General features: G+C 61.5%; 50 protein-coding genes and 1 pseudogene (1 of these 51 running past the window's edge). 25 read left to right on the forward strand and 26 right to left on the reverse strand.

Annotated elements, in window-relative coordinates; all coding sequences use genetic code 11:
• The 4 genes from BSU04_RS28950 to BSU04_RS28965 form a co-directional block, all read right to left on the reverse strand.
• Positions 1-453 (reverse strand): YceI family protein (locus tag BSU04_RS28950; protein WP_089163853.1); only part of this gene is annotated, 453 nt, incomplete at its 3' end.
• A gap of 243 nt (positions 454-696) precedes the next feature.
• The gene (locus BSU04_RS28955; protein WP_089163753.1) at positions 697-1,641 is read right to left on the reverse strand and encodes an ABC transporter substrate-binding protein; all 945 of its coding nucleotides are present in this window, start codon (positions 1,639-1,641) and stop codon (positions 697-699) included.
• Between the two features lie 113 nt (positions 1,642-1,754).
• Positions 1,755-2,783 (reverse strand): ABC transporter permease, encoded by a 1,029-nt coding sequence (locus BSU04_RS28960; protein ID WP_089163754.1) that lies wholly within the window; start codon positions 2,781-2,783, stop codon positions 1,755-1,757.
• Positions 2,776-4,341 (reverse strand): sugar ABC transporter ATP-binding protein, encoded by a 1,566-nt coding sequence (locus tag BSU04_RS28965; protein WP_373452885.1) that lies wholly within the window; start codon positions 4,339-4,341, stop codon positions 2,776-2,778. The genes BSU04_RS28960 and BSU04_RS28965 overlap by 8 nt, the downstream gene beginning before the upstream one ends.
• Before the next feature lie 275 nt (positions 4,342-4,616).
• Between BSU04_RS28965 and BSU04_RS28970 the strand changes: the two genes are divergently transcribed.
• Positions 4,617-5,309 (forward strand): FadR/GntR family transcriptional regulator, encoded by a 693-nt coding sequence (locus BSU04_RS28970; protein ID WP_089163755.1) that lies wholly within the window; start codon positions 4,617-4,619, stop codon positions 5,307-5,309.
• Positions 5,310-5,644: 335 nt separating this feature from the next.
• Entirely contained in the window at positions 5,645-7,852 is a 2,208-nt protein-coding gene (locus BSU04_RS28975) for a TonB-dependent receptor (RefSeq protein ID WP_089163756.1), read from the forward strand.
• A 179-nt stretch (positions 7,853-8,031) separates the two neighbouring features.
• Here the strand turns inward: BSU04_RS28975 and BSU04_RS28980 are convergent, their stop codons facing one another.
• The 6 genes from BSU04_RS28980 to BSU04_RS29005 form a co-directional block, all read right to left on the reverse strand.
• Positions 8,032-9,615, reverse strand: coding sequence for a PepSY-associated TM helix domain-containing protein (locus tag BSU04_RS28980; RefSeq protein ID WP_089163757.1), 1,584 nt, complete (start codon positions 9,613-9,615; stop codon positions 8,032-8,034).
• Between the two features lie 5 nt (positions 9,616-9,620).
• The gene (locus BSU04_RS28985; protein WP_256983371.1) at positions 9,621-9,941 is read right to left on the reverse strand and encodes a hypothetical protein; all 321 of its coding nucleotides are present in this window, start codon (positions 9,939-9,941) and stop codon (positions 9,621-9,623) included.
• Positions 9,938-10,219, reverse strand: coding sequence for a hypothetical protein (locus tag BSU04_RS28990; protein ID WP_144021383.1), 282 nt, complete (start codon positions 10,217-10,219; stop codon positions 9,938-9,940). The genes BSU04_RS28985 and BSU04_RS28990 overlap by 4 nt, the downstream gene beginning before the upstream one ends.
• 614 nt (positions 10,220-10,833) lie before the next feature.
• The gene (locus BSU04_RS28995; RefSeq protein ID WP_089163760.1) at positions 10,834-11,097 is read right to left on the reverse strand and encodes a hypothetical protein; all 264 of its coding nucleotides are present in this window, start codon (positions 11,095-11,097) and stop codon (positions 10,834-10,836) included.
• Positions 11,098-11,236: 139 nt separating this feature from the next.
• Positions 11,237-12,376 (reverse strand): aromatic ring-hydroxylating oxygenase subunit alpha, encoded by a 1,140-nt coding sequence (locus tag BSU04_RS29000; protein WP_089163761.1) that lies wholly within the window; start codon positions 12,374-12,376, stop codon positions 11,237-11,239.
• Between the two features lie 410 nt (positions 12,377-12,786).
• Positions 12,787-13,389: a DUF938 domain-containing protein gene (locus BSU04_RS29005; protein WP_089163855.1), complete on the reverse strand. Its 603-nt coding sequence runs from the start codon at positions 13,387-13,389 to the stop codon at positions 12,787-12,789.
• A gap of 630 nt (positions 13,390-14,019) precedes the next feature.
• Between BSU04_RS29005 and BSU04_RS29010 the strand changes: the two genes are divergently transcribed.
• The 4 genes from BSU04_RS29010 (at position 14,020) to BSU04_RS29025 (ending at position 17,998) form a co-directional block, all read left to right on the forward strand.
• Positions 14,020-14,586, forward strand: a complete 567-nt coding sequence (locus BSU04_RS29010) for an ankyrin repeat domain-containing protein (protein WP_089163762.1) — start codon at positions 14,020-14,022, stop codon at positions 14,584-14,586.
• A gap of 160 nt (positions 14,587-14,746) precedes the next feature.
• Positions 14,747-15,832, forward strand: coding sequence for a PRC-barrel domain-containing protein (locus BSU04_RS29015; RefSeq protein WP_089163763.1), 1,086 nt, complete (start codon positions 14,747-14,749; stop codon positions 15,830-15,832).
• 14 nt (positions 15,833-15,846) lie between these two features.
• Positions 15,847-17,130, forward strand: a complete 1,284-nt coding sequence (locus BSU04_RS29020; protein ID WP_089163764.1) for an MFS transporter — start codon at positions 15,847-15,849, stop codon at positions 17,128-17,130.
• Between the two features lie 124 nt (positions 17,131-17,254).
• Complete coding sequence (locus tag BSU04_RS29025; protein WP_089163765.1) at positions 17,255-17,998, forward strand: enoyl-CoA hydratase/isomerase family protein; 744 nt, start codon at positions 17,255-17,257, stop codon at positions 17,996-17,998.
• Between the two features lies 1 nt (position 17,999).
• Here the strand turns inward: BSU04_RS29025 and BSU04_RS29030 are convergent, their stop codons facing one another.
• Positions 18,000-19,397: an FAD-containing oxidoreductase gene (locus tag BSU04_RS29030; protein ID WP_089163856.1), complete on the reverse strand. Its 1,398-nt coding sequence runs from the start codon at positions 19,395-19,397 to the stop codon at positions 18,000-18,002.
• Between the two features lie 250 nt (positions 19,398-19,647).
• Between BSU04_RS29030 and aldA the strand changes: the two genes are divergently transcribed.
• From aldA to BSU04_RS29050, 4 genes are all read left to right on the forward strand, one after another.
• Positions 19,648-21,072, forward strand: a complete 1,425-nt coding sequence (gene aldA, locus BSU04_RS29035) for an aldehyde dehydrogenase (RefSeq protein ID WP_089163857.1) — start codon at positions 19,648-19,650, stop codon at positions 21,070-21,072.
• Between the two features lie 130 nt (positions 21,073-21,202).
• Positions 21,203-22,471 carry an MFS transporter gene (locus BSU04_RS29040; protein ID WP_089163858.1) on the forward strand — a complete coding sequence of 423 codons (1,269 nt, stop codon included), beginning with the start codon at positions 21,203-21,205 and terminating at the stop codon, positions 22,469-22,471.
• Entirely contained in the window at positions 22,468-23,685 is a 1,218-nt protein-coding gene (locus BSU04_RS29045; RefSeq protein ID WP_089163766.1) for a mandelate racemase/muconate lactonizing enzyme family protein, read from the forward strand. The genes BSU04_RS29040 and BSU04_RS29045 overlap by 4 nt, the downstream gene beginning before the upstream one ends.
• A gap of 15 nt (positions 23,686-23,700) precedes the next feature.
• The gene (locus tag BSU04_RS29050) at positions 23,701-25,365 is read left to right on the forward strand and encodes a GMC family oxidoreductase (RefSeq protein WP_089163767.1); all 1,665 of its coding nucleotides are present in this window, start codon (positions 23,701-23,703) and stop codon (positions 25,363-25,365) included.
• On the opposite strand, the gene BSU04_RS29055 is transcribed toward BSU04_RS29050, so the two are convergent.
• Positions 25,332-26,228: a LysR substrate-binding domain-containing protein gene (locus BSU04_RS29055; RefSeq protein ID WP_179258478.1), complete on the reverse strand. Its 897-nt coding sequence runs from the start codon at positions 26,226-26,228 to the stop codon at positions 25,332-25,334. The genes BSU04_RS29050 and BSU04_RS29055 overlap by 34 nt on opposite strands.
• A 240-nt stretch (positions 26,229-26,468) precedes the next feature.
• On the opposite strand from BSU04_RS29055, the gene BSU04_RS29060 reads away from it, so the two are divergent.
• Both BSU04_RS29060 and BSU04_RS29065 read left to right on the forward strand, forming a co-directional pair.
• The gene (locus BSU04_RS29060; RefSeq protein ID WP_089163769.1) at positions 26,469-27,017 is read left to right on the forward strand and encodes a cytochrome b; all 549 of its coding nucleotides are present in this window, start codon (positions 26,469-26,471) and stop codon (positions 27,015-27,017) included.
• Positions 27,018-27,112: 95 nt separating this feature from the next.
• Positions 27,113-28,414, forward strand: coding sequence for a cation:proton antiporter (locus tag BSU04_RS29065; RefSeq protein ID WP_089163770.1), 1,302 nt, complete (start codon positions 27,113-27,115; stop codon positions 28,412-28,414).
• Between the two features lie 101 nt (positions 28,415-28,515).
• Here BSU04_RS29065 and BSU04_RS29070 read toward each other — a convergent pair whose 3' ends face one another.
• Complete coding sequence (locus BSU04_RS29070; protein WP_089163771.1) at positions 28,516-29,625, reverse strand: saccharopine dehydrogenase family protein; 1,110 nt, start codon at positions 29,623-29,625, stop codon at positions 28,516-28,518.
• A 133-nt stretch (positions 29,626-29,758) separates the two neighbouring features.
• On the opposite strand from BSU04_RS29070, the gene BSU04_RS29075 reads away from it, so the two are divergent.
• Positions 29,759-30,412 carry an AAA family ATPase gene (locus BSU04_RS29075; RefSeq protein ID WP_306427235.1) on the forward strand — a complete coding sequence of 218 codons (654 nt, stop codon included), beginning with the start codon at positions 29,759-29,761 and terminating at the stop codon, positions 30,410-30,412.
• Between the two features lie 36 nt (positions 30,413-30,448).
• Here the strand turns inward: BSU04_RS29075 and BSU04_RS29080 are convergent, their stop codons facing one another.
• Positions 30,449-30,910 (reverse strand): Lrp/AsnC family transcriptional regulator, encoded by a 462-nt coding sequence (locus BSU04_RS29080; RefSeq protein WP_031356349.1) that lies wholly within the window; start codon positions 30,908-30,910, stop codon positions 30,449-30,451.
• A 370-nt stretch (positions 30,911-31,280) separates the two neighbouring features.
• On the opposite strand from BSU04_RS29080, the gene BSU04_RS29085 reads away from it, so the two are divergent.
• A complete protein-coding gene (locus tag BSU04_RS29085) occupies positions 31,281-31,808 on the forward strand; it encodes a Spy/CpxP family protein refolding chaperone (protein WP_089163773.1) in 528 nt (175 codons plus the stop codon).
• A 180-nt stretch (positions 31,809-31,988) separates the two neighbouring features.
• The gene (locus BSU04_RS29090) at positions 31,989-32,426 is read left to right on the forward strand and encodes a PGDYG domain-containing protein (protein ID WP_089163774.1); all 438 of its coding nucleotides are present in this window, start codon (positions 31,989-31,991) and stop codon (positions 32,424-32,426) included.
• A 41-nt stretch (positions 32,427-32,467) separates the two neighbouring features.
• On the opposite strand, the gene BSU04_RS29095 is transcribed toward BSU04_RS29090, so the two are convergent.
• From BSU04_RS29095 to BSU04_RS29130, 8 genes are all read right to left on the reverse strand, one after another.
• Complete coding sequence (locus tag BSU04_RS29095) at positions 32,468-32,836, reverse strand: DUF3022 domain-containing protein (protein ID WP_089163775.1); 369 nt, start codon at positions 32,834-32,836, stop codon at positions 32,468-32,470.
• Between the two features lies 1 nt (position 32,837).
• Positions 32,838-33,674, reverse strand: a complete 837-nt coding sequence (locus BSU04_RS29100) for a YhfC family intramembrane metalloprotease (RefSeq protein ID WP_089163776.1) — start codon at positions 33,672-33,674, stop codon at positions 32,838-32,840.
• A 20-nt stretch (positions 33,675-33,694) separates the two neighbouring features.
• Positions 33,695-34,762, reverse strand: a complete 1,068-nt coding sequence (locus BSU04_RS29105) for a LacI family DNA-binding transcriptional regulator (protein WP_089163859.1) — start codon at positions 34,760-34,762, stop codon at positions 33,695-33,697.
• Between the two features lie 79 nt (positions 34,763-34,841).
• Complete coding sequence (locus tag BSU04_RS29110; RefSeq protein WP_089163777.1) at positions 34,842-35,810, reverse strand: NAD(P)-dependent oxidoreductase; 969 nt, start codon at positions 35,808-35,810, stop codon at positions 34,842-34,844.
• A 62-nt stretch (positions 35,811-35,872) separates the two neighbouring features.
• A complete protein-coding gene (locus BSU04_RS29115) occupies positions 35,873-37,174 on the reverse strand; it encodes an MFS transporter (protein ID WP_089163778.1) in 1,302 nt (433 codons plus the stop codon).
• Between the two features lie 86 nt (positions 37,175-37,260).
• A complete protein-coding gene (locus BSU04_RS29120) occupies positions 37,261-38,262 on the reverse strand; it encodes a sugar kinase (protein ID WP_089163860.1) in 1,002 nt (333 codons plus the stop codon).
• Between the two features lie 67 nt (positions 38,263-38,329).
• Complete coding sequence (locus BSU04_RS29125) at positions 38,330-39,157, reverse strand: sugar phosphate isomerase/epimerase family protein (protein WP_256983380.1); 828 nt, start codon at positions 39,155-39,157, stop codon at positions 38,330-38,332.
• Positions 39,158-39,448: 291 nt separating this feature from the next.
• The gene (locus BSU04_RS29130) at positions 39,449-40,339 is read right to left on the reverse strand and encodes a LysR substrate-binding domain-containing protein (RefSeq protein ID WP_089163779.1); all 891 of its coding nucleotides are present in this window, start codon (positions 40,337-40,339) and stop codon (positions 39,449-39,451) included.
• 167 nt (positions 40,340-40,506) lie between these two features.
• Between BSU04_RS29130 and BSU04_RS29135 the strand changes: the two genes are divergently transcribed.
• From BSU04_RS29135 to BSU04_RS29160, 7 genes and pseudogenes are all read left to right on the forward strand, one after another.
• Positions 40,507-41,541: a YeiH family protein gene (locus BSU04_RS29135; protein ID WP_256983404.1), complete on the forward strand. Its 1,035-nt coding sequence runs from the start codon at positions 40,507-40,509 to the stop codon at positions 41,539-41,541.
• Positions 41,542-41,701: 160 nt separating this feature from the next.
• Entirely contained in the window at positions 41,702-42,436 is a 735-nt protein-coding gene (locus BSU04_RS29140) for a glutathione S-transferase (protein WP_089163781.1), read from the forward strand.
• Between the two features lie 54 nt (positions 42,437-42,490).
• A complete protein-coding gene (locus BSU04_RS29145; protein ID WP_089163782.1) occupies positions 42,491-43,294 on the forward strand; it encodes an aldo/keto reductase in 804 nt (267 codons plus the stop codon).
• 172 nt (positions 43,295-43,466) lie between these two features.
• A pseudogene (locus BSU04_RS49190) lies at positions 43,467-43,630 on the forward strand (ATPase); the annotation flags it as partial.
• A gap of 97 nt (positions 43,631-43,727) precedes the next feature.
• Positions 43,728-45,464, forward strand: a complete 1,737-nt coding sequence (locus tag BSU04_RS29150) for a ClcB-like voltage-gated chloride channel protein (protein WP_089163862.1) — start codon at positions 43,728-43,730, stop codon at positions 45,462-45,464.
• Between the two features lie 284 nt (positions 45,465-45,748).
• Entirely contained in the window at positions 45,749-46,024 is a 276-nt protein-coding gene (locus BSU04_RS29155; protein ID WP_089163783.1) for a hypothetical protein, read from the forward strand.
• A 71-nt stretch (positions 46,025-46,095) separates the two neighbouring features.
• Positions 46,096-46,338, forward strand: a complete 243-nt coding sequence (locus BSU04_RS29160; RefSeq protein ID WP_089163784.1) for a DUF2795 domain-containing protein — start codon at positions 46,096-46,098, stop codon at positions 46,336-46,338.
• Positions 46,339-46,361: 23 nt separating this feature from the next.
• On the opposite strand, the gene BSU04_RS29165 is transcribed toward BSU04_RS29160, so the two are convergent.
• Entirely contained in the window at positions 46,362-46,982 is a 621-nt protein-coding gene (locus BSU04_RS29165; RefSeq protein ID WP_089163785.1) for a TetR/AcrR family transcriptional regulator, read from the reverse strand.
• Positions 46,983-47,302: 320 nt separating this feature from the next.
• Between BSU04_RS29165 and BSU04_RS29170 the strand changes: the two genes are divergently transcribed.
• Genes BSU04_RS29170 through BSU04_RS29180 form a run of 3 tightly spaced genes read left to right on the forward strand, consistent with a single transcriptional unit; the run spans position 47,303 to position 53,135 of the window.
• Positions 47,303-48,463: an efflux RND transporter periplasmic adaptor subunit gene (locus tag BSU04_RS29170; protein WP_089163786.1), complete on the forward strand. Its 1,161-nt coding sequence runs from the start codon at positions 47,303-47,305 to the stop codon at positions 48,461-48,463.
• Positions 48,460-51,663, forward strand: coding sequence for an efflux RND transporter permease subunit (locus tag BSU04_RS29175; protein ID WP_089163787.1), 3,204 nt, complete (start codon positions 48,460-48,462; stop codon positions 51,661-51,663). Before BSU04_RS29170 ends, BSU04_RS29175 begins: the two co-directional genes overlap by 4 nt.
• A complete protein-coding gene (locus BSU04_RS29180) occupies positions 51,660-53,135 on the forward strand; it encodes an efflux transporter outer membrane subunit (RefSeq protein WP_089163788.1) in 1,476 nt (491 codons plus the stop codon). Before BSU04_RS29175 ends, BSU04_RS29180 begins: the two co-directional genes overlap by 4 nt.
• Before the next feature lie 1,334 nt (positions 53,136-54,469).
• Here the strand turns inward: BSU04_RS29180 and BSU04_RS29185 are convergent.
• The 3 genes in view from BSU04_RS29185 to BSU04_RS29195 are tightly spaced (at most 34 nt apart) and all read right to left on the reverse strand, a layout consistent with a single transcriptional unit that may run on beyond the window.
• Entirely contained in the window at positions 54,470-55,597 is a 1,128-nt protein-coding gene (locus tag BSU04_RS29185; RefSeq protein WP_089163789.1) for a diguanylate cyclase, read from the reverse strand.
• 34 nt (positions 55,598-55,631) lie between these two features.
• Entirely contained in the window at positions 55,632-56,648 is a 1,017-nt protein-coding gene (locus BSU04_RS29190) for a chemotaxis response regulator protein-glutamate methylesterase (RefSeq protein ID WP_089163790.1), read from the reverse strand.
• Between the two features lie 28 nt (positions 56,649-56,676).
• Positions 56,677-57,671 carry the end of a hybrid sensor histidine kinase/response regulator gene (locus BSU04_RS29195; protein ID WP_089163791.1) on the reverse strand. It continues 1,363 nt past the right edge of the window, so the window shows 995 of its 2,358 coding nt (coding positions 1,364-2,358); its start codon lies off the right edge, out of view; the stop codon is at positions 56,677-56,679.

Consider the following 57,671-nt stretch of genomic DNA (forward strand, 5'->3'; position numbering starts at 1 on the left):
CAATGAACCATCGAAAGTTTGCGTCGCGCCCTGGCTCGTGACGGTGACCGGCACGGTCACGTTCTGCGACTTGCCTTTGATGGTCAACTTGCCGCTCACGTTGAACTTCGTGCCGCCGGCCGGCGCAATCGCCGTCGAGGTAAACGTAGCCGTCGGGAAATGGGCGGTATCGAACCAGTCCTTGTCGGTCGCTTGCTTGTTGTAGCTGTCATCGCCGAGATCGTAGCTGCCCGTATCGATGGTGAGATTCGCGCTGCCCGCAGCCGGCTTGGCCGGATCGAAGTCGAGTTGCGCGGTGAACTTCTTGAACTTGCCTTCAACCGGCACGTTCATTTGCTTCGATGTCGCCGTCACCGTGCTTTTGGTCGTGTCGACCTGGGCTTGAGCGGCGCTAGTGAATAGAGCAGTGGCAGCGGAAGCGGCCAATAACCATCGGTACAGGGGTGTTTGCATATCAGGCTTAGGAGCGTAATCGATACGGCATGGTATTCGAGCAGATATGCGGCGGATAGCCACGCAACGGGAACAGATTGTCCTACCGGTGAAGGTAATGGAGAAACTGACAACAGAAACTCAGTAAGCTGCCGGTAAAACGAAACCAGTAAAAGGCCACAAAAAAAGCGCAGCACAAAAGGATCAAGCAGCAATCCCTTCGCACTGCGCAACCTACCTAGCCCCGGATCAAGGGGGCAACGCTCAATACAACACGTTCTTCGCCACCGGCTGATCAATATTGTCTTTGTCGACCATGACCACGCCCGTATCGACAAACTTCGGTGGCGCCTTCTTCTCAATCACACCCACCACCGTCTGAATGCCCTTGAAGCCCATCTGATATGAGCCTTGCACGGCTATCGCCTGGATCGTTCCGTCCTTCACGAAGTTCTGCAAATCCGAGTTGCCGTCAAATCCAACCGCGATCACCTTGCCTGCCTTGCCCGACTGGGCCAGCGCGCGGCCCATCCCTACGGCCGTCGGCTCGTTCGCGCCAAAAATCCCCTTCAGATCCGGATTGGCGGCGAGCACGTCGGTCGTCTGATTCAGCGCGTTCGCCATTTGCGACTGCGAGTAGTACGGGCCGACCACCTGCAACTTCGAATGGGCGGCCAGATACTTGCGGAATCCGCCCACACGACCCACCTCGGACCCCGCGCCGGCCACATAGGACATCAACGCAATCTTGCCCGTCTGCCCCACCCGCGCGATCAACGCCTGGGCGCACATCTCGCCGGCCTTTTCGTTGTCGGTGGACAGGAAAGCCTGGTAATACTGCTTGCCCGAATCCGAAAGGGCCGAATCAATGATCACCACCGGAATATGCGCTTCCCACGCCTTCTTCACAGCCGGCACCAGCGCGTCCGGGTCTGATGCCGCCAGCACGATCCCCGCGACCTTCCGGTTCACCGCGTTCTCGACCATGTTCACTTCGGCGGCTATGTCGGATTCGGCAGCCGGGCCCTGGAAGGTCATCGTGTAACCCTTCTCCGCGGCCATGGCCGCGGTCGCGCCCTTGTTGACGTTCTGCCAGTAGTTCGAATCGGCACTCTTAACAATCACGGCAATCTCGCCACCCGCCGCAAACGCGCTGCTCGCAGCGACGGCAAGCACAGCGGTGAACATCGCCTTAGTAGTCAGTTTCATGTCTCGCTCCTGTTGATTTTGTGAGACCCCGTGGGACCCTTGCTCTCTTCTACATCATCTCTTCTACATCATCTCTTCTACATCGCGAACGCCCGAGGCGCGTTCGATGACACTCATCTCCGGTTCCGGATCTGATCAATCCACACCGTGCCCAAGATAACCAGGCCGATGATGATCTGCTGGATGAAACTCGATACTCCGTTCATGTTCAGCCCGTTGCGCAAAATGCCGATCACGAACGCGCCAATCGCCGTGCCGGAGATCGTGCCGACGCCGCCCATCAGCGACGTGCCGCCAATCACCGCGCTCGCGATGGCATCGAGTTCATACATCACGCCTTCGTTCGGCTGCGCCGTCACCAGTCGCGACATCAGCACGCAGCCGGTCAGGCCCGCAAGCGCACCGGACAGCACATAGGTGAACAGCTTCACGCGATTCACGTTCACGCCGGACAAGCGCGCCGCTTCCGCATTCGATCCGACGGCGTAAATGTGCCGCCCGAGTGACGTGCGGCTGAGCATGATGGCGACCAGCACCGCCAGCACGACCATGATGATCACGGGATACGGAATGCCCGGAAACACGATGTCGGGAAACCCGTCCGAGCCCATGCGGACCACGCGAAAGAGCGAGCCGTTGCCGAGTTCGGCGAAAGAATCGCCGAGTCCCGAGACTGGCCGCGCACCGGTAATCTGCAACGCCACGCCGCGCGCGACGAGCATCATGCCCAACGTTGCGATGAATGGCGGCAAGCCCATGCGCGTGACGAACAGGCCGTTGAACGCACCGCAGATCGCGCCCACGACCACGCCGCCGAGCATGCCGATAGGCACGGGCACGCCGGCTTTCACGAGCATCGCGGCCGCTACCCCTGACAGCGCGAGCACCGACCCGACCGACAAGTCGATACCCCCGGTGATGATCACGCACGTTGCGCCAAGTCCGAGATAAGCGATGGACGTCACCTGCAACGCCACGGTCATGCCGTTGCCAAGCGACATGAACGCATTGCTGGTCGCCGAGAACACGACCACGAGCATCACCAGGCTTCCCAGTGCCGCGAACTTCTGGATCAGGTCCTTGCGGCGTTCACGGGCGCGGGCACGGTCGGCGTGCGCCGGGTCTGTAGTCATCTCAAGCATGGGGAACCCGTCCTGATGCGTAGTGCATGATTTCTTCCTGATTGGTTTTGCGGGTTTCGAGCACGCCCGCTATCTGGCCTTCATGAAACACGGCCACGCGGTCCGTCATGCCCATGATTTCGGGCAATTCCGAGCTGATCAATACAACGCCGATACCCTGCGCCGCGAGCCGGTCCATGAGTTCATAGATCGCGTATTTCGCGCCGACGTCGATGCCGCGCGTGGGTTCATCGAAGAACAAAATCTTCGATTCGCGGAACAGCCATTTGCTGATCACGACTTTTTGCTGATTACCGCCCGAGAGATTACGCGTGATCTGGTTCACGCTCGGCGTACGAATGCCCAGCGCATCGACATATTTGCGCGCGACCTTCGCCTCCTCTTCGAAGCGGATAAAACCACCCGCTCCCGACACAGCATCCACGTTCGCAAGCGTGATGTTCTTCGCGACCGTCATTTGCAGCGCGAGACCATTGCCCTTGCGATCCTCCGAGAGGTACGCAATGCCATTGCGGATCGCGTCGATGGGCGAATGGATCGAGAGGCGCTTGCCCTGCAACTGGACTTCGCCCGCCTCCACCGGATCGGCGCCGAACACCGCGCGCGCTACTTCAGTGCGCCCCGAGCCCATCAGCCCGGCAAACCCCAGGATTTCGCCGCGACGCAATTCAAAGCTCACCGGTCCGAACACATCGCGGCGACTCAGGCCGCTCACGCTCAGCAGCACTTCATCCGTCGGCTGCGATTTGCGTTCGGGAAAGACATCGTCCAGATCGCGGCCGACCATATGCGAGACCACTTGCTCGATGGTGGTGGCGGCGAAGTCATCGGTGGAAATGGTCCTGCCGTCGCGCAGCACGGTGACGCGATCGGCGATCTCAGCCAGCTCGTCCAGCCGATGCGAGATATAGACAATGCCCACGCCCGCCTGGCGCAATTCCTTGATGATCCGGAACAAATGCACGGTCTCGGATTCAGTCAGCGACGACGTGGGTTCATCCATGATCAAGAGGCGCGCGTTGAGCGACAACGCCTTGGCGATCTCGATCATCTGCTGCTGCGCGACCGACAGCGATCCGACCAGCGTACGCGGCAAGAGCTGCAAGCCGATGCGATCGAGCGCGGCCTGGGAGTCGGCAGCAAGACGCGCCAGGTCGATGAAAATGCCGCGCTTCGGCTCGCGCGCCAGGAAGATATTTTCCGCGATGGACAAGTGCGGGATCAGGTTCAGTTCCTGATGAATGATCGCAATGCCGGCCGCCTGCGCCTCTAGCGTGGAGGCGAAATGGTGCTCGCGGCCGTCGATGTAGATCTCGCCTTCGTCCGGCCGATATTGGCCGCTGACGATCTTCATGAGCGTCGACTTGCCCGCGCCGTTTTCACCGCAAATGGCGTGCACTTCGCCCGCGCGGACGTCGAAACTGACGTTCTGCAGCGCGATCACGCCAGGAAAACGCTTGCCGACGCTGTTCAGGCGCAGCAAGGGCTCGTCCGGCATGGCGTGCCGTGCCGCATGTGGCGCGCTATGCGGCGCGCCTTGTTCGGCTGCTACGTTCATCGCTGGGCCTCGTCGACTCGTATGAGCATTTGCACCGGCTTTGTCTCCTCGGCGGGGTCTCTGATTCTGGGGTGGCGCCGATCATCGTTCAGGCACCAAAGTGGTCAAGCCAATTTTTGTGTTTCACCACGTGGCCTTACCTGTTGTGAATGATAATGGGGTTAGGCCCACTCTGGAATCGCGGTATTTACCCTTATATTCATCAGCATGCCGGTCAAGCGATCCTGACAGGAATTGGTCAAGCCACCTTACACTTCGATCCCTGCCCGACTCTCATGACGACATCTGTAAAACCGGTTGAAACGCGACGGCTGTATCAAACCATCGCCGACCAGATCAATTCGCTGATCCGCCTCGGCAGCTTCCAGGCAGGTACGCGCCTGCCGCCGGAACGCGAGCTTGCGCAACAGTTGGGCGTGTCACGGCCATCGTTACGGGAGGCGTTGATCGCATTGGAAATTCGCGGCCAGGTCGAGATCCGGATGGGCTCGGGCGTGTATGTCTGTGAAGGCAGCACGGAGGAACCGCCGTTGACCTCCATGGGCGAGAGCCCTACCGAATTGATGCAGGCGCGTGCGGCAATTGAAGGATGCGTGATTGTGCTGGCTTGCACGCGGCTGACGCCGGACGGCACGGCGCGTCTGCAAAAGAGCGTGGACACCATGCGCGAACTGATCGCGGCAGGACGCTCGCCGCTGGAACCTGACCGGCAATTTCATATGACGCTGGCTGAAATTGCGGGGAATTCGGTGCTGACCCGGCTGGTAGGCGAGCTGTTCGATGGCCGTAACGACCCGATCGCCGCCAAGGTAAGCGGACTCGCGGAAAACATCACGACATGGGGCGTCGCGCTTTCCGAGCACGAGCGGATCTTGAGGACGCTCGAATCCCGTGACCCGATCGCCTCGCAGGCCGCGATGCGGTCGCATTTGAAAGCGTCGGAAGAACGGTGGGTGGGCGGCGTTTAAGGGTCCAATCCGACGCACATTTGCACACGCCATTCAACCGCATCGCGCAGCAGTTACCCCCCGGCCTTTCTCAGCACCCCTCCACGCTCACAGTGCATCATTATCATCATTGAAACTACGAATGATAACGATTCGCATTCATGTATAATTTGTCAGCTAGTTCTTAGCTCCCTGTAATTTGTCCATCGGCTACGAGACCAAAACATCGCTGTTGTCGCGCTCGCTTGCCCGATGGCGACACGGGCGCGCGATTCCCGTCAGTCCGCTGCCTTTGTCAGCTCTGACCTGCTCGCACTCACTTCGTAACCGTTTCGCGTGCCAACTACCTGATCGCCATGTCTACTTTTACCGGTTCATCGTGCGTCCGACCGTTATCCAACGCCGTTCGCCTCGCATTCCTTTACGCGGCCCTCCCCCTGACCATGACAATCGGCGTAACGTCCACCGCCCGGGCGCAGACCGCTTCGCCCGAGGCAACGGACAACGTATTGCCCGCGGTGAAGGTTCAGGCAGCCAAGGAACCTCTGCCGGGCGATTTCGCCCGCGCCTATGACGGCGGCCAGATCGCTCGAGGTGCAAAGTTCGGAGTGCTCGGCAATCAGGAAATGATCGACGTGCCGTTCAGCATGACGAGCTACACGTCGAAGGCGATCGAAGATCAACAGGCGCATTCGGTCGGCGAACTCTTGTCCCACGATCCCGGCGTTCGTCCGGCTTTCGGCTTTGGCAACTTCTCGGAAGTTTTCGTCATTCGCGGCTTTCAACTGACCGGGGATGACATCTCGTTGAATGGGCTGTACGGAATTACGCCGCGCCAACTGGTGGCAACCGAAGTGCTGGAACGGGTGGATGTATTCAAAGGCGCCAACGCTTTTCTGAACGGCGCGTCGCCGACCGGTTCCGCGGTGGGCGGCGGCATCAATCTGGAACTGAAACGCGCGGACGACAAACCGCTCACGCGTGTGACGCTTGAGGGCAGCGGTTCCGGCCAACTAGGAACGCACGTCGACGTCGGCCGGCGCTTCGGCAGCGACGGACAGTTCGGCATCCGTGTGAACAGCTCGATCCTCGGCGGCGAAACGAGCATCAACGATGAATTCCGCCACAACACCTCAACGGCTGTCTCGCTTGACTATCGCGGCGACAAGGTGCGTTTGTACGGCGATTTCCTTTATCAGCGCAGAAATATCGATCAAGGGCGTTCGACGGTTTCCGTGAGCGGCGATCAGGTGCCAACCGTTCCGTCGGCCGCGAACAACTTCGCTCAACCCTGGACGCAAAGCACGCTCGAAGACACCGTCGGTATTGCGCGGGCCGAATACGACTTCGCGCCCGCGTGGACGGCATATGTAAGCGGCGGCATCCATCGTTCGCATGAGGACGGCACGTACTCGTCGCCAACCTTCAACGCTGATACCGGCACAACCGCGACGCGCGGCGACATCTTGCGCACCACCGATGCGTTGTCTGCCGAAGGCGGCGTACGGGGGCACTTTTCCACCGGGCCGGTCAGCCATTTGGTCAGCGCGGGTTTCGCGATCACGACGCTCGAGGATCGTGAAGCGTTCGCGTTCAGCGGCTCATTCCCGACGAGCCTCTACGGAGGGGGCCTCGTGCCCGAACCTGCGGCAAATGGTTTTATCGCAGGAAGTTTCGCCGATCCGGGTCTTGCCGACCAGATCCTGACGCGCAGCGTGGCCCTCTCCGACACGCTCGGTTTCCTGAACGATCGCGTCCTGTTCACGATCGGCGCCCGCCATCAGCAGTTGCACCAGAACAACTTCACGGTCGGCACCGACACCATCTCGTCTTCGTACGACCAGTCGATCACGACCCCCATCTTCGGCCTCGTCGTGAAGCCGACGAACAATATCGCGCTGTTTGCGAACCGCAGCGAGTCGCTGGCCGCCGGACAGAGTGCGCCTTCAAGCGCCGCCAACGTGGGCCAGACACTTGCGCCGAGCCGCACGAAGCAATACGAGGTGGGCGCGAAATACGATTCGAATCACTTCGGCGCGACGTTGTCGGCGTTCCAGATCGAGCAGCCGTCCGCCTACACTGACAGCACGACCAACGTGTTCGGGACCAACGGCACGCAGCGTCACCGCGGTCTCGAGTTGTCGGTGTATGGCGAGCCGTTGCACGGCGTTCGCGTGCTTGCAGGCGCGACGATGATCAACGCCAGGCAACTCGATACGAACCAGGGCGCCACCGACGGCTTGCGCCCGGTCGGCGTGCCGGGCTACCTGTTCAACGTCGGCGCGGAATACGATATTCCGATGCTGCCCGGCGTCACGGTCAATGCTGCGTGGATCCACACGAGCAACCAGTATCTCGACGCGCAGAACAAGCTGTCGATTCCGGCCTGGGATCGTTTCGATCTCGGCGCACGCTACACGACGAGCGTCCTGAAGCACGTCACAACGTTGCGCGCGACCGTCGAGAACATAACGAACAAGGCTTATTGGGCCTCGACGACCGGCGCGTACCTGACTCAGGGAAAACCGCGTACGTTGCTGGTTTCGATGACCACGGACTTTTGAGAACGGTGCCTGCAGCGAAGCGGTTTTTGGTGACATGACATGGCTGGTGGCAATGCGTTAGTTTCATCGAACGCACGGCTTGCCGGCCGTGACGGGAAAGGACGGCCGGCTGCCATCGAAGTATGCGGCGAAGCGCGAGCCATCGTGACGTAGCTTACGGTGTCTCGCGACAATTCCCATCACCGGGCGCGAGCGGAATATCCCCATACGCTATCCTGCCGGCCTGTCGCGGCCCGCTTCGCGGTTGCCCGCAGCATCCAGGCAAAGCATCCCGCACCGATCAGCGCACACACGTCCACTCCGGCCGCCGCAGGCTCGAACCACAACCCCGTGGAGGGGAAAAACCAGCCGACGGCTGAAGCCAGCGGCACCAGCAAAGTCGCGCCTGTTGTCAGCGCCAAAAGCTCAACCGATCCTCGCGCTGCGCCTCGGACAAACGCCCACGCAATACTCGCCAGGAACACCACGTAATAAATCCGCGCGTGCCATGCCGACAAATCCGCCACGCGGCCATTCAGCACCTTCCCCGCTGCGAGCGTCGCGGAAATACCCGCCACGCAACCCAGCGTCACGCCAATAGTCAGCGCCGCCATGAAGTAGGTCGCGGGCCGTTGCCTGGGCGCATCGGCACCCCGTTCGAGCTTGCGGCGACTCTCGATCCAAAGCAGATTGCCCGAATAGAACAAGAACGAGCCCGCCAGGCCGAGAAAGAAATAACCCCATTGAATCGGCTCGCCGCCATAACTGCCGAAGTGCAACGCGAAAAACGCGCTGGTGGCTGCGGACCAAGCGTTGCCATCGGCGGCACCGGGCAGGAATTGAGCATTCAGAAAGCGCCCGGTCACCGGGTCCAGCAGCGCAAATCCTCCACTGCGCGCCAGATAACGCGGATCATCGCCGCCAACGAATACCGTCGCGCCCGGTGCTCCCGCTGCGCGATAGATCAATTCCGTCGGCTCGAATTCCGGCGCGTGCTGCTTCACCGAGGCCACGATCTGAAGCGGTGGAACAAGGGTCGTGGAGCCACCCGGCACCTCTGGCGCCTTTGCGTAATACGGGTTCTGCGCCTGCACGGTGGCGCTGAGCGTGCCGCCGTAGATCACGCGATCCTGCACTGAGAAGATGGTGTCGCTCAAGCCGAACGCGACAACCGATAACGCCATCACCACATGAAACGGCAAGCTCAGAATGCCTACGACGTTGTGTGCATCGAGCCACATCCGCTTGAGGTTCTTGCCCACGCGCAACGCAAACAGATCCTTGATCAGGCTCGGCAGCAACACGATCACACCTGACACCAGCGCGAGCCCGTAAAGCAGCGACACCACGGCCATCACGCCCATGCCGACATCGAAACCGCCTGGAATGCCGGCCGTCATATGCAGGATGTCGATGAAACTTGCCGCGTTTGACGCGTCCCGCGCATGCGTTTCGAGCTTGCCGCCGGCATCGAGCGTGGCGGTGAAACGCTGCGGCTTGCCGGGCTCGCGCCACGAAAGACTGGCCGCGCCCGCAGGTTCGATCCGCAATGTGAACTGGCGTCGCGCGGCCGGGTGCGCGGCCAGGGTCTGCTCCATAACCGCAGGTGCCCGAACCAGCGGGAAAACCTCGGCGTGCGCGGACGGCGGCGTGACCCACTCGTCCAGTGTGTCCTTGAACATGGTCACCGCGCCGGCGTAGAACGCGATAAAAAGCGCAAGGCCGGCAACAATGCCGGTCCACGTATGAACCGTCTTATAGACGCGGATGACGTCGCTGCGCATGGGGGTTATCGAATGAAAAAATGACGGGCGAGCGCGAGCATCGCGAAACCGAGCGCGTTCGCGCCGCCCAGCCCGATCCAGGCGCGCAGGCCGGTTCGGAACATGAAACTGGCGCTCATCACCCCAATCCACACGGGCGGCACGAGCCACATCGCGACCTGGAACTTGTTCTGCACATCCAGTGCGCCGGGCGTCAGGCAGGCAAGCAGCCCACTCGCTGCAATGCCGAGACCGAAACCGCCGATCACCCCTGCCAGCGTCTTCGACAACCAGTTCCGCGATAGCCTGCTGCGCTCGCTCGCCGTGCGCGCTGTTTTCAAGGTCAACGTGTCACCTGCGAACCGCCAGCAATCCGGACCCGTTCAAGCAGCACGCCAATAAACGGACACGCGGTCAAGCACGCCATGGCTGCGGTGAACACGATGGCAAGCGAGGTGGCGGGATGCAGCCCGCTCGCACCGATCACAAACGCCAGGATGCTTAGCATTGCCGCGAGCGTTCTAAAAAGCCGCGGCGGCAACGGGGAGCGCAGCCAGCGCTGGCCGGGTGCGGCGAGATAAAACGCGAGTGCGCCGGAGATCGCGAACAATACGGATCCCGGCATGGAAAAGTCTTGCATGGAGCGGGAGCAGATGTGCCGTCTCAATCCGGGAAAATGGACCGAGCCTGGTTATTGAGAATCATTATCATACAGAAGTTGGCGATACGCGGGGCATTGGCGTCTTTCATGGCCTGTTCGCCGCCTCAGCGGGACGATCAACTTGCCTACGTAATCACGGGCCTTGCGCCATGCAAACGGCCCGCTAAAAGCGGGCCGCGAATGACCAAAACATACTGCGGGAAGCTGGGAGTCTGGAAGTGGAAGCGGGATAAACATCAACCCGGCGGACGTTTGAACGCGCCCGTCTGCAGTTCTCGCATCACTTCCAAACCCATCACTTCCAAACCATCACTGCCGTTACTGCATTACTGCCGCTTGGACGCCTCCTTCTTCACTTTCTTCGCCTCTTTCTTTTCTTTCGGCGATTTGACAGCGACCTTCTTCTCGGTTTTCTTCGCGTCCTGGCTCTTGCTCATGATGTGCTCCGTGGTTGACCTAACATTATTGCCCGAGCCGTCGCAATTTGGGAATGTTGGGGACATAAAAATGCGTCACCGGGCCTTGCTGCGCGACTCGGGGTTAAAACGAAACAAAGAACGAAAACAAAGCGAAAATGCTTAATCGATCTTCGAGCGCAGTTCTTGAGCGCTCACCCGCAACGCCTGATAACCGGAGCGCGCATGCTCCGGCAAATCCGGATCGCCGACAAGCGTGCCCAGCGTCTCGATCACGCTATAGAGAATGCCCTTGGCCGCACCTGCAGCCATGACACCCGACGCATAGGACTGATCGACGTGGCTGATGGCGGCATCGAAGTGGTCCTGCTCCGGGGGCGCGTTCGCCGCCGGCTTGACCGGGTTCTCTGTGGAGTTGGGTTCCATGATGGTCGACCTCTTCTGGTTAATACTTCATGACTGCGACGTCTTGATTAAGACGTTGGTACTGCGGCATCTTGCCGTGTGCACGCGTCAGCCGGGAGTAGCCGGGAGTAGCCGGGAGTAGCCGGGGATGAGTCCGGGACTAGTCACTAATCGGCTGGATCATATGCACACGACGCTCCGTCGCGGGTTCTCGAACCGGCGCGCCGCATTCAGTCAGCAGCGAGCGCAGTTCGAGGATGACCGGGAACACCTCATGGTTATGATCGGCGCCTTGCCGGTCATGCGCTTCCTGCTCGCGCTCCACGATCCACCGGTCTTCCTTGAAGATACGCTCGGTGAACCACACCAGCAACGGCCACGCCGCATCCAGGATGCCCGGGATTTTCGGCCGGCGGATGGACAGCAGGCCGAACGTGCGGTTGGTGCGCTGCTCGGCGTCGAGCGGCACGTATGCGATCCACAGGTCCATCACCATCGTCTGGTCCTTGGTGCGGATCCTGAGCGTCTGGTACGGATACTCCGTTCGGATCGTCATGACGTCCTTGTTGTTGTCGTCAGGCTTCGTGCCGCGCTTCTGACTGAACACCAGCGCCTCGCCGATCGGCTGCTTGCCCTCCTCGCGCGCGAACGTGTAGTTCACTTCCACCCAGTCCTCGCCACGGCTGCGCCCGACTGAACGCGCCTTCATCTGGCCCATCTGCTTGCGATGCAGGAACTGATGATTCATGTCCATCAGGTTCTCGTGCATGAAGCTGTAATGGCACTTCACTTCGCGGCCGAAGCGGCGGGTTTTGTAGGCTTTGTCACCGACAGAACCCAGCGCGGGAAACGGCGTGGTCTCGGCGAGCAGCGGGTCACCGGGGAAAATGAAGATCAGGCCGGCTTCTTCCCGGCACGGATACGAGCGCACGCCGTTCGGCAGGCGTTCGCGCCCGAGATACGGGACGTCGATACAACGGCCGGTGCAGTCGTAGGTCCAGCCGTGATAGCAACAGCGAATGGATTCGCCGTCGACCACGCCCGCATGCAGCGGCACCTGGCGATGCGCGCAGCGGTCTTCCAGCGCGAACGCCTTGCCGCTTTCCGTACGTACGAGCACGACGGGGTCGCCGGCGAAACGAACGCCATGCGCCTTGCCACGTTTTACTTCCCGCGACCAGGCGACCGGATACCAGTGATCGGGGTGAATATCGACACGGCGCAGATCGCGCGGCGCCGGTTGAGACTGTTGGGACGGAAGTTCGCTCGGAGCGACGTCCTGCTGCAGCGCTACATGCATGTACGATGCCTCCGTTTGAGGAAATCGGCTAGAAACGGACGAAAAAGGACGAAAAAAAAGACGAAAAAAATGCTTTGAGGAGACGTTGCAACCAAAGGCTTAACGCAGTCTACACGCCAGAGGACAATTGAGGCGCAACGAGGGGTGGCGGCAGACATCGGAAGCGGGCTGGATGGGCGTGCGCAGGCGCTGCGGCAGGTTTTTTTTGCGGCACTTCGCCGCTGTGCCGGGCAACATTCTTACGACGCCTTTTGCGCCATGCCTACGGTGCCCTGCACTCTCGGATCCAGCCGATACGGAACGAGTCGGGCGTGTCCCCGATCCAACCGCCCTGCGTTGGATCCGCCTGCCTTAATGCCTCAATCCGGTTGCGAGACGCCCAATCCGTCACGCCCAATCCGTCAGATTCGTCAGATGCCCGTGCGCCTGAATATCAGGCAGAAGTTGTTCGCGGGCATGGGCACGGCCTCTTCCATCCACAGGTCTGCCGCGCGCCCGAGTTGCACAACGTCTTCCATATTCCGGATGCCCCAGGCCGGATTGGTGGCGCGAAGCTGCTCGTCGAAGGCTTCGTTGCTCGGGGCGGTATGCGCCCCGTCGCGCTTGTAAGGTCCGTACAAAAAGAGCACCCCGTCGTCCGTCAGGCGCTCGCCGGCTCCCTGGAAAAGCGCAACGGCCGCCGCCCACGGCGCAATATGGATCATGTTGATGCAGACAATTGCCGCAAGGGAATCCGGGACGGGCCAGGGAGCCGACCGGACGTCCAGGGCAATCGGCGCGTTGAGGTTGGCGAGTGAAGCGTGCTTGCGCCAGGCGTCGATAGAGGCGCGGGAAGCCACGTCAGGATCGCTCGGTTGCCAGGTGACGGTGGGCAACGCTGCGGCGAAGTGGACAGCATGCTGTCCCGTTCCGCTCGCGATTTCGAGGACCACGCCGGCCTTGGGCAAGACACGGCTCAGCACATCGAGAATAGGTCCACGATTACGTTCGGCGGCGGGCGCCACGCGGCGCAGAGGGTCGGGGTTATCGGCGTTGTGGGGGCTCACGGTGCATTTCCAGATGAAGTGCCGGCGAGCGTAAGCGCGCGATAGGCACAGGTCAAGCAAAGAGGCGCCGATAGCCTTGCTGGCGAACACGAGCAAAATGCCAATGGCGGGCAGCTGCACGACCTGCCGATGAACAGCGGAAAAAACAGCCACGAGATCGTCATGAGGAGCGAACAACGCCGCTGCTGATGCCGCTGCTGATGCTGATAAACCGCCGGTCGAACTGATCAGTCACATTCAGCGACTTTGAAGAACAACGACCGATGGAGACGCACCCTTTAGAATGACGCTCCGAACACGCTGTCAGGACAGGTGCTCCGTCCCCTGGACAAGGCGCGATTCCTGCTATCCCGGTGCGGCCTGCCGCCAAACCTGTGTATCCTGACGCACTGATAGAAACCGCAGCAACCACGGACAACCACTGGACCGCCGCCGTATGCAGTTGGACGACACCGCGTGACGCCGAACGCCAATCGGACGCTGATCGAACGTTACAGGCGGTACACCGAACATCGCCCGACCCGGCGCCCGCCCGCTACCCCGGCATCGAACAGCGGCCGCGCCGCACCCGTCCATGCAATCCTAATGGAGCCTCCCATGCAACCCGATTCACCCGCCGGCAAGCCCGGTCAAAGCCTGGAACCCTTGAGCGACGAACTCATCGATTTCGCGAGCGAGGTCTTCGACGTAGCCCGCCGCGGCGACGCCGCCATGCTCGACACCTTGCTGCACAAAGGCTTGCCGCCGAACCTGCGAAATGACAAGGGCGACACGCTCGTCATGCTGGCCAGCTATCACGGCCATGCCGATGCGGTGCGCGTGCTGCTGGAACACAAGGCGGATCCGAACCTGCGCAACGACAACGGCCAGACTCCGATTGCAGGCGCGGCATTCAAGGGTTACAAGCCGGTCATCGAAGTATTGCTGGAGCACGGCGCGGACGTGGAAGGGGCATCGCCGGACGGACGCACCGCGTTGATGATCGCGGCCATGTTCAATCGCATGGAGATGGTCGAGTTCCTGATCGAGAAAGGCGCGAACCCCGATGCTAAGGACGCGAACGGTTTCACTGCACGCGACGCCGCAGCGAAGATGGGCGCCCCCGACACCGCCGCGCGGCTCGCGCAGGCGACCGAGGCGAAGTCGCGTCCGCCGGGCGTTTGAGCGAAGCCGGACGAAACGGGCGCAGCCGCTTCGCGCGCCGTTCGGCCGGTCCGTGCTGGACAGTACCCCGGACATCACCCCCTAACCCCCGCGCCGCCGATAATTGATGCGACGGCGCACGAATCTCGTGAAGGCAGCCCTGCAACATGGAGCTCTTGTGATGAGTGGCGGTTTCCCGCTTCGAGCGTACGAATGGCACTGGCGAACAGTGGCCCGGACGCTCGCAATCCTCCTCGTCCTGGCGGTCATGTCGGGATGCAGCCTGTTCCCGCATCAGGCGCCTGCGCCGATCGTCGACTTGTCGACGCCGCAACCGCCCAGCGAGCCGGAAGTCGTGGAGCCGGAGGAGCCGGCATCGACACCGGTCGCCACGCAGCCCCCGGCCGAACCGAAAGCCCCGCGCCCCGCGCCCAAACGGCGTGTGGTCGTGCCGAAAAAACCGCCGCCGCCCCCACCGCCGCCCGTCGAAGAAAAAGCGCCGCCTACGCCGCCGCCGTTGCTGACCACGCGCATCATGCAGCACGAGCAAATCCGCGGTTTGCTAGACAGCGAGATCCAGCGCCCGGACGGCAAGGTGATCGGCCGCGCGGTGGACATGTACGCCGACGCCACCGGCAAACCAAAGATCATGATCGTGAACCTGGCGGGTTTCCTGGGTGTGGGGGACCGCAAGGTGACCTTCCCGTGGACCGCATTCCGCTTCAATCCGGCCACCAAAAAAGCGCCCATCACGTTCGCAATACCTACGCCCGGCAGCAATGGCGCGTCGAGCACGGCGAAAGCCAAGCCTCAAGACACAGCGGCGCGACCGGGTTCAGTCAACGACATTGCACCGACGCTCGCTCAACTCATCGACTCCAATGTCGCGCAGAAAAACGGCGCAAGGATGGGCCGCGTCGTCGACGTACTGATCGATGCGCAGGCGCAGCCTCAGGCGCTCGTGATCGATCTCTCCGATTCCCTCGCCGCCGACAAACGGCAAGTCGCGGCGAACTGGCCCGACCTGCACGTGGTCTCGCGCAACAAGGTAATGCAATTGCAACTGGATTTCACCGACGCACAGATCAAAGCCGCGCCAACTTACTCGCCCGATCAACCGATCAAGATCATTTCGCCCGTCGTCCCGCCACCGGAACCTGACGCGTCGCCAGAGCCTGCTCCGGCTACGACCGCGGCAGCGTCCTCCGGCCCGGGGTCGGATGCGAAAGCTGGTGCGGCGGCCGTTGCGCGCCCCTCGAAACAATGAGGACGATCTGAAATATGGGAATTGCACGAAGTCTGCGCGCGCTCGATTGGCTGAACTTCTTTGTCGCGAATGTGCAGACCGGCTTTGGGCCGTTCATTGCCTCCTATCTCGCCGCGAACAAATGGACGCAAGGCGAGATCGGGCTGATGCTGAGCGTCGGCACGATCAGCGCGATGGCGAGCCAGTTGCCGGCCGGCGCGCTCGTCGATGCGTTGCGCAACAAGAAAGGCGCGGCGGCGGCCGCGATTATCGCGATCATCGCGGCCGCGCTGTTGCTCGGCGCGAGCCCGACGTTCGTCTCCGTATTCGCGGCCGAAGTGCTGCATGGCTTCGCGAGCTGCATGCTCGTGCCGGCCATGGCCGCGATCTCGCTCGCCCTCGTCTCGCGCGCCGATCTCGGCAACCGGCTCGGGCGCAATGCGCGCTGGGCATCGATCGGCAGTGCGCTCACGGCGGCGTTGATGGGCGTGTTCGGCGAATACCTGTCGCTGCGCTCGGTGTTCTTTTTGACGGCGGCGCTGGCGCTGCCTGCGCTCGTCGCGCTGAACATGATCCATCACGAGATGGCACCCGTCGTTCCGCGCATGAAAAAGGCCGCGGCGAAAGCGGGGGCGAGCATCGCGCAAGCGGTAAGCGCGGCCGGGGTCGAGCGGCCTGAAAGCCTGCGCGATCTGCTGCGGGACCCGAGGCTCCTGACCTTCGCGGCATGCGTGGTGCTCTTTCACTTGTCGAATGCGGCCATGCTGAACCTCGCCGCCGGTGAAGTCACGGCGCACATGGGCGACAACGTTCAACTCGTGATCGCAGCGTGCATTATCGTGCCGCAGTTCATTGTGGCGGGGTTGTCGCCGTGGGTCGGGCGGCAGGCGCAAAGCTGGGGGCGGCGGCCGGTGCTGATCATCGGCTTCTCGGCGCTGCCGTTACGCGCGCTGCTGTTCGCGGCCGCGAGCAGTGCGAGCAGCCCTTACCTGCTGGTGCCGGTGCAGATGCTCGACGGTATCAGCGCTGCCGTATTCGGCGTGATGCTGCCGCTGATTGCAGCCGACGTGGCCGGCGGCAAGGGCCGCTACAACCTGTGTATCGGATTCTTTGGGCTGGCAGCGGGCATCGGGGCGACATTGAGCACGGCGATTGCCGGGTTCGTGGCGGACAAGTTTGGCGTGAACACCAGCTTCTTCGGACTGGCCGCGGCCGGTGCGCTGGCCGTGGCGCTGGTATGGCTCGCCATGCCGGAAACACGCGATGCCGCCGCCAACGACGAAGCCGCCAAGGAGAAGGAAGCAACCCCGGCGGCTTGACGGAGCTTTAATGAGAACATGAAGCGCGCTGGGCCAGGGGCTGGATTCAGCCCAGCGCGTGCTCGTGCTGCAACACGACCTGCGATGTCAGCCACGCATCGATCTGCTCGCCTGAAGAACCGACATGACGAATAGCAGCACCACCCCCGGCTTTTCCTGTTCACGACACGAGGGCGTTGTCAGGATCCAGCTCACGCGTGTGGAGCAACATAACCGTATCGATCCCGCCGATCTGGCCGGGCTCCGGGAAACGATTGAATCGGCGGCGAACGATGAAACGTCCATAGCGCTGGTCGTCACCGGGACCGGTACGACCACGTTCAGTTCGGGTTATACGTTGTCCGAGTTGGCCGCAGGCAATATCGACGATTCGTTCGAAAGCTTCCTGAACGAGCTGGAAGCTTGCCCGCTGCCCGCGGTCTGCGCGCTCAATGGCAGCGTCTATGGCGGGGCAACGGATCTTGCACTGTGCTGCGATGTGCGCATCGGCATAGAGGGCACGCGCATGTTCATGCCGGCTGCACGCATTGGTTTGCATTATTACCCCGACGGCATGCGTCGATACGTTCGTGAGTTGGGACTCGCTCAGGCGAAACGGCTTTTCCTTACCGGCATGACGCTGGACGCACCCGAGATGTTGCGCATCGGCTTCCTGACCGAGCTTGTCCAACCCGAGCAACTGAGCTCGCGCACGGCGGAATACATCGATGCACTCCGCGCTTGCGTGCCCAATACCGTGCGGTCGATGAAGCGTCAACTGACCGCTATCGCCGAGGGCGACGCCACGCTCAGCGCCGACCGAACCGCTTATGAACGTTCGCTTCAAAGCCCGGTTATCGCTCAACGCATCAAGCAACGCCGGGCCTGAATCATTTCAACGGTTCAAGCATGCCCAGCAATGTGGGAATCAACTCGCTGACGGTCGGATGGATATGCATCGCGCGTTGCAGCCTGGTGTACGGCGCATCGGCATTCATGATGTCGATGAACGTATGGATCGCTTCATCAGCCTCGATACCGAGCATGCCCGCGCCGAGGATCTTCTTCGTTTCGGCGTCGACGAGCACCTTCATGAAACCGTCAGTCTCGCCGCGTTCGCGGGCACGGCCGACGCGCGACATCGGCATGGTGGCAATCAGCGCGCGCCGGCCGTCCTTGCGGATTTCCGTCTCGCTCATGCCCACGCGTGCGAACGGCGGATCGACGAAAACGGCGTAGCACATGATGCGCGAATCCACGCTGCGCGCCTCGCCATCCACTACATTCGACGCGATGATTTCATAATCGTTGTACGACGTGTGCGTGAATGCGCCGCGACCGTTGACATCACCGAGCGCCCATACGCCCTCAGTCCGGGTGCGAAGCCGCCCGTCCACATCGATCAAACCGTGCTTGTTCAACGCGATGCCCGCCTGCTCCAGCCCGAGGTCATCCGTGTTCGGTGTGCGCCCCGTTGCGAACAGCAAATGCGACGCTTCGATGCTGGCCTGGTCCTGCGTCTGATCCTTCAGCGTGATCCGAATGCCCTTGCCTGCCGGTTCGAGCTTCGACGCCTCGGTGTTGAACAAAAATTCCACGCCTTCCCGCGACAAAACCTTCTGGACCTGAACAGCAAAGTCCTTGTCCTCACGCGCCAGCACGCGATCGCCCCTGACGAGCACGGTCACGCGGCTGCCGAAACGCCGGAACATCTGCGCGAATTCCAGCGCGATATAACTTCCGCCGACAATCGCCAGGTGCTCCGGCAACTCGGTCAATTCGAGGATGGTGGAATTCGTAAGATGTGAAACGCCGGCCAGCCCGTCGACTTCCGGCACGGTTGCTCGCGTGCCCGTATTGATGAAGATCGCGTCGGCGTCGAGCGCCTGCTGGTGGCCGTCGGCGCCTGTCACGCTGATTGAATGCGGACCTGTAAAGCGGCCGTGTCCGTTAAATACCGCCACGCCCGGCGTGTTGCGCAACCACTTTTCCATACCTTCGCGTGACTCCGCGATCACGCCGTCCTTGCGCGCCTTGACTCGCGCCAGGTCCACCCGCACCTCGCCTTCCACGATCACCCCGTAGTCGCCCGCATGACGCGCGACGTGCGCCGCACGCGCACTTGCCACGTAGGTCTTGGTCGGCGTGCAGCCCACGTTCACGCAGGTGCCGCCGAACAGATGCCGTTCGATTACGGCGGTCCGCCGGCCGCTCTCGGCCAGCTTGACGGCGAGCGGGCCACCGCCTTGTCCGGTGCCGATCACTATGGCGTCGAAGTGCTGTGACATTTGCTGTGACATGGGAGTCTCCCCAGAAAATGGTCGGTCCGGATCAACGTGGATCAGTGAACAAACGTGGCGTTTTTGCATGGTAGCTCGCCATCGGCCATCGCGCTGCATGAATACACCCGCCTTTCAGTGCGTTTTCCGCATGGGCGGGTCGAGTTTTAATCGCTTGTGGCCGAGTGTCACGCCCGATAAAACTACCGCCACTCACGTCGCGGACGGCCGCGACGCTTCACCTTTCCTGGCAATCACGATGCGCACCTACCGTAATTTCATCGATGGCCGTTTTGTCGAGTCTCAATCTGACTCGTTCGCCGATGTCGATAACCCCGCCACCTCGGCCGTCATCGCGCGCGTCACGCTGGCTTCGCAGGACGACGCGCTGAGCGCGGTCGAAGCCGCGTCGCGTGCGCAGAGGAAGTGGCGCGCGCTGACGGCGATCGAGCGCGGAGAGCATCTGCGCCGTTTCGCCGATGCCATCGTCGAGCGTGCTCCGCAGATTGGTGCGGCGCTCGCGCTGGAGTCGGGCAAGAGCGTGGCCGATTCGGAGAACGAAGCCCGCTATGCCGCCGACATCACGCGGTATCACGCGGAATGGGCGCGCCGGATTGAAGGCGAAGTCATTCCCAGCGATACCCCGAACGAAAACCTCGTGCTGCATCGTGAACCGATTGGCGTGGTGGCCTGCCTGATTCCGTTCAACTACCCGGTGTACACCTTGCTGCGCAAGATTGCGCCCGCGCTGATCACCGGCAATACAGTAGTCGTAAGGCCGAGCAATAACACGCCTGCGTCCGCATTCGAAATCGCCGAAGCCGCGCTTCAAGCGGGCCTACCCGCGGGTGTTTTCAACGTGCTCGCGATGGATCACGCCACTGCGGGCACCGTCTGCACGCATCCGGCAGTGGGAATGATTGCGCTGACCGGCAGCGTGAGCGCCGGGCGCATCGTGCTCGAGTATTGCAAGACGAACATAGCGAAGCCTTCGCTGGAACTCGGCGGCAAGGCGCCGGCGATCATCGAGCCCGACGCCGATCTTGAAGCGGCAGCAAGCGCTATCGTGGCATCGAAGACAACACATTGCGGACAGTTGTGTACCGCAATGGAACGCGTCTACGTCCACGCCAGCGTGCACGATCACTTCGTCGAACTGCTGCGTACGAAGATGCATGCAGTGAGGTCCGGCGATCGTTCGCAAGATCCATCGAAGATGGGTCCGCTCGTCAGCCGCTCGGCACAGCGCAACATTCACGCAATGGTCGAACGTGCAGTCGCCGAGGGCGCGACGATCGCCACTGGCGGCGTGTTGCCAGAAGGTCCGGGCTATTTCTATCCGGCAACACTGCTGGTCAATTGCCGCCACGACATGGAAATTGTCCGCGAAGAAATCTTCGGACCGGTGCTGCCGGTGATCTCGTACGACACGCTCGACGACGCCCTCGCGATGGCCAACGACCATCAATACGGCTTGTCTTCGGTGCTCTACACCGAGAACTATCGCACCGCGATGCGCGTGGCCAACGAGATCGAGGCCGGCGAACTGTACGTGAACCGCACGCCCGCTGACCCGTATCAGGGCTTTCATGCCGGCTGGAAACGCTCTGGCCTCGGCGGCGATGACGGTAAGCAAGGCATGCTTGAATTCACGCAGACGCGTCTCGTCATCATGAAGTACTGACACATCAACATTCACTCGAACATTTATAAAAGCGGCGTTCATTGCGAGCAGCCGAAGGAGACTTATTGTGGAAAAAACCTTGACCGGCATCACGCCGCCAATCGCCGACACAACGCGTGCGCAGCGATACATGCAGCTCCTGCTGCTGGTGATCGCCGCGGGCGCGATCTATCCGCTACTGTATTTGCGTCAGGTCTACCAGACGCCGATGCTCGAGTTTTTTCATATCGACAACAGCCAGCTTGGTTATCTGTATTCGATACTCGGCACCGTTTTCCTGATCAGCTATTTGCCGAGCGGCTGGCTTGCCGACCGTATCGCGCCGCGTTTCCTGATTTGCTTTTCGTTGATCGCTACCGGCGCGCTAGGACTGGTTTATTCGACCGCGCCGAGCTTCCCGATTTTGCTCGCCGTGTTCTGCTGCTGGGGACTGACGACGGGCCTGACCTTCTGGGCATCCATCCTGAAGCGGGTGAAGACGATCGCCGCGCACGACGAACAAGGGCGCTTTTTCGGCTTGCTCGACGGCGGACGCGGTTTGATCGAGGCGTTGCTCGCGACTGTCGCGCTGGTGATCTTCGCTACCGCCACGGAGAAGCATGGTCTGCCGACCAACGTAGGCTTCAAATACGTCGTCTACCTGTATTCGGGCATCTGTATCGCGCTGGGATTGTTGATGGCGCTGGTCAAAGAACCGCCGGCAACGGCGCAGGAAAAACAGCATGCAGCAGACAATCTCAAGCAAAAACACTCGCTGTGGCGCGATCTCGTCACGCTGATGCGCATTCCGCAGCTCTGGCTGATGGCGGCAATCGTGTTCTGCGGTTATCAGATCTTCTGGGCAACCTATAGCTTCTCGGCTTACCTGCAAGTCGGCGACCTGAAGATGACCGTGGTCATGGCCGGTACGCTCACCACGCTCAAGCTCTGGATGCGCCCGATTGGCGGTATTGGCGGCGGGTATCTCGGCGACCGCTTCTCCACGCTCGGCGTGTTGACCACTGCCCTGTTTCTCGCAGCGCTTGGATTGGTCGCGCTGGTGGTGCTGCCTACACTTGGACATATCGATCCGCGGGCAGGCGTTGCGATGATCGCCGTCGTAGTGCTGCTGATCGGCATCCTGACGTACGCCATTCGCGGGCTCTATTGGTCGCTGCTCGACCAATGCGGCATTCCGCTGCGTATAACGGGCCTGGCCATCGGCCTGGTTTCGCTGATCGGTTATTCACCCGACGTCTTCCTGCCGCTCGTGAACGGCTGGACTACTGAGCATTTCCCCGGACTCCTCGGCTACCAGTTTTACTTCTCTTACATCGCTGCGATCAGTGTGATTGGCGGCATCGCCGCGCTCGCGCTCAAGCGCATGCACACGACCGTTGCAAAGGACGCCCTCCAATGAAAATCGTCTCTCTCGAAACGCATTTCGTCGCCGTACCGCCGCCGCATTTGGGCGGCATGTACTGGATCTTCGTGAAGCTGAAAACCGCGTGCGGCATTGAAGGCGTGGGCGAAATTTATTCAGCAACGTTCCATCCGAAAGCGATGGCGCATATTATCGACGACGTGTTCGGACGATATCTGCAAGACCACGATCCACATCACGTCGAGCGCTTTTTCCGCGAAGCGTATTCAAGCGGCTTCACGCAACGCCCCGACCTCACGATGATGGGCGTAGTCAGCGGGCTTGAGATGGCGTGCTGGGACATCATCGGCAAGGCAGCGGACAAGCCGGTGTACGAATTGCTGGGCGGTTTGGTCAATGAAAGGCTGCGCTCGTACACCTACCTGTATCCGAAGAACGCCGCGGGCGAATACGACTACGACGATGTCGATCTCGCCGCCGAGTGCGCCGTGCAGAACGCGGATCACGGCTTCACCGCAGTCAAGTTCGATCCCGCTGGTCCGTACACCGCGTACTCGGGCCATCAGCTTTCGCTCGACGTATTGGAACGCTGCGAGACCTTCTGCAAGCGCATCCGTGAAGCGGTCGGCAACCGATGCGACCTGCTGTTCGGCACGCACGGGCAGATGGTGCCGTCGTCGGCTATCCGGCTCGCGCAACGCCTCGAAAAATACGACCCACTGTGGTTCGAAGAACCCGTCCCGCCCGGTCAGGAAGAGGCCATGGCGCAAGTCTCCCGGCATACCAGCATTCCCATCGCGGCCGGTGAACGGCTCACGACCAAGTACGAGTTCTTCAAGCTGCTGCAAGCGGGTGCGGCGTCTATTTTGCAGTTGAACGTGGCGCGCTGCGGCGGCTTGCTCGAAGGCAAGAAGATTGCTGCCCTCGCCGAGGTTTATTACGCACAGATCGCACCGCATTTGTACAACGGACCCATTGGCGCCGCCGCGAGCATCCAGCTTGCCGCCTGTACGCCTAATTTCCTGATCCAGGAAAGCATCGGCACCTGGGACGGTTTTCACGCGGAGATCCTCAAGACGCCGATTCAATGGGAAGACGGTTATATCGTGCCGTCGAAGGCGCCGGGACTGGGCGTGGAATTGAACATGGACGTCGTGCGCGCCCATTCTCCTTACACCGGCGATCGTCTGCATCTGCAGATGGCGTCCAAGCCTGCCGATGTCCGGGATTCCTCTGCGGCCAAAGGCTGAGGCTGAGTACATACCATGACTTACGACTACATCATCGTTGGCGCGGGATCGGCCGGTTGCATTCTCGCCGAGCGACTGTCCGCGTCGGGACAATACTCCGTGCTCGTGCTCGAAGCGGGCGGCAAGGCCAACTCGTTCTGGTTCAAGATCCCAGTCGGGTTTGCCAAGACCTACTACGATCCCGGCTGCAACTGGATGTATTACACCGAGCCGGAAGCAGCGTTGGCGGACCGGAAAATCTATGCACCGCGCGGCAAGGTGCAAGGCGGCTCGGGCTCCATCAACGCGATGATCTACGTGCGCGGTGCGCCCCGCGATTTCGACGACTGGGCCGCTGCAGGCAACGCTGGCTGGTCGTACAAGGACGTGCTGCCATACTTCCGCAAGCTGGAAACACACGCGGCCGGGGACACTGCAGTGCATGGCGCGAGCGGCCCGATCCACGTGACATCGATGAAACGCGGCATCCATGCGATCACGCGCCACTTCCTCGATGCCTGCGACGAGGTGGGCGTGCCGCGCAACGACGACTTCAACGGCGCGAAGATCGAAGGTGCTGGCGTCTACGATGTGAACACGCACAAGGGCCAGCGTGCGTCGAGTAACGTGGCGTATCTGGAACCGGCGCTAAAGCGCTCGAACGTGCATATCGAACATCACGCGCTGACTTCGCGTGTGCTGTTCGATGGGCTGCGGGCCACGGGTGTTGAGGTATCGCAGAACGGCGTCGAGAAGACATTCCACGCCGCGCGCGAAGTGCTGTTGTGCGCGGGTGCAGTCGACACGCCCAAGCTTCTGCAACTGTCAGGGATCGGCCCGAAAGAGCTGCTCGAACGCCACGGGATTCCCGTCTTGCATGCGCTTCCCGCCGTCGGCCAGAACCTGCAGGATCATCTCTGCGCGAGCTATTACTATCGCGCGAACATGCCCACGCTGAACGGTGACTTCGGTTCGCTTCTCGGCAAGCTGAAACTCGGCCTGCAATACCTCCTGACACGCAAGGGGCCGCTTGCAATGAGCGTGAATCAGGCCGGTGGATTCTTCAGCACCGACCCGGCCAGCCCGCTCGCGAACCTGCAGCTTTACTTCAATCCGTTGTCGTATCGGATTCCGAAATCGAACCGTTCGCAACTCACGCCCGAGCCGTATCCGGGTTTCCTGCTCGCGTTCAATCCATGCCGGCCGACGAGCCGCGGATCGATCGAGATCGCGTCAGCGAATGCAAACGATGCCGCGTTGATTCACGCGAACTATCTGACGACGCAAAAGGATATAGATGAAGTGATCCAGGGCAGCCGGCTGATCCGCTCGATCATGCAGGCCCCGGCGTTACGCGCGGTCACGGTGGAAGAAACGCTGCCAGGCGCGTCAGTCGTGCCCGATGGCGACGACGCCACCATGCTGCAGTATTTCCGCGAGAACAGCGGCTCGATCTATCACTTGTGCGGATCGTGCGCGATGGGTCCGGACCCGCGGACCGCGGTAGTGGATGACCGCCTGCGCGTGCATGGCATCGAGGCTTTGCGGATTGTCGATGCGTCCATTTTCCCGAACGTCACGTCCGGCAATATCAACGCGCCGGTGATGATGGTGGCGGAAAAAGGCGCGCAAATGATTCTCGCCGATGCCGCCGCGCCCACCTTCGTTCAACGCGAAGCGCTTGCCGCCGCTTCGGCCTGAAGCCACTGCTGGAAAAGCCGCTGCGTCCCGCTTGCACGCTGCTCGGGACGCAGCACGAACCAGTACGACTGGCGCCCTTCCACCTCCACGTCCAGCACCTGCCGCAATTGCCCGGACGCCAACTCCGCTGTGATCATGTGACGATCGGCAATGGTGATGCCCATGCCATCAATGGCGGCTTGTATCGATAAATCGAGCAAGTCGAATTCATGGCCGTTATCCGTGTCCACGCCTTCAATACGCGCGGCGTCCAGCCAGTGTTGCCAGGTCAGATACCGCTGATCTTCGCCCGATAGAACGTGCAGCAAGGTGAAGCGGTTCAGATCCACCGGCGTATCTACGCCTTCACGATCCAGCAACGCAGGCGAGGCCACCGCGATATGCCGCTCGTGCATCAGCAAGGTACTTTCAAGGTTATTCCATTCGCCATCGCCGAAACGCACCGCGCAGTCGAGCCGGTTCGAATCCGTGATGCCGTCGTCCACGCGTGTGGTAATGCTCAGGTCGAGTTGCGCAAACGCTTCACGCAGGCGCCCGAGGCGCGGCACCAGCCAGCGCGCGGCAAAGGTCGGCGGGACGTTGATGCGCAACCGGTTGACGTCATTTTTCTGGCTGATCGCGCGGACCGTCAGTTCGATCTTGTCGAAGGATTGCTGCAACGCACGCAGCAACACGCGACCGCTGGGCGTAAGGACGAGATGCTGATGACGGCGCGAAAACAGCGTCTCGCCGAGCTGCTCCTCGAGTTGGCGGACTTGCCGGCTCACCGCGCTTTGCGTGACGTTGAGCAGTTCGGCTGCACGGGTGAAGCTGCCGGTGGTACCGGCCGCCTCGAAGGCTTTGAGCGCATTCAGCGCGGGCATTTTACGTTTCACGGCGGATCGGAAAGTTCGTTGTCTCGGTGGCACGCGAGCCGCAAGGCGGCGGCCGACAGTTGAGCGTGCGTTCGCGTGATCTTACTCAGCTGTCCGCTCGAACTGTAGCGATTTGACATCCTCTTACCGGATCGATGGAAGGATCGATGGAATACCGGGGCGCTATTATCCGTTCATTGACTGCTCGTGCCACGGGCGGGACCGCTCAATGCACAACCGGAGAACTGCATGCCTGCTGGATCAACCACCCCGAACACGCTCGACCTGGAACGCTACTCGAAGCCCTCGATTTTCTTTCATTGGGCCATTGTCGTCCTGATCGCACTGGCTTATTTCGCCATCGAGATCCGCGGACCCAAAGGCAGCGACAGCCGCATTTTCTGGAGCAACGTGCATTTCTGGTGCGGCACGCTGGTGTTGTCCCTGGCTGTGCTCCGCCTGGCGTGGCGTCTGTGGCACGGCGCACCCGCTGAGATCGCCGACGCCCGCGTGCTCACCTTCCTTGCCCGCCTGGTCCATCTCGCGCTGTATGTGTTTATTTTTGTTCAGCCCTTGCTCGGAATCTTGATGATCAACCTGGGCGGGCATCCGGTGGTGCTCGCCGGTCTGGGCTGGCAGATACAGCTCGTTGGCGCCGATCCGGCCGCACGACCCGTCATCAAGGAAGCCCATGAGTTCCTCGGTAATTTGTTTTACTGGGTCATCGGCGCGCATGCGTTAGCGGCGATCGGACATCATGTGGTGCTCAAGGACGGCACATTGCGGCGCATGCTGTAGCCCAGGGCCGCAGCGTTGCGGCGATGCAGTCACGGCAAGGCCTGTGGCATGCCTCTTGCTCCTGATCGAGTACGCTGCATCCAACTCAGGCTCTCATGACCGAAACGATATGGTTTCTCGTCGTTGGCGGCGTTCTCATTTTCATGGGGCTTGCCAGTTCGACGTTCAAACAACTGCCGATCAGCAGCGCCATGGTGTATCTCGCCATCGGTTTCGGGCTGGGTCCGTTTGGCATCGGCCTGCTGAAGATCAATCTGCTCGGCGACGCCACCTTGCTGCGCCGGATCACCGAAGTCGCCATGCTCGTGTCGCTGTTCGCGATCGGGCTGCGCCTGCGCGTGCCGCCCACCGACCGCATCTGGCTATTGCCCGTGCGCCTCGGCATTGTCGCGATGGTGGCAACGGTCGCCATCATGACGCTGGCGGGAGTTTATCTGCTGCATATGAACTGGGGACCTGCGCTTCTCATCGCCGCGATGCTCGCCCCGACCGATCCCGTGCTCGCTCATGACGTGCAAGTGCAGGTTCCCGGCGATATCGACTTGCTGCGCTTTTCGCTCACCGGCGAAGGCGGTTTGAACGACGGCATTGCGCTACCGTTTGCGTTGCTGGGCATCGCGGTATGCAACTACGAGGCATCGCCGAAGCAGGCGTTGAGCTGGCATTTCGCCGGCGATGCCCTCTGGGGTGTCGGTGGCGCATTGGCCGTGGGCTGGCTGCTGGGAGACCTCGCCGTGCGGCTGATTGCGTGGCTGCGCAGTCGCCACGGCCTGGCCCTTGGACCCGAAGGTTTTTATGCGCTTGGCTTGATCGCGCTCGCGTATGGCATCGCCGAATTGATCCACACGTATGCGTTCCTGGCTGTGTTCGCAGCGGGCCTCGCGATGCGGCGGGTCGAGCAAAAGGCCAGCGGTGACAAGTCGGCGCACGAAGCGGTTGGTGTTATCGATACCGAGGACGTTGGTGCAACCGCGTCCGATCCTGACCGTGCGCATGCGTTCGTCGCGGAAAGGGTACTCGGCTTCACGATAGAACTCGAGCGAATTGCGGAGGTCGCGATCATGCTGATGGTAGGCAGCGTGCTCGCGAATGTCTGGGACCGGCTGTTTACGTGGCAAGGCGCCGCGGTGGTCGGGCTATTGTTTTTCGTGGCGCGGCCATTGTCGGTGCAGGCTTCGTTGCTGGGTTCATCGGCGACACGCTCGCAACGCTTGCTCACCAGCTGGTTTGGGATTCGCGGCGTAGGGTCGTTTTATTACCTGATGTACGCATTGGAGCATGCGCCTCGCAGCGTTGCCGAACCGCTTGCGCCGCTGGTGCTGGGAGTGATCGCGGCGTCGGTGATCCTGCATGGCATTACGTCGACGCCGCTGATGAATCGATACGGAAGAAGTTGATCTGCCGGTCCACTGTTGATCAGGCGAAAAAGATCGTTGACCGCTCGCTGCGCCCCGCGCTCGAATCCGGCAGACTGCGGGGCATCATCGCGAGCGAAGCCTCAGGCGGCCTCGAGTTGCCGGACAACGCCCAGCGTGCTCGCGCCCTCGTACAACCGTCCGAACCGGTTCGCGAGGAACGCTTCCAGCGGCACCTGCTCCTGCCGAATAAAACCGCTCTGCGGCAACACGCCTTCACGGAACAGATCGAGTTCCGCGCAGATCGCGCCGGCGGTCGTGATCTGGATCGCGCTCATTGGCGCGCCACATATGTTCTTCGCGAAGATCTTGCGCGTGAATACATCCTGCATGAGGCGCCCGTCGCGCATTCCCGTCGCGGTGACGAAAACCAGCACCACGTCCTGCACCGTAGCCGGGACGGCACGCCGCAACATCGCCTTCAGTCCGTCGCGATCACTCGACATGCGCAAATCGTCGAGCAGGAACTTCATCAGTTCGCGATGCCCCGGATATCGCACCGACTTGTAATCCAGCATTTCCACCTTGCCCGCCAGCGTTTCGCATAGCGTACCCAGTCCGCCCGATGTATTGAAGGCCTCGTACTCGGTGCCATCGAGTGAAAAATGCTCCAATCCTTCCAGCGGCTGCACCCATTGCGTACTGCCGTCGCGGATCGCCTCGCAGGGCTGGCAATACTCGTTGATCAACCCATCAATGCTCCAGGTCAGGTTGTATTTCAACGCGTTGGTCGGAAACTCGGGCAACGCGCCGACCCGCATCTTGACCTCGCGCACCTCGGCGAAGCGCTTCGCCAGGTCATGCGCCACGATGCCGATGAACCCCGGCGCCAAGCCGCATTGCGGCATGAAGGCGTGGCTGGAATTGTCGGCGATCTCGCGGATAGCGTGCGTCGCCCGCACGTCTTCGGTCAGGTCGAAGTAATGCACGCCAGCCGCTTTCGCCGCCGTTGCGACGGTCACGGCGAGGTAATACGGCATCGCGTTGAGGAGCGCGTCGAAGCCTTGCAGCGCGAGACGCAGTGCGTTCGCATCGGCGGAATCAACGCGGCGGGTAGGAATACCCTGCGCTTCAAGCAGTTCGAGCGCGTGGGCATCGCGGTCGAAAACGACCACGTCGTAGTCGCCGGTTTCACGCAGCAAATGAGCAATGCTCTGGCCAATCAGGCCGGCGCCGATGAGGGCTATTTTCATGTTTATCTCCTTGATGGGCGGTCGAGAGGCAATCTCCGACCACCAGTTTAGGAGCGCACGAATATTGATAAAAGACACAAAATGATGCGAATCGACTATCAATTTCGACGTTTTGACGATTTAGCGCGACAAATTGTACGAAATCATTCAACTCACCCTGCCCAACGCTCTGCCTGGGGTTACGCTTGGGATTACCGCTTGGGATTACCGCTTGGGATTACATTACCCAGCAATACGCATCGCCATACAGGGAACGCCGGACATGTTGATTGCCCTAGGGGGACTACCGGGAACCGGAAAGACGACGGTAGCGCAAACACTCGCGCGCAAGCTTGCCGCAGTTTATCTACGTATCGATACGTTGGAACAGGCATTCATCCGCTCAGGGAGCGGCCAGGCGGATATTGGACCCGGCGGTTATCTGGCCGGATATGCCGTTGCAGCCGATAATTTGCGCCTTGGCTTGACTGTCGTCGCGGACTCGGTCAATGCGTTGCAGGTTACGCGCAGCGCCTGGAGAAATGTCGCGCTCGAGGCCGGCGTGCCGCTCTTCGAGGTTGAACTGATCTGTTCTGATACAACGAAGCACCGTCTGAGGGTCGAGGCGCGAGAAGCCGACATTCCTGGCCACCAGCTGCCGACATGGAAGAGCGTGCTTGAACGTCAATACGATCCATGGAATTCACAGCATCTTTTAATCGACACGGCTAACGTTTCGGTCGAGCACGCCGTCGAAACAATCATCCGTAGCCTATCTGTGTCACCCCCGGATACCCGAGCCTCTTAGCGCACGGAGAAATCCGTTGCCCGAGGACAGCCTTACTTAACCCAGGCCGCCGCGATCCACCTTGCGGGCAAGAATGATCGAGGTTGTCGTGCGTTCAACGCCTTCCAGGCCACCAATTTCATCGAGCAGATCGTTCAGCCGGTCGGGGGAATCCGCCCGCAGCCATGCGACATAATCGAATTCTCCGCTCACGGCGCAAAGGAGTTGCATCTCGGGCATCCTGGCGAAGCGCTTCTGCACATCGCGGCCATACTTCGGCGCCAGTTTGATGCCTACGTAGGCCTGGATACTGGCATCGAGCACGTCTTGTCCCAACCGCACGCCATACCCTGCTATCACGCCGGTCTTTTCAAGGCGGGCAAGCCGGGCGATTACCGTAGTGCGCGCAATGCCGAGTTGACGCGCAAGCTCGGACACGCTTTCACGGGCATTCACCTGCAAGGAAGCAACGAGGTTCCGGTCGATGTCGTCGAGCTGGTCGAGGCGCGGCGGTCGCATGGGGCATTGATCCTTTGTTGAATTTTGTTTGAATCAGTGAACGTACGGCACGGGGTCATGAGCGACTTCGCGCGTGACAAAGCGTGAAGCAGCGTGACAAAGCGTGAAATAGCATGAAACATGCAAAGCCATTAAAACACGAGCGCATCAAACTGCGGCTGCCTGCGCTTGTTGGTTAAACTCCTACCGCTGCGAACCCGGCTTGCGCCTTCATCGCTTTTTTTTCGCAGAGGTATCGGTTGTAAGCAGTTGTGGCAATCAAAGCAACGCCGCGCGCTAACGTGATATTAATAGCGGCGTCGGCCAACCATCACACGTTGTCTTTGCCGTGTATTGCTTGCCCCTTCTTAATGGACCCAAGGTGTCACCCATGAAAAAAACATTCGTCGCACTGGCTGCCTCGCTGGCCCTTTCCACGGCTTTCGCCCAATCGTCCGCGCCTGCGGCGCCCGCTGCACCCGCAGGCGCATCGGCACCGGATACTGCACGCGCCCAGGCACGTGAGGCACGCGTCGAGCAACGCATTTCGGAACTGCATGCCAAGCTCAAGATCACCCCGGCCCAGGACGAGCAATGGAACAAGTTCGCCGATGTCATGCGCGACAACGGCCACACAATGGGTGATCTGTACCGTCAACGCATGGCGCTGGGCGACAACACGAGCGCGCTGGACGACATGAAGCAGTACGAGCAGATCACGCAAGCCCACGCGGACGGTACGAAGCATCTGGTCGATGCCTTCGAGCCGCTGTACGCAAGCCTTTCACCCGAGCAGAAAAAGCTCGCCGACGCAAGCTTCCACCAGTCGGGCAAGCCGGGTGCGCCTAAAGGCCGCGCACCGCATCGCAAGGCTCCGGCGGCTGCAGCCGCAGACGGTGCCTCGACCACCAAGCCCTGAGCTTCCGGTAACGGCTTGATCTGAAGGCTGGATTCGCGTCTGGTTGCATGGCTCAGTGCCGTGAAAAAGCGCTCGCATCGTGGTTTCGATGCGAGCGCTTTCACATTGCGGTATGCATAACAGGGAGCTTGGCGTTACGATCGCGCATTATTAACGTTCCAGCGTTTCCATTACATCGGCATGAAACCAATCACCCTGACCCACCTCGACCTCACCATTGACCTCGCCGCGCATCGTGTGGTGAAAGACGAAACCGTCGCGGTCGAGTTTGCTGCAGAACCCGGCTCGCTGATGAGCCTGGAAGGCCCGAACCGCTACGCTCCCGGCGACGCGTTGATCACGGGCGCGACCGGCGAGCGCTGGGTGGTATCGCGGGATCGGTTCGATGCAAAATATGTCGCGCACGACGGCGTCACGCAGGGTCATGCCGGTGCGTACCGGAACGTGCCGGTCGCAGTCCTTGCGAAGCAGATGCACGAAGCGTTTTCAATCGCGCGTTCTGAAGCCGGCGATGTGCTTCACGGTGAAGCAGGCGACTGGGTCATGCAATACGCCCCCGGCGACTACGGGGTAGTCAAGGCCGCTCGTTTTGCGAAGGTTTATAAACGCGCTTCATAAGCGCGTATGCAGCGCAAGGCCTGGCTACTCTGCATCCGGGCTCACGCGAAATCCTCGCCTATATCGATCTCCACCGTGCGCGGCACGGTTTCCCCGCCCGCATACATCTCCTCGAGCGAACCGAGCGTGGCTTCCACATAGGCGCGCAGCACCGCATAACTGCGCGCGTGCAGACGCGGCGGCATCGCCCTGTAACGCGCGAGCGCGGCGGGATCGAAGCGGATATCGATGGCGATGCGGCGCGCCGTTGCGCCGAAGCGCATTGCCACGTAATGAATCACAAGCGAAAGCTGACCGTCGTCGCCCGGGCGCTCGGAGAATTGTGTCTGCTCCGGGAACAGGTCGCTGACCACGCGCGCCAGCAATTCGATATCGGCGCTCGGGCAGTCGTATTGATATTCGTCGTCCATCTCAGTCTCCGGCCTTTTCAGGCGCCGCACTCGCCGCCCGCGCCGCTCGATTCGCGGCTGCCGCCACGCCCAGGAAATAGCGCCGAAGCGCACGCATCACGATCAGTCCGAACACGAGATACACGGCGTCGGCGGCGAGCAGCGGAATCAAGCGCGCCTGATACATCGCGACCGGCAATGCGATCAGCGCGTGCGCGACGATCATGAACGGCAGCGTGAAGCGGAAACGCTCACGCAGCATGTGCCACATGCCCACCGACAATCCCACCTGGAAAACGAATGCCGCCGCCCGCTCGACCAGGAACAACGCGGCGGTTTCCGGCGCGAGACTGCCAAGCACGGCGTGCAGCCGCAGCAGCGACTCGGCCGGGACGCTCGTGAAATATTGATCAAGCATGCCGCGATCGGCAAGCAGCGCGTAGAGAATCCACTGCAGTTGTACCAGCACGCCAACGAGCCATGCTTCCGCACCGCCGTGACCGATTCCATAGCCGAGCGCCGTGCCCGGGCGTTGCAATGAAGCGGGATCGCGCTTGATCAGCCATTTCATGCCGGCGTAGCGCCCGACTTCCTCGCAGATGCCCGTGGCAAGCGCGCCATAGATCACGAAAATGGCCGGATTCATCAGCAGGCCGACCGTAGTCGCGTTGCTCAGCACGAGCCCGTGCAGGCCGCGTTCGATCACCATGGAAAACAGGGCAAAAACCGCGATCCCGACAATCACGTCACGCCGCTCGAAACCAAACCGGGGTTTCGTCTTGCGATACAACCAGATGGGCAACGCGGCAATCAGCAACGTCGCGATGGTGAGACAGACCAGCGTCAAGGCACTTACCATTAATTGAATTTCCTCAAAAACTATGTATTGCCATTGTTTGTTGGTGCCGATGTCGAGGTGCGCACGATCAGCTCGCCCGGCAGGAGGCATTCTCGCGGCGCCACGACCGCGCCTTCAATGCGCTCATGCAGGAACTCGACGGCGCGCTCGCCTATGGTATAGGTCGGCTGGCGTACGGTCGTCATTCCGGCGAGTTCGGCCCACTCGGAGTCATCGATACTCATCAGCGCCACACGCCGCTGCCAGTCGGCGCCGTGAAGCTCCTTCAGATGCAGCGCGACCCGCAACGCTACCGGCGCGTTCGCCGCGAACAGCGCTATGCGGCGGCTGCGCCGTTGCGCGGCGTCGATACGCGCATCAATTTCAGCAAGGTTTTCGTCATTATCCAGATCGAGCACGATCGTGGCGCCTGACACATCTGAGACGCCCGATATGCCGAGCGCGCCGATAGTGTCACGAAATGCCGCTTCACGCACGCGTCGCGAGCTGACCTGCGCGTAAGGCTGGACGACAAACAGCAGTTCATCGAAACCCTGGCTCACCAGATGATGGATCGCCATCCGTATTGCTTCGGCGTTGTCCAGCCCGACCATATCGGTCACCAGCCCTTCGACCGAGCGGTCCACCAGCACGACCGGCACACCGCCGCGGGCGAGCGTTTCCAGCGTCTCTTCCTTCACGCCGAGCGCATTCACAATCACGCCTTCCACGCGATACGTGCTCAGCAGTTGCAGGTAGCGCCGCTCCAGATCGACCTCGTTCGCCGCATGGCAGATCAGCGGCATATAACCATACGCGTGACAGGCTGCTTCCACGCCCTGCAGCACCTCTACGGTGTAAGGATTCGTCAGGTCCGCGACCAGCATCCCGACCAGCCGGTTGCGCCCGCGTTTGAGCCCGCGCGCCATCTGGTTCGGGCGGTAATCGAGCTTCGCGATCGCCTCTTCTATGCGCTCGCGCAATTGCGTCGACAACACGCCCGTCTCGCCGTTCAGATAACGCGAAATGCTGGTCTTGCCAGTGCCGGCTTCGCGCGCGACGTCGGTGATGGTCGCGCGCCGGTCATTCGCAAAGTTGTCTCTTGCCATGTTCTCGTTCAACACCCGATAAAAACAAAGCGCGCCGAGGCGCGCTTTGTCCAATGCAGCGAGCTTGCAATCAAGCCGCTCAGCGCTTCAATGCTTCCGGATTCACCATGTTGTTCGTCAGCGTGCCATTCAACGCGCCGATCAGGTTCTCCGCGGCGTTCTTGTTCATCGCGTGGCGGGTTTCGTGCGTGGCCGAGCCAATATGCGGCAGCGCCACCACGTTCTTCATCTTGAGTAACGGCGAGTCGGCAGGCAGCGGCTCTTTCACGAACACATCGAGGCCCGCACCGAGGATCGTGCCGTCCTGTAGTGCGTGAATCAGCGCGTCTTCATCCACCGTCGGTCCGCGCGATGCGTTGATCAGGATCGCGGTACGCTTCATGGCCTTGAGTTGCGGTGCGCCGATCAGGTTGCGCGTCTCGGCGGTCAACGGCACTTGCAGCAGCACGAAATCGGAGGTGGCCAGCAGTTCGTCCAGATCGACTTTCTTCGCGCCGTAATCCCGCTCAGCCTGCGCATTCGGACTACGGTTCGTGTACAGCACGTTCATGCGGAAGCCGAGCGAAGCGCGTCGCGCGACCGCACCGCCAATCCGTCCCAGCCCGATGATACCGAGCGTCTTGCCCTGGACATCGACACCGAAACTGTCTTCGCCAATGCTCTTCGTCCACTTGCCCGCTTTCACCCATTCCGCGAGTTCCACCACGCGGCGCGCGCTCGCGAGGATCAGCGCGAAAACCGTATCCGCCGTCGATTCCGTCAGGACATCCGGCGTATTCGTGAGCACGATGCCGCGCTTGTTCAGGTCGGCGATATCGAAGGCATCGAAACCAACGGAAACCGTCGCCAGCGCCTTCAGCTTCGTCGCCCCTTCGAGCATGGCCGGCGTAATCTGCGTGCTAGCGCCGATCGCGCCGTCGGCATCTTTCAACGCTGCCACGAACGCGTCATGTTGCTTCGGGTCGACGGTCGTAACGTCCGCGTGTTCCTGAAGATACGCAAGCACGTCCGCGGGCAACGGCTTATACGCGACGATTTTCTTTTTCATCGAAACAGGTCCTGTGGTTCAAGAAGGTGGGTGTTTCAAGTGTCTCAGGTGTCTGAAGCGTCTCAAGCACGTGTGGCCAGTTTAGCGGCGGTTGCGACCGGCTGCGGTTTCACGACCAGCGTCAGGATCACGGCAGCCACCAGCGCGGCGCTCATGAACACATATGACGCTGCCGGCGAGCCGGTCGCGCCGTTCAGGTACCCGACCACATATGACCCGACGAACGATCCAAGCGCGCCCATGCTGTTGATCAGCGCCATTGCGCCACCCGCCACGTTCTTCGGCAACAACTCGGGCACGATCGCGAAGAACGGGCCGTAAGGCGCGTACATGGCCGCGCCCGCAATCACGAGCAGCGCATATGAGCCCCAGAAACTCGTCGATCCAAGCAGGTACGATCCCGCGAAAGCGAACGCACCGATCAGCAGGAACGGCCATACGAACAATTTGCGCCGCTCGAGCTTGTCCGACGCCCAGGAAGCCGCGATCATCGCAATGGTCGCCGCGAGATAGGGCACGGCCGACAGCCAGCCCGTCTCGACCATGCCAAACGAGGAAGCGTTCTTGAGAATCGACGGCAGCCACAACACGAAGCCGTACACACCGATGCTCCAGCAGAAATACTGCGCGGAGAGCTTGATCACCGCGGGCGACTTGAACGCCTCGCCATAGTTCTTGACCGGTTTGATCGCTGCTTGTTCCGCGCGCAGCGTGTTGTCCAGATCGCGTTTCTCCTGGTCGGAAAGCCACTGAACTTGCGCCGGCTTGTCCTGCACGATGAACCACCAGATCACCGCCCAGATGATCGCCGGCGCGCCCTCCACCACGAACATGTGGCGCCAGCCGAATGAGTTGATCAGGTAACCCGATACCACCGACATCCAGAGCACCGTCACCGGGTTGCCCAGGATCAGGAAGGTGTTGGCACGCGAGCGCTCGGATTTCGTGAACCAGTTGGAGATGAAGATCAGCATCGCGGGCATCACGGCCGCTTCCACGACACCGAGCATGAAGCGCAGCACCATCAGCGATGGAATGTTCGTGACCACGCCGGTCAGCGCCGCGCACCCGCCCCACAGGATCAGGCTCACGAACACAAGCTTCTTCACACTGCGACGCTCGGCGTAGATCGCGCCGGGAATCTGGAAGAAGAAATAGCCGAGGAAGAACAACGCACCGATCAGCGATGCCAGCCCGTGGCTGACGCCGAGATCGTGATTGATACCTGCCGCCGACGCGAAGCCGAAGTTCGCACGGTCGAGATACGCAAGGCTGTAGGTGATGAACACGATCGGCATGATCGTCCACCAGCGGCGCACTGCGAGCGCGGGCTTACTGGTGTTGGCACTGCTGGGTGGCTGCATGATTGTCTCCGTCCTTGGCTTGTCTGCTCTTTGAAGGGGCTACGAAAGGGCTACTATGAAGGCGCTCCTATGAGATGGAGGCGCTCCTATGAGGCGACCTTGGCAGCCGGCGCGCCGCTGGCTTGCGTCCCGTTGCCGCCCGCTTGTTCCAGCGCATCGAGTTCACTTCGGGTCGGCAGACCTTCGCTATCGCCGATCACCTGGATCGCCAGTGCGCCGATGCGGTTGCCGCGTCTGAGCGCATGCCGCACGTCGCGCCCTTCCAGCAGCGCGCTCACCACGCCGACGGCGAAACCATCTCCCGCGCCGACCGTATCGACGACATTTTTTACGGGGATCGCCGGCACCGTGCCTTCTTCATTGTCAGCCGTGCGGAAGTAAGCGCCCTGCGCGCCGAGCTTGACCACCACGCCCTTCGCGCCCTGATCCAGATAGAACCGCGCGATGTCCTCGGGCTTCGCGAAACCCGTCAGGATCTTGCCTTCGCTGACGCCCGGCATCACCCAGTCGGCCAACGCGGCCAGCGCGTTCAGCGCCTCCGCCATGGCTTCACGCGAAGGCCAAAGCGTGGGACGCAGGTTCGGATCGAAGGAAATGGTCTTGCCAGCCTTGCGCATCTCGCGCGCCATATGGAAGCCGAGTTCACGCGAAGTCGCCGAAATCGCCGGTGCAACGCCCGTCAGATGCAAATGGCGCGCGCCCAGCACATAGTCGGCAACGTAGTCGTCGAGCGACAAATGGCTCGCCGCCGAGCCTTTGCGGAAATATTCGATCGCCGGGTCGCTACCGTCGTCATTCTTCGATTTCAGCTGGAAAGCAGTCGGATAACGTTCGTCGATTGTCACGCAACCCGCGTCGATTCCTTCGTGCGCGAGTACGTCGAGTACATATCGGCCGAACGAGTCGTGGCCCACACGGCTCATCCAGCCGACCCGAAAACCGAGCCGCGACAAACCGATCGCAACGTTCAAGTCCGCGCCGGCCACCCGCTTGGTGAACTGGCCGACCTTCGCGAGATCGCCGGTCTCGGCGGCGACGAACATCGTCATGGCTTCGCCGTAGGTCACGACATCGAGAGGGGTTTTCATATACGGTCCTTCGTCATTCATTGATGGGGGTGTTCCGGCCAATTTTCGGGCCGATTTCAAGCCAATTTCAAGCCGATGCCAGTTGTTTGACGTAACGCGCGGCGTCGGCGGCGAGATTGTTCTGATCGAATGGAAATTCGATACCCCGCGGAACATAAGCCGGCAGGTAAGCCAGCAACGCGGCGAGGTAAGCGTCGCCGGTTGCGGGGGCCGTCGCGAAACGTCGCGCGCCTTCGCCCTGCACCGCCTTGCAGTGCACGTAACCCACGTATTTGGCCAGGCGTCGCGCCGCTTCGAGCGGATCTTGCTGCGCCCATCGCCAGTTGCCAGTGTCAAAGGTCATGGAGAGTGTGTGCGAACGGTTTGCCAGCGCGTCGAACAAAGTGGAGAACGCATCGATTGTGCCGCCCGCTTGCAGTTGGCCGTTCTCGACGACGACCTGCGCTTTGGAATTCCGGATACCGGCGATCAAGCGGTCGAGCGTCGCGCAATCCGTCACCGTACCGGCGCTTTCTGACCCGCCGAGCTGGAATTTGACGATACGCGCATCGAGCGCAGCGGCTTCGTCCAGGGTCTGCTCCATCGCGCGCTCGTCGAGGGCGCCGGTATCGTCAAAAAGGGACGCGGGGGTGGAATAAACGGGCCAGATGCCGGCCGCCCGGATTCGCTGACCGAGTTCGTACAGAGACGCGGGCTGGGATTGCGCCTTATAGGAGAACAATTCGCGGCGGACTTCAAAACCGGCCGCGCCTGCTTTTGCTGCGATTTCCGCCCAGGCTGCGTGGCCGTCGCGGCGGATCGCTTGCGCACCGAATGCGCTCGCCACGATCACCACCGGGACGCTCGCATCAGCCCGGGTATTTTTGATCAGATTTCCAGAATTACCGTGTTCCACAGCGGAATTTGCCTTTAACCGGCTAATGGAACCGGTTCCAATAACGGATTTCAAAAAAGACGCTGGTTGCGTCGGAATGATTTTGCACCATGCTCCCGGGGTTCAAGGTGCGCCATTCTGGAAATCCCTAGGGGTCGATGATTTACTTGCGCCGGTGGCGGTCGGGTGTTGAAGGCGGGAAATGTTGAGTTAATGTCAACTTGCTGCTTTTTGGGCAACGTCCATGCGTCCGTGACAGAGTGGGGTCTCACAAGAATGTGCCCCCAACGCCAAGCTGATCAGCGGCAGTCATCACTTCGCAGCCCCATCCTCCACGCACAACGCGTAAAAACTTGCCGCTGCCCGAGACGCCGCCGCGCCATGCGGCATCAGGATCGAAAGCCGCCGCGTCAGCGGCTCCGGTGCGATTCGCAAACGCTGCAGCGCGCCGTCCTCATGGCGCATGGACATCGCCGACACAAAACCGATCCCCATTCCCGCCCGCACAGCCTCCTTCACGCCCTCCACGCCTGCAATTTCCAGCGCAACCCGCATCTGCACGCCAGCACGCGCGCACGCGCGCTCAACCAGCTGACGCACACCCGAGCCGCCCTCGCGCAAAACCAGCGAATGAGCGCATACCGCTTCCAGTGTCACCCCGGCCGAGGCGGCGGCAAGCGGATGCCCGCTCGGCGCAATCGCCACGATCTCGTCCTCGCGCCACGCGGTGACTTCGGTTCCCGGCGGTAGATCAGCGCCCACGGGCCCCTCGATCATCGCTATGTCCAGCGAATCCAGCGCAGCGACGATTTCAGCCGTATTCCCGTCGATCGTGTGAACCGTCACATCCGGATGCTGCCGATGAAACTCCGCGATCAGATAAGGCAACAGGTAACTCGCCGGTGTCGTGCTCGCGCCAATTCTCAACGTGCCGCGCTCGAGCCCGCGCAGCGCATTCCGGTAGGCGTGAGCCTGCCCGACGGTCTCCCGGATCCGCGTGGCATAAACCGCAAGCTGTTCGCCGGCGGCGGTCAGCCGGATACCACGTCCAGCGCGCTGATATAAAGGCTCGCCGAATTCGTCCTGCAACTGGCGCAACTGCCCCGACACAGCCGGCTGCGACAAATGCAGCGCGAGCGCTGCCCGGCTGATATTGGCATGCTCGGCGACGGTGGCGAAGGTTATAAGCTGTTCTGCGGTCATTGGCTCTCAACTATCGGCTGAACGGATAGTTTACATCCTAAATGACGATTTCTCATATCGATATATCAATAATAGGATTGGCACATCGAACCAAAGCGGAAAAAACCGTGAATTCCCTCGCCACTCCTGTCGCATCTCGTTCCGCTTCATCCACTTCATCCGCTCCAATCGGTCAAACGCGCGGTCAACTGAACGGCATCTTGTTTGTTGCGCTTTTTGCCGCCGCCGTCACGCAATTGGCCGCGCTGCCGTTTATCTCGAACCTGGGACTCAGTCCGCTGATCGTCGGCATTGTTGGCGGAGCCATTTACGGCAATGCGCTGCGTGACGGCATGCCGGAAAGCTGGGCGTCGGGCGTGAATTTCTCCGCTCGCAAACTCTTGCGTATTGCCGTGGGCTTTTTCGGGCTGCGCGTGAGCCTGCAGGAAATCGCTCAGGTCGGGCTGCCGGGGTTGACGGTGTCGGTGCTCGTGGTAGTAAGCACGCTCGCCATCGGCACATGGGCAGGCATGAAGCTGATGAAGCTCGACCGCGATACAGCTTTGCTGAGCGCCGCCGGCAGCGCGATCTGCGGGGCCGCGGCAGTGCTCGCATTCGAATCGACACTGCAGTCCGAGCCGCATAAGAGCGCGATGGCCGTGGGCAGCGTGGTGCTGTTCGGCACGCTCTCCATGTTCCTCTACCCGCTCGCGTTGCACCTCGGCTGGCTGCACCTGGATACGCTCGGCGTCGGCCTCTTTTTCGGCGGCACGATCCACGAAGTGGCGCAGGTGGTGGGCGCAGCCAGCAATGTGAGCCCGGAAGCGACGCATATCGCGACCATAGTGAAAATGACACGCGTAATGCTGCTCGTCCCGGTGCTGCTCGTGATCGGTATGTGGGTGAACCGCTCGCGCAATAGCGCTCAAACCGACGGCAGCGGCACGAAGCGCAAGCTGGCGATTCCCTGGTTCGCGCTCGGTTTCCTCGCGCTCGTGATCGTGAATTCATTGCACGTTTTGCCGGGCGCCGCTACGCACACGCTGAACACGCTCGATACCTTCGCGTTGACCATGGCGATGACCGCACTGGGCATCGAAACACGCATCGAGCAAATTCACCGCGCGGGACCACGGGCGCTGGTAACCGGTGCCATCGTCTATGCCTGGCTGATCGGGGGAGGACTCGCGATAACCATAGCCGTCGAGCGTCTGCTCGGGTAACGTTTGTAGAGGTGCCGCTTGCAGGAACACAGAAGCCCCGCCGCCGTGCGGGGTGTTTGTTTTCCGATGAGATTACAAGCGCAATGCAAGCGCAACGGCACGTGTGTTGCTACCCTCTTGTCTTAGGGTTTCCAGCAATCACACCGCGAGGATATTGCCGATGGCCTACGAACTGTATTATTGGGATGGTCTTCAAGGCCGCGGTGAATTCGTCCGGCTCGCGCTGGAAGACGCCGGCGCTGAGTACGTTGACGTGTCACGCGGCGCGAAGAAGGACGGACAAGCCACCGCCGCCATGATGAAGATTATCAACAGCAAGACCGAGCCGCATATTCCTTTCGCCCCGCCATTCCTGAAGGACGGCGAACTGATCGTGCCGCAAGTTGCGAACATCTTGCAGTATCTGGGGCCGAAGCTTGGTCTCGCGCCAAAGGACGAAGGGCTGCGCTATGTCGCGCACGGTTTGCAGCTGACGATCGCGGACATGGTGACCGAAGTCCACGATACCCATCATCCGCTCGCGGGCGGTCTTTATTACGAGGACCAGAAGGACGCCGCGAAGAAGCGCTCGAAGGATTTCATCGAGAGCCGGGTTCCGAAATTCATCGGCTATTTCGAGCGCGTGCTGGCGCAGAATCCTCATGGCGATACGCAGATGATCGGCAACACGACGACGTACGTGGATCTGTCGATATTTCAACTTGTCGACGGCCTGCACTACGCCTTTCCCCGCGCAATGAAAAAGTTCGGCAGCCTGTATCCGCGCGTGGCGGCATTGCACGATGCCGTGCTTGAACGACCGAATATCGCAGCGTATGTGGACTCGGAGCGGCGGATTCCATTCAACGAATCCGGCATCTTCCGTCATTACCCGGAGCTGGATCAGGACGCCTAGGATCCCTGGCTCGGCCGGCCTGTATCGGATAAACGTAATCAAAAGGAGCATCAGATGATCGAAACAATTCCCTCCTTCGGACTCGGCACCTTTCGCGTGGACGCGGAGAAAACCGCCAAGTCTGTCACGAGCGCGCTGCAACTCGGGTATCGCCATATCGATACCGCGCAGCTCTACAAGAACGAAGAAGCCGTCGGCAAAGGCGTGCGTGACTCGCTCGTGCCGCGAGACGATATCTGGGTCACCACCAAGGTCTGGCACGACCGGCTGCGTCGCGAGGACGTGGTGAAAAGCCTGGTGGAAAGCCACAAGAAGCTGAACATCGGCACGATCGATCTCGCGTTGATTCATTGGCCCTCGCCGGATAGCGTGGTGCCCGTCGCCGAGTCGATTGCGGGCTTTCAGGACGCGCAAAAGCAGCAGTTGATCCGGCATTTTGGCGTGTCGAACTTCACCGCGCCGTTGCTCGAGGAAGCATTGAACGCGCCCGGAGGCGAGGGCATTGTGACGAACCAGTTCGAAATCAGCCCGTTCCTCGCGAACCGCAAGCTGGTCGAGGCAACGCAAAAGCTCGGCGTGAAGGTGACCGCCTATATGCCGCTCGGCGAGGGGCGCGCGCACAAAGACCCCACGTTGGCTGCCATCGCGAAGAAGCACGGCGTGACGCCCGCTCAAGTGACGTTTGCTTGGCTGCTGTCGCGCGATATCGTGGTGCTGTCGGCATCGACGAATCCGGAACATCAACAAATCAACTGGGACTCGCAAAAGGTGAAGCTGGACGCCGACGATATTGCGAAGATCGATGCGCTCGACGAAGGCCAGCGAAATGCGAAGCCGCCGTTCGCGCCGAAGTGGTGACTGAGTAATTTGACGTAGAACACAACCCGGCTTCGGCGTGACGAGGCCGGGTTTTCTGACCCTACCCGTTCCCACGTTGCCAATCAACCGAAGGGTAGGCGCGACATAGTCAATAGAAAGCGCGTGGTCGATGCTGCAACCCGTCGTGCATTGACCCCTCAACGCATTTGTCATCGCGTTGGCGCTGGGGATCAAGGCAGTATTTTTGTGCTTGCGCACACGGGTGCGGGGACCCTTTGGATGGCCGTTCCCTCCGACGTCGGGGGCAAGCTTGCTGGTCGTGCCAACGGACTTCGCTTATTACGCCGTTCACCAGCGGGTGCCAGGCAACCCAGTATGCACATGTACGTCGGAGCACTGCCCCGAGGGCCCTTGCGGGTGATATCCTTGCCCCGCGCCATTGGCCTCGACCCGCTCCGACATTCAAGCTCACGTGCTTTCATTCCTGCTTAAACTTCGCACCCGGGCACAGATCCGGTTCCGTTTCTCCGAATCCCACTCCATGCTCGTGTGGGCCGTGATTGTCGGCGTGGCCGGCGCATTCGCGACTGCGGCGTTTCGCATTGGCATCGACGAATTGCAGCGGCTTTTCGGCGGCGATCACGGTAACTTCGTCGAGATGGCCACGCGCCTGCCCTGGCCCGTACGGGTCGCGTTGCCCACAGCGGGCGGGCTGATCGCGGGCCTGTGCTTGCTGATAGCGCGGCGTCGTTCCGCAGGTCAGGCGAATGCCGACTACATGGAAGCAGTGACCATTGGCGACGGTGTCGTGCCGGTCTCACCGAGCCTGTGGCGCAGTATCTCTTCGCTGTTCACCATCGCAAGCGGCGGCTCCATCGGCCGAGAAGGCTCGATGGTGCAGCTCGCGGCGCTGTGCGCGTCGCTGATCGGCCGCTGGGTCCACTTCGATCCGCCACGCCTGCGCCTGCTCGTCGCCTGCGGCGCCGCGGCCGGGATCACTTCAGCGTACAACGCGCCTATCGCCGGCGCGTTCTTCGTGACCGAACTCGTGCTCGGCTCCATGGCCATGGAAAGTTTCGGGCCGATCGTGGTGTCCTCGGTGGTCGCCAATATCACCATGCGCGAGTTCGCCGGCTATCGGCCGCCTTACGAAATGCCGGTGTTCCCAACAGTCACCGGCGTCGAAGTGCTGCTGTTCGTCGTGCTTGGGTTGCTCTGCGGCGTGCTGGCGCCTTATTTCCTGCGCCTGCTGGCGGCATCGAAACAACGCTTCGCCAAGCTGCCCCTGCCGTTGCCAATCCGGCTCGGACTCGGCGGCCTGATTGTCGGCGTGATCTCGATCTGGTACCCGGAGGTCTGGGGCAACGGGTATGAAGTCGTCAACGCGATCCTGCATCATTCGTGGACTTGGGAAGCGCTGGCAGCGGTGCTGTTCTTCAAGATCGTCGCGACCGCTGCAACCGCGGGGTCTGGCGCCGTGGGCGGGATTTTCACACCCACGCTTTTCGTGGGCGCGGTAGTCGGCTGCCTGTTCGGGCTGGCAGCGCATGCGATCTGGCCGCACTCCACATCCGCGCCGTTTGCGTACGCGATGGTCGGCATGGGCGCGTTCCTCGCGGCGGCCACGCACGCGCCGTTGATGGCAATCCTGATGATCTTCGAAATGACGCTGAGCTATCAGGTCATGCTGCCGCTGATGCTCTCGTGCGTGGTGGCATTTTTCATTGCCCGGGCGTCGGCGCAGACGTCGATGTACGAGGTCACACTGCGGCGTAACCGCGATGAAAAAGAGCGCTCGCGGCTCGCCGCCACGCAAATGCGCGAGCTTGTGAAACCGGCTGACACCGTGGTCCCGCTCGATGCGGACGTGAAGACCATGACGCGGGTGTTCCTCGAATATCCGGTGAAGTACCTTTACGTCGTTGATGCCGACGGGCAGTTTCGCGGCGTGGTGGCGCTCAAGGACATCACGTCCGACCTGCTCGATGAGCGCGACACCGCCGTCAAAACTGCCTCGGATTATCTGCAACCTCATTTCGATGTCCTCACACCGGACATGTCGCTGGGTGAGGCGTTGCAGCATTTCCTGGCGTTCCAGGGCGAGCGGTTGCCGGTTATCGACTGCCCGGCGCGGCCGGTGTTACTCGGCGTTGTCTACAAAACATCGCTTCTCGATGCTTACTTCCGATTAAACCCGGCCTCACGCTGAAATTGCTCGCTGCGTGCAAATTGCGGCAGTCTACCGAAGCGCCCCAGAGATGCCCGTCTACGACCCTATTCTAGATTTCGCTCGAAGAACGGCCGTCGACACCGCTTGAAACAAGGCTCGGCAGGCAAGCACCATTCATCAGGTGAAGCACTGGAAAACCGGACTGGTCGATTGGCATAGCCTTTGCTCGAATCCTCGCTACTATTCTCCGTATGGCGTCGTGTTTGTGCTGCTTGGGTACCGCTTGCGTGAGCTTGTGTGCTAAGTGTCTGGAGGGTTGAGCGATGAAAACCTCAACGGCTTTATTGATGGTTCTGGTATCCGTGTCGTGCTATGCCGCGCCGATCCATACGGACGATGCGGCAATCTACGCTGCTCGCCAGGCTGATTCCATGCGCGCAGCGCTTGCGATTCGCGCCAATGCTCCGCCCGTCTCGCCGCCAGCGCCCGACGTGCGTGCGCAGGTACTCGATCATGCGCACTGGTCTCATGTGGAATTGCCGAAGTCGCGCTCGCCCAGCCACGGCATGGTGAGCCAGGTAATAGCGGTGCAGACCTAGACGTTCAGACGTGAAGCTGCTGCGCGAGCATGGCAACTCATATTGACCACAAAAAACAACCAAGGGCACCAATGACCGATACGCACGTGAATGCCGGCTTGAACGACGAGCCGATCGATGACGAAATTGCAGACGTATTGCGTGATCTGAAGTTTCCCACCAACAAGGATGGCATTGTTGATGCGGCGCGCGCTGCAGGCGCCAGCAATGACGTGATTACCGTGTTCGATGGATTGCCTGAACAGGACTACGCCAACGCCGATGCCGTGGAGCAGTTGCTAGGCAGCAACGGCGGATCGGGAATTTCCAGCTGAGCGGCTGCACGTTCGCCCGTCCTTCAGACCACGTCAGACCCAAACACTACGCGGCTAAAAAACTTAGCCAGGACGGCTTCGGACATTTCACTGCCGCAAGCCTGCGGATCCGACGTATAAAAAAACTGCATTCCATCGATCAACGCCGTCAGTCCCAGCGCAAGCTGCTCCGCGGGCATGGGCAACGGCGTCCCTGCCCGTTCTGAAAACGCAACGATATAAGCGGTCGTCGTCTGCAACAATTCCCGGATAAATGCATTGAATTGCGCGCGAAATTTCGCATCGCGACTTGATTGCAATTTCGCCTCTACCCACAGCAGAAAACACTTGTTGTCGCGGTAGCACTCACTGTAATACTGCAACAGGCGGGCTTCCATGTCGGCCCTGCTCGCTTCGCCATCGAAGATGGAGTGCAGCCGGCCCATGATCCCGTCGTGATCGCGCTTGAGCAGTTCCAGAAACAAAGCGGACTTGCTGCCGAAGTTCGAATAGAACGCACCGCGCGTATAACCCGCCGCCACCGCAATGTCCTCGACACTGGCGGCCACAAACCCTTTCTTCATGAAAACAGTTTGTGCGGCGTCCAGCAAACGCTCACGCGTTTGATCACGGCTTTGCTCCCGGGTGAGGCGAATTCGTTTCATCCGGTGAGTTTAGCATCTCAAAATTGAATTATGATACGGCTGTGATTTCAGATTCATAGTTGTATTAGAATTCATCGCGTATCTGGCGACGAGGTACTGGAAAGCTTGATGGCCGTGGCATACCGCCTGTCCCAGGATCGCGCCCCAAATAGCGCCACATCTCAAAAATGCGCAGCGACAAACCGTGTCGACGCTGCGCGCCGGCCGTGCCTGCAAGTTCTTTGCGCGCACGGCGAGCCTTTGCGTCGAGGTCATTCGTGATTCTGCAAGTCTGTCGCCGCACGCGGCCATTGTCATTGGCATCGCTCCGATCGCGGTTAATGTGGTTCGTGTTGCGCGGGTCGGGATCTTTTCCCCTTCGCCGCACGCTTGCGTGGTCACTCGGCGTGGCGGCTGTCGTCGCGTTCAGTGCATGCAGCAAGAAGGAAGCGCCCCCCGTGGCGCTGCGTCCCGTGGTCGCCATGGCCGCCGTCGCCGACACACACACGGTGCAGTCGTCACTGCCCGCGACTATCGAAGCGCGCTACTCGACCCCGCTGTCGTTTCGTGTGGCTGGGAAGATCATCGAGCGCCGCGTGCGTCTGGGCGACAGCGTGAAAGCCGGCGAGATCGTGGCAAAACTCGATCCCGCCGACAACGCCAAAAGCGCCGCGAGCGCAGCGGCGCAACTGTCCGCCGCCCAGCATCAGCTCACTTATGCCGAGCAGCAACTCACGCGCGACCGTGCCCAGGCGCAGGAAAACCTGATCGCGCGCGCACAACTCGAGCAAACCGAAAACGCCTACGCAGCAGCGCTCGCGCAGCGCAACCAGGCGCAGGCACAGGCCGCGTTGTCGGCCGATCAATTGAAATACACCACGCTTGTCGCTGACCGCGCCGGTGTCATCACGGCTGAACAGGCTGATACCGGACAGAACGTATCGGCGGGACAAGCCGTCTATAACCTCGCGTGGAGCGGCGAGATCGACGTGGTGGCGGACGTGCCGGAAACCACGCTCGGATCGCTCGCGGTCGGCCAGACAGCCACCGTGAAGCTTGCCGCGTTGGGAGGAAAACCGTTCGCGGCCCGCGTGCGCGAAGTGTCGCCCGCCGCCGATCCCCAAAGCCGCACCTATCGAGTGAGGATGACGCTGGAAGCGCCCACGCAGGAGGTCCGGCTTGGCATGACCGCCGACGTGGCCTTCGCGCAGGCGCCTGTATCTGGGGCATCCGGGGCATCGGGGGCATCAAGCCAAGCATTCACGCTGCCCTCCACCGCGCTGTTTCACGCGGGCAAACTGCCAGCGGTCTGGATCGTGAAGGCGGACGGGTCGCTTGAATTGCGACGCGTGGACGTGTCTCGATACGGCGAGCGCACCGTGACCGTTTCCAACGGCATCTCGCCCGGCGACCGAGTGGTATGGCAAGGTGTCCATACCGTTTCTGCCGGCGAAAAAGTTCGCGTGGTCGCGCCCTTGCATCCGGAAGATTTTGCGTCATGAGCGACCAGGAACGGGAATCAGCGAAAGCCGCTGCCAATGCCGCCGCCGCGGCGTCGGGCGATTATCGTCACGAAGAAGGCAGTTTCAATCTCTCTGCCTGGGCCTTGCGCCATCAGGCACTAGTCGTCTTCCTGATCGCGATGGCGACCATTTTCGGGGTCCTCGCTTACACCCGGCTCGCGCAGTCGGAGGACCCGCCGTTCACGTTCCGCGTGATGGTCATCCAGACCTTCTGGCCCGGCGCGAGCGCACAGCAGATGCAGGAACAGGTCACCGACAAGATCGCGAAAAAACTGCAGGAAACACCCGCCACCGACTTCCTGCGGAGCTATTCCCGCCCCGGCGAGTCGCTGCTGTTCTTCACGATGAAGGACGGCGCGCCCGCGAAGGACGTGCCCGAAGAGTGGTATCAGGTGCGCAAGAAAGTCGGGGACATTGCCTACACGCTGCCACGAGGTGTGCAAGGTCCCTACTTCAACGACGAGTTCGGCGACGTCTTCACCAACATCTACACGTTGGAAGGCGACGGTTTTTCGCCGGTGCAACTCCACGATTACGCCGACTCGCTGCGCACGGTCTTGTTGCGCGTGCCCGGTGTGGCGAAGGTCAATTATTTCGGCGACCAGGACGAGCGCGTCTACGTGGAGATAGCGAACACGCAGCTCACGCGGCTCGGTATCTCGCCGCAGCAGATTGCCCAGGCTATCGACGCTCAGAATGCGGTTGCGCCCTCCGGCACGCTGAATACGCCCGACGACCGCGTGTTCGTGCGGCCGACCGGCCAGATCACCGACATGGCCGCGCTCGCCAACACGCTGATCCGTGTTAACGGGCGCTCGTTTCGTCTTGGCGACATAGCGACCATCAAGCGCGGGTATCTCGATCCCCCGGCCACGCAAATGCGCGCGGGCGAGAAGCCGGTGCTGGGCATTGGTATCACGATGCAGCCGGGTCAGGACGTCGTGCAATTGGGCCGCGCGCTCGACGCCAAGGTCGCCGAGTTGCGTGCGCAACTCCCCGCGGGCCTCGTGCTCAACGAAGTGTCGAGCATGCCGCATGCGGTATCGAAGTCGGTCGATGACTTTCTCGAAGCGGTCGCCGAAGCGGTCATCATCGTGCTGATCGTGAGCCTGGTGTCGCTGGGCGTGCGCACAGGTATGGTGGTCGTGATCTCGATTCCGGTCGTGCTCGCGGTCACCGCCCTCTTCATGTATCTCTTCGATATCGGCCTGCACAAGGTATCGCTCGGGACGCTGATTCTCGCGTTGGGCCTGCTGGTCGACGACGCGATCATCGCTGTAGAAATGATGGCGGTGAAACTCGAGCAAGGCTGGAATCGCTCGCGCGCCGCGGCCTACGCCTATACCAGCACTGCGTTCCCCATGCTCACGGGCACGCTCGTGACCGTGGGCGGTTTCCTGCCGATCGCGCTGGCCAAATCCAGCACCGGCGAATACACGCGCTCGATCTTCGAAGTGTCGGCCATTGCGTTGATCGCGTCGTGGTTCGCCGCGGTCGTGCTGATTCCGTTGCTCGGCTACAAGCTGTTGCCTGAGCGCAAGCGCGAGGCACATCATGCCCACGATCATGAACACGATATCTACGACACGAAGTTCTACACCCGTCTGCGCGGCTGGCTGACATGGTGTATTGAGCGGCGCTTCGTCGTGCTCGGCATCACGCTGGTGCTGTTCGTGATCGCGTTGGCAGGCTTTACGCTTGTTCCCCAGCAGTTCTTTCCGAGTTCGGACCGCTCGGAACTGCTCGTCGATGTCCGGCTGCAAGAAGGTGCCTCGTTCGAAGCCACGCTGCGCGAGACCAAACGTCTTGAGAAGGTGCTGGAGGGACGGCCCGAAGTCGATCATGTGGTGAACTTCGTCGGCACCGGCGCCCCGCGCTTTTACCTGCCGCTCGACCAGCAATTGCCGCAACCGAACTTCGCGCAATTCGTGATCACCGCGAAGTCCGTGGAGGATCGCGAGAAGCTCGCACGCTGGCTTGAACCTGTATTGCGCGAGAAGTTCTCGGCAATACGCACGCGTTTGTCACGACTCGAAAACGGTCCGCCGGTCGGCTATCCGGTGCAGTTCCGAGTGAGCGGCGACGATCTGCCGACAGTGCGCGGTATCGCTGAAAAGGTCTTCGCCGAAATGAGTGCCGACAGCGGCACGGCCAACGTCCAGTATGACTGGGACGAACCGTCGGAGCGCTCGGTGCGCTTCGATATCGACCAGAAGAAGGCGCGTGAACTCGGTATCAGTTCGCAGGACGTATCGGATTTCCTCGCGATGCAACTGACCGGTTACACCGTCACGCAGTATCGCGAACGCGACAAGCTGATCAGCGTCGACTTGCGTGCACCGAAAAGCGAACGGGTCGATCCGGCGAAGCTCGCCACGCTTGCGATGCCGACTCCGAACGGACCCGTGCCGCTCGGAACGATCGGGCATGTAGTGAACGATCTGGAATACGGCGTGATCTGGGAGCGCGACCGTCAGCCGACCATCACCGTGCAGTCGGACGTGAAGGCCGGCGCGCAAGGGATTGACGTGACGCATGCGATCGAGAAGAAGCTTGCCACGTTGCGCGCGGGCTTGCCGGTGGGGTATCGGATAGAAGTGGGCGGCCCGGTTGAGGAAAGCGAGAAAGGCCAGTCGTCCATCAACGCGCAAATGCCGATCATGGCGATTGTCGTGCTGACGCTCCTGATGATCCAGTTGCAGAGCTTCGCACGCGTGATGATGGTGGTGCTCACCGCGCCGCTCGGGTTGATCGGCGTGGTGATCGCGCTGCTGCTGTTCAACAAGCCGTTCGGGTTTGTCGCCATGCTGGGCGTGATTGCCATGTTCGGGATCATCATGCGCAACTCGGTGATTCTCGTCGATCAGATCGAACAGGATATTGCCGCGGGGCATCCTCGCTTCGACGCTATCGTGGGCGCGACCGTGCGGCGTTTCCGGCCGATCACGCTGACTGCCGCCGCTGCGGTGCTCGCGCTGATCCCGCTCTTGCGCAGCAACTTCTTTGGCCCGATGGCGACCGCGCTGATGGGCGGGATCACGAGCGCGACCGTGCTTACGCTGTTTTACCTGCCGGCCCTGTATGCGGCTTCATTCAAGGTGCGGCGTAACGAGCGCGCGGGGTTTGAAGACCCGGACACACCCTCCACGCCCGATGGCCGCCAAGGAGGCCAGTCATGAACCGCTCTGCCCTCACCGCTCTTGGCTTTGCAGCCGCCCTTGCAGCATGCTCATTTGGCCCGGATGGAAAACCGCCCGTCATGCCTGCGGTGGCTCACTACGGCGCCGACGCGCAACCGGTGCGCACCGTGACGGCCGAAGGGGTATCGCAGCGTTTCGATGCCGGGGCGAAACCCGTGCCCGAGTGGTGGAAGCTCTATCGCTCCGAGCCGTTGAACGCGCTCGTCGATGAAGGTCTGCGCAACAGCCCGAGCCTCGCCGCAACGGACAAAACCCTCGCTGCGGCGCGCGAGCAACTGCGCGCACAAGTCGGCTCGTCGATGCTGCCAAGCATCGACCTCGGCGGCCAGACGGACCGGGAGCGTGCGATCGGCGTGCCGAACTTCGGGCCGCCCACGGCGCTCTACAACCTGTTTGTCGGCCAGATCCGGGCGCAATACACGTTCGACCTGTTCGGCGCGGCGCGACTCGCGGACAAGGCGCTGGCTGCACAGGTGGACAGCCAGTCCTGGCAATTCGATGCCGCCCGCCGCGCGCTTGCCGCGAACATTGTCACGGGTGCTATCGGTGCGGCGTCGTTAGGCGCGCAAATCGACACGACCGAGCGGCTGATCGTCCTCGCCGATGAAGATGCGCGAGAAACACAGCGCCGCTACGAACTCGGTTCGGCGTCACGCGCGGATGCACTCAACGTGCAATCGAACGCCGCCGCGCTCGCCGCTTCACTGCCGGGGCTGCGGGCTCAGTGGCTTTCAACCCGTCACGCGCTTGCCGTGATGCTCGGCCGGACACCGGATCAGGCACCGCCCGATCTCGACCTCGCGACACTCACCGTGCCGGGTAATGTGCCGGTGGTCGTACCGTCGGAACTGCTTGCCAGCCGCCCGGATATCCAGGCCGCCGACGCGCTGCTCAAAGCGGCCGCGGCGCAAGTCGGCGTGGCGACGGCGCAGATGTTCCCGAGCCTGACGCTGTCGGCATCGATGGGGAAAGCCGGGTTCAGCTGGCCGGCTGCCTTGTCGGGCGCGGGCGCGATCTGGGGCATAGGTGCGTCGCTGTCGCAGCCGCTGTTTCACGGCGGCGCCTTGCTCGCCCAAAAGCGTGCAGCGCAAGCGAGCTATGAGGCGGCCGTGGCGCAATACAAGCAGACGGTGCTGAGCGCGTTGCGCAACGTGGCGGATTCGCTCGCGGCGCTCGAGGAGGATAACCAGGCACTCAGTTTCGCCGATACCGCCAGCCGCGCTTCAATGAGCGCGTTCACGGATTCGGCGGCGCGAGAGCGGCTCGGGGCGATTCCGCCCTCGGCAACACGTGCGAGCGAGCGCCAATACCGCAATGCGCGGCTGGACGCTATTCGCTATGAAACCGCGCGCCTGAGCGATACCGCGCTGCTGTTCCAGGCAATGGGTTCTCCGACAGGCAGCACCGCGAATCTTGCGGCTGAGGCGAAAGCGACGGAGACAGCGAAATAACCGTCGCTGCCTAAGTCGCTGCCTAAGTCGCTGCCCAAGTCGCTGCCCAAGTCGCTATCGGTCGCATTCCATTCGGGCGAGTTCTCTCTCACCTGATGGGTAGAAACTGAAACGCGAGCAGTACGCCAAGAGCCGTTCCGACTCACGTCCGAACGGCTCTTTGCGCTCCATCACGACAACCGGACAGTGCGCGCATCGCCATGGGAGGCCAGCGACCAAAGACATCGAATGTCACAATCCTGAGTCGTCGAAACATCGCAACGCCATCTGAATACGTCCACAACCTTCCATCAACTCAACTTCTTCACTGAAACCTTTCACTATTCAGATAAATCGCGTTATTTCGGACCGCACTTTCCCATAGGCTTGCGAGCTTTCGTGTATTCAAGGGAAATGCCATGTCTCGCTCACCGTTCCGTGACCTGTTTCGGCTCGTTCATTCAGGACTGGAAAAAGTCGCGCTGGCGTGCGCTGCCTTTGGTTTGATGCACGCAACGGCCCGCGCGGGAGAATCCGCCCCTGCCGGCGTGCCCGCGGGTGAGCAATGGCGCAGTCACGCCGCGCCCCAACTCCCAGCCGATGACCCATGGAGCAATCCTGTAGCACCCAGTCTCGCCGTTGACGACGCCTGGAGCGCACCCGCCGCCGACCGGTTCACGTCGTCCGGACACATCCGCGCTGCGTCATCTGCGTCATCAGCACCACTGCCTGTATCGGCACAGGAGCCCCGCCGGGCCGCAACGACGAGCGCATCTGGCTCCGTAGCAACGACCGTCCAGGAAGCACCCTCCGCCCTCACGATGGATCGCTCCGGCTGGAATGAAATGCCGCGTGGACGTTCGCCCGGTTTGATCGCGTCTCATGATGCGTGGCTCAAGCGCACTACGCCCGTTGCTGAACCGAGCGAACCGGTGAAAGCGCCGATACAGGCCCCTCCCGCGCAGCCCGATCCGTGGAGCGCGCCCCTGACCGGCCTCGTTGCATCGGACAATGTTGCGACGCCTGCCCCGGCGATTTCTTCTACTGCCTCCGACGTCAGCTCGCACGCGAGTTTTGTCGTCGCACCCCACGTCAGGCTGCCGCGCGTCAGCGAGGCTCAAGGCGATTTATCTGCTCAGGCATCGCCAGCGATTTTGGCAGCCGCCCGGCCGATGCATCGACGGACCCGTCCGAATGTTCACTGCACCTCGAGCGCGCCTCGATCCTCGGGGACGAGGCGCGCAAAGACAGCTAGAGCGCCTTCATCGGCATGGTGCCGTTCAGTGTCGGCAAGCGCGCGGCATCGGTGAACGGCGCTGCGGGCATGGCGAACGGAACGCTCCCGGCGGGCCAGCTCAATTAGCGACTTCCACCCGATTGCGGCCGTCACGCTTGGCCCGATACAACGCCAGGTCGGCGGCTTCAATCAAGTGCTTCATGTCTTCGCCCGGCTGAGGCACATGCATGACGCCGCCTACGCTGATCGTGAGCCGGTCGCTGGCTGAACCCGTATGCGGCACGGCAAGCGCCTCCACCGCCATGCGGATCTTCTCACCGAGCAGGCGCAAGCCGCCAGTCGACGTGGACGGCAGCACCACCGCAAATTCCTCGCCGCCAAAGCGAGCGGCAAGATCGGCGGGACGGTTCACGCTCGATTCAATCGCGCGCGCGACGAGCTTGAGCACATCGTCACCCGCTACGTGGCCGTAGGTGTCGTTGTACGACTTGAAGTTGTCCACATCGATCATCAGGAAGCCGAGCAGCGACTGGTCGCGCGCCGCGCGTTTCCACTCAGCGTTGATGTAGTCGTCCAGACAGCGTCGGTTCGATAAGCCCGTCAGCCCGTCTGAATTGGTCAGGCGCTGCAGTTCCAGATTGATTTCGAGAAGTTTTTGCTGCGACTGCCGCAACGCGCGGTAAGCCTCGTCCCGTTGCAGCAGATTCAGATACGAGCGTGAGTGATAGCGAATCCGCGCGATCAATTCGATAGTGTCCGGCAGCTTCACCAGATAATCGTTGGCGCCCGCGGCAAACGCGGCGCTCTTGATGCGCGGCTCTTCCTTCGTCGACAACACAATGATCGGAATATCGCGGGTCGCCTCGTTCTCGCGGTATTGACGCACCAGCGTCAGCCCGTCCACGCCCGGCATGACCAGATCCTGCAGGATCACGGTCGGCCGCGTGGCCTGCGCGACGCGCAACGCATCCTCGGGGTTGGCGCAGTAGTGAAAATCCAGCCGCGGCTCATCCACCAGCGCGCGGCGCACCGCTTCCGCGACAATCGTCTGGTCGTCGACCAGCAGCACCATGACCGCACTGTCGGCGGCACTTGGCGCATTCAGCGCATCAGCAAGCAGGTCGGCGGCTGATCGCTCCTCGCCTGCAGCATCGAGAGGGGCCGCCGGGCTTTCCGCGCGGGATTGCGGGCCGGCCTGCTCGCGCCGTGCGCGCTCCGCCAGCGGATCTGCATTTCGATGTTCCATGACTGAATCCTGTTCTGAGTCGAGTTCGAGCGCCTCATTTGCGCGACGATATGAACGCCCTTTGCACGGCATTCGCGATGTTCGGGAGTGGCAGGATGGCTACCGCCGCGTTCAGCGCTGCCGCGGCTTTCGGCATGCCGTAGACGGCGCATGTCGCTTCATCCTGCGCGATCGTGTGATAACCCTTGGCGCGCATGGCGGCAAGACCCGCCGCGCCGTCGCGGCCCATGCCGGTCAGCAGCACGCCGACCGCGTTGCCGCTCCAGCGCGCGACCACGCTTTGAAAAAACACGTCGATGGACGGCCGGTACGGCGTCGCTAACGGCTCCTTCGTGTAGCCGAGCCGATTACCGCCGCCACAGAAATGCAGGTGGTCGTTGGTCGCCGCGAGCAGCACGCAGCCGGGCTCCGGCCGGTCGCCCTCGCGCGCCACGCGCACCGGCAACGTCGACTGCTCGTTGAGCCAGTCGGCCATGCCGATCGCAAAGGCCTGGTCCACGTGCTGGACAATCACCGTAGCCGGCGCGAAGTCGGCCGGCAGCGCGGCCAACAGCGTAGCCAACGCGCTTGGACCGCCCGCCGACGCACCGATCGCGAGCAAGTCGGTGTCCGACGTAACACGCGGCGCGGCTGCAATCGGATTCGCGGCTGCTTTCGTGGCCTGCTGCGCGCCGATCTGGTCGATCTTGGCGGTCAACGCGGCGATCCCGCGTTTTGCGTCCGGACCTGCGAGCACCGGCGTGTCGACCGCATCCAGCGCGCCCGCGCCCATTGCCTCGTAGACCCGCCACGCGTTCGCGCCCACGTCGACAGTCACAATCAGGATCGCGCACGGCGTCTCGCGCATGATTCGCCGCGTGGCTTCCGTGCCGTCCATATGTGGCATGACGAGGTCCATGAGCACGACGTCGGGTGTCTGCGCGCGGCAGTAGTCGACCGCTTGCGCGCCGTCGATCGCGACCCAGATCACCTCGAAGTCGCGCCGGGTCGCAAGCGCTCCTCGCAAGGCGTCCACCGCCAGCGCCATGTCGTTCACGATCCCGATCTTCATCGCCTCGCCTCTCTTTTTTAGTGTTCTCTCACGACTGCGCTTCGCCGATCAGATCCCGCACTGCATCGAGCAAGGTCTGATCGTGGAAACTGCCTTTCGCCAGATAATAGTCCGCGCCGGCATCCAGCCCCCGCTGCCGGTCTTCCGCGCGATCCTTGTACGACACGATCATCACCGGGGTCTCGCGCAGTTGCGGATCGCGCCGGATCAGCGTCACCAGTTCAATGCCGTCCAGGCGCGGCATGTCAATGTCAGTGATCACGAGGTCAAAGCGCTCGCTGCGTACCGCGTTCCAGCCGTCCATGCCGTCGACGGCAATGGTCACGTCATAACCGCGCCCGGCCAGCAGCTTGCGTTCGAGTTCGCGCACGGTCAGCGAGTCGTCCACCACCAGCACGCGTTTTCTCGCCGCGGCGACCGCGCGCGCCGTGCCCGACGAGACACGCCCGAGTTCACCGTCGACCACCAGCTTTTCAACTGCGCGCAACCAGTCGTCGAGATCGGCGATGAGGAGCGGATCGCCGTTTTCCATCAATGCGCCCGCCGCGATGTTCGGGATCTTCCCCAGGCGTTTGTCGAGTGGTTGCACGACCAGCATGCGCTCGCCGAGAAAGCGGTCGACGACCACGCCGCAGCTCGCCGCGCCCTGCCCGATCACGACGACATTGAGCGTGTCGCTGGCGGTCTCGAAGGTGCCTGAGCGGAGGATCTGGTGCGCGGTCACGATGCCAAGCCGCCGCCCTTCAAAGGCGAAATGCTGATGCCCCTCGAGCAGGTCGATCGATGCGCGCGGCAGGACAAGCGTGCGCGTGACGTGCGCGAGTGGCAGTCCATACGGTTCGCCGTCCACGTCAACAATCAGGCTGCGAATCACGGACAGCGTCAGCGGCAACTGCATCACGAAACGCGTTCCGACCCGCGCTTCCTGCGTGACGCGCAGGTTGCCGCGCACTTGCCTCACGACGTCCTGGACCGCGTCCAGGCCAACGCCGCGGCCGGAGACGTCGGTGACGGTATCGCGCA

It is taken from the genome of Caballeronia sordidicola, assembly GCF_002220365.1.
In the GTDB taxonomy this organism is placed as follows: domain Bacteria; phylum Pseudomonadota; class Gammaproteobacteria; order Burkholderiales; family Burkholderiaceae; genus Caballeronia; species Caballeronia sordidicola_C.

Bases quoted from the DNA above. Each gene is read 5' to 3' on its own strand.
- BSU04_RS29160 (WP_089163784.1), top strand. From the start codon at position 46,096: ATGACCGATACGCACGTGAATGCCGGCTTGAACGACGAGCCGATCGAT.
- BSU04_RS29095 (WP_089163775.1), bottom strand. From the start codon at position 32,836: ATGGACGACGAATATCAATACGACTGCCCGAGCGCCGATATCGAATTG.
- BSU04_RS28970 (WP_089163755.1), top strand. From the start codon at position 4,617: ATGACGACATCTGTAAAACCGGTTGAAACGCGACGGCTGTATCAAACC.
- BSU04_RS29155 (WP_089163783.1), top strand. From the start codon at position 45,749: ATGAAAACCTCAACGGCTTTATTGATGGTTCTGGTATCCGTGTCGTGC.
- BSU04_RS29175 (WP_089163787.1), top strand. From the start codon at position 48,460: ATGAGCGACCAGGAACGGGAATCAGCGAAAGCCGCTGCCAATGCCGCC.
- BSU04_RS28955 (WP_089163753.1), bottom strand. From the start codon at position 1,641: ATGAAACTGACTACTAAGGCGATGTTCACCGCTGTGCTTGCCGTCGCT.
- BSU04_RS29130 (WP_089163779.1), bottom strand. From the start codon at position 40,339: ATGACCGCAGAACAGCTTATAACCTTCGCCACCGTCGCCGAGCATGCC.
- BSU04_RS29060 (WP_089163769.1), top strand. From the start codon at position 26,469: ATGCCTGCTGGATCAACCACCCCGAACACGCTCGACCTGGAACGCTAC.
- BSU04_RS29180 (WP_089163788.1), top strand. From the start codon at position 51,660: ATGAACCGCTCTGCCCTCACCGCTCTTGGCTTTGCAGCCGCCCTTGCA.
- BSU04_RS29050 (WP_089163767.1), top strand. From the start codon at position 23,701: ATGACTTACGACTACATCATCGTTGGCGCGGGATCGGCCGGTTGCATT.
- BSU04_RS29170 (WP_089163786.1), top strand. From the start codon at position 47,303: ATGTGGTTCGTGTTGCGCGGGTCGGGATCTTTTCCCCTTCGCCGCACG.
- BSU04_RS29000 (WP_089163761.1), bottom strand. From the start codon at position 12,376: ATGCATGTAGCGCTGCAGCAGGACGTCGCTCCGAGCGAACTTCCGTCC.
- BSU04_RS28990 (WP_144021383.1), bottom strand. From the start codon at position 10,219: ATGCCGGGATCCGTATTGTTCGCGATCTCCGGCGCACTCGCGTTTTAT.
- BSU04_RS28960 (WP_089163754.1), bottom strand. From the start codon at position 2,783: ATGCTTGAGATGACTACAGACCCGGCGCACGCCGACCGTGCCCGCGCC.
- BSU04_RS29065 (WP_089163770.1), top strand. From the start codon at position 27,113: ATGACCGAAACGATATGGTTTCTCGTCGTTGGCGGCGTTCTCATTTTC.
- BSU04_RS29185 (WP_089163789.1), bottom strand. From the start codon at position 55,597: ATGGAACATCGAAATGCAGATCCGCTGGCGGAGCGCGCACGGCGCGAG.
- BSU04_RS29015 (WP_089163763.1), top strand. From the start codon at position 14,747: ATGAGTGGCGGTTTCCCGCTTCGAGCGTACGAATGGCACTGGCGAACA.
- BSU04_RS29110 (WP_089163777.1), bottom strand. From the start codon at position 35,810: ATGAAAAAGAAAATCGTCGCGTATAAGCCGTTGCCCGCGGACGTGCTT.
- BSU04_RS29030 (WP_089163856.1), bottom strand. From the start codon at position 19,397: ATGTCACAGCACTTCGACGCCATAGTGATCGGCACCGGACAAGGCGGT.
- BSU04_RS29085 (WP_089163773.1), top strand. From the start codon at position 31,281: ATGAAAAAAACATTCGTCGCACTGGCTGCCTCGCTGGCCCTTTCCACG.
- BSU04_RS29020 (WP_089163764.1), top strand. From the start codon at position 15,847: ATGGGAATTGCACGAAGTCTGCGCGCGCTCGATTGGCTGAACTTCTTT.
- BSU04_RS28980 (WP_089163757.1), bottom strand. From the start codon at position 9,615: ATGCGCAGCGACGTCATCCGCGTCTATAAGACGGTTCATACGTGGACC.
- BSU04_RS29190 (WP_089163790.1), bottom strand. From the start codon at position 56,648: ATGAAGATCGGGATCGTGAACGACATGGCGCTGGCGGTGGACGCCTTG.
- aldA (WP_089163857.1), top strand. From the start codon at position 19,648: ATGCGCACCTACCGTAATTTCATCGATGGCCGTTTTGTCGAGTCTCAA.
- BSU04_RS28975 (WP_089163756.1), top strand. From the start codon at position 5,645: ATGTCTACTTTTACCGGTTCATCGTGCGTCCGACCGTTATCCAACGCC.
- BSU04_RS29105 (WP_089163859.1), bottom strand. From the start codon at position 34,762: ATGGCAAGAGACAACTTTGCGAATGACCGGCGCGCGACCATCACCGAC.
- BSU04_RS29090 (WP_089163774.1), top strand. From the start codon at position 31,989: ATGAAACCAATCACCCTGACCCACCTCGACCTCACCATTGACCTCGCC.
- BSU04_RS29165 (WP_089163785.1), bottom strand. From the start codon at position 46,982: ATGAAACGAATTCGCCTCACCCGGGAGCAAAGCCGTGATCAAACGCGT.
- BSU04_RS29115 (WP_089163778.1), bottom strand. From the start codon at position 37,174: ATGCAGCCACCCAGCAGTGCCAACACCAGTAAGCCCGCGCTCGCAGTG.
- BSU04_RS28995 (WP_089163760.1), bottom strand. From the start codon at position 11,097: ATGGAACCCAACTCCACAGAGAACCCGGTCAAGCCGGCGGCGAACGCG.
- BSU04_RS29140 (WP_089163781.1), top strand. From the start codon at position 41,702: ATGGCCTACGAACTGTATTATTGGGATGGTCTTCAAGGCCGCGGTGAA.
- BSU04_RS29045 (WP_089163766.1), top strand. From the start codon at position 22,468: ATGAAAATCGTCTCTCTCGAAACGCATTTCGTCGCCGTACCGCCGCCG.
- BSU04_RS29070 (WP_089163771.1), bottom strand. From the start codon at position 29,625: ATGAAAATAGCCCTCATCGGCGCCGGCCTGATTGGCCAGAGCATTGCT.
- BSU04_RS29040 (WP_089163858.1), top strand. From the start codon at position 21,203: ATGCAGCTCCTGCTGCTGGTGATCGCCGCGGGCGCGATCTATCCGCTA.
- BSU04_RS29145 (WP_089163782.1), top strand. From the start codon at position 42,491: ATGATCGAAACAATTCCCTCCTTCGGACTCGGCACCTTTCGCGTGGAC.
- BSU04_RS29010 (WP_089163762.1), top strand. From the start codon at position 14,020: ATGCAACCCGATTCACCCGCCGGCAAGCCCGGTCAAAGCCTGGAACCC.
- BSU04_RS29080 (WP_031356349.1), bottom strand. From the start codon at position 30,910: ATGCGACCGCCGCGCCTCGACCAGCTCGACGACATCGACCGGAACCTC.
- BSU04_RS28965 (WP_373452885.1), bottom strand. From the start codon at position 4,341: ATGAACGTAGCAGCCGAACAAGGCGCGCCGCATAGCGCGCCACATGCG.
- BSU04_RS29120 (WP_089163860.1), bottom strand. From the start codon at position 38,262: ATGAAAACCCCTCTCGATGTCGTGACCTACGGCGAAGCCATGACGATG.
- BSU04_RS29025 (WP_089163765.1), top strand. From the start codon at position 17,255: ATGACGAATAGCAGCACCACCCCCGGCTTTTCCTGTTCACGACACGAG.
- BSU04_RS29055 (WP_179258478.1), bottom strand. From the start codon at position 26,228: ATGCCCGCGCTGAATGCGCTCAAAGCCTTCGAGGCGGCCGGTACCACC.
- BSU04_RS29100 (WP_089163776.1), bottom strand. From the start codon at position 33,674: ATGGTAAGTGCCTTGACGCTGGTCTGTCTCACCATCGCGACGTTGCTG.